The organism is Xanthomonas sp. CPBF 426 (assembly GCF_903989465.1).
GTDB classification, from domain to species: domain Bacteria; phylum Pseudomonadota; class Gammaproteobacteria; order Xanthomonadales; family Xanthomonadaceae; genus Xanthomonas; species Xanthomonas euroxanthea.
In genome coordinates this window covers 4,507,099-4,564,769 of record NZ_LR861805.1, presented here as the reverse complement: position 1 = coordinate 4,564,769, position 57,671 = coordinate 4,507,099, and the positions used below count along the sequence as shown (strand labels likewise).

Here is a 57,671-nt window from a genome sequence, read left to right as displayed (position 1 = left end):
TGCGCCGCCGACAGCGTGTCGCCGGCCCTGATCCGGCGCCTGCTCGACCTGCAGGTGCCGGCCGACAGCACCGATGCGCACGGCCGGCGCGCGGTGGATGTGGCCGCCGAAGCCGGGCGCTGGGCGATCGTGCAATTGCTCGACCCCGCCTATCCGTTGCCGGCGGCGGTCAGCGATGCGCACGGCGAGACCCCCGGCGTGGCGCTGCTGCCCGACCGCCCGCCCCTGGTGCTGTTGCGCGAAGGCCTGCAGTTCGGTCAACGCGACGGCCTGGTCGCGCTGGCCCGCCTGTGCGGCCCGGAAGAACTTGGCAGCCTGCTGCACGACGCGCATCTGGCCTTGAACGCCGATGCGGTGGACTGGCTGCTGCGCCATGGGGCCGATGCCGAAGTGCGCGATGCCTGCGGCGACGTGCCGATGTTTGCACTGCTCTCGCGGGGCGTGGAGGCGGTGCCGGCACTGCAGGCGCTGCTGCGCCATGGCGTCTCGCCCGCCGGTGCGGGCGGGCTGACACGGCTGCTCAGCGCCTGCGTGCAGCACGATGCGGCATCGCGCGGGCTGGAACAGTTCGCGCTGGAATTGCTCGAACGCGGCGCCGACCCGTTCGCCGCATCGGCGGCCGGCGATCCGCCGTTGTCGCTGGCGGTGCGGCTGGGCTGGCTGCGCCTGCAGCAGTGGTTGCTGGAACACGGCGTGGACCGCGAGGCGCGCGACAGCCACGGCATGACTGCGCTGCACCTGGCCACCGCGCTGGGCCGCGAGGCATCGCTGAAATTGCTGGTCAAGCAGGGCGCCTCGCCGGAAGCGCGCGCTGCCGACGGGCAGACCCCATTGGGCGTGGCGCTGTCGATCGGCCGCCGCGACCTGGCCGACTGGCTGGACTGGCGCATCTGGTCGCTGCCGCACCGCAGCCTGCGCGAGGCGGATGTACCGGCGGCCGCGATGGTCGGCGACACCGATGCGGTGCGTCGCCTGATCGATCTCGGCCTGCCGGTCGACGCCGTCGATGCGCAGGGCTGCACCGCGCTGCTGCGTGCCGCCGGTGGCGGCCATCTCGGCGTGGTGGCGCATCTGCTCGGTCGCGGCGCCGATCCGCAACGCGCAGCCAATAGCGGCGCCACGCCGTTGTCGGCGGCGGTGAGCATGCGCCAGACCGAGATCGTGGCCGCGTTGCTGCAGGCCGGCGCGCAGATCGAGCACCGCCTGCCCGGCGGCGTCACCGTGCTGATGCTGGCCTGCGCGCTTGGCCTGCCGGATATCGTGGCGCGCCTGCTCACCGCGGCGGCCGACGTGCACGCCAACGACGACCAGGGCCTGGCGCCGCTGCATTGCGCCGCGCTGTACGGCTTCACCGCGCGCGACAAGAGCCGCCTGCTGGCCCTGCTGGATACCTTGCTGCTGGCCGGCGCCGACCCGGAGTATCTGGCCGGTGGCCGGGTCAGCCCCCTGCTACTGTTGCTGGGCGCGCGCGCCGAACCCGGCACCGCCTGCGACGAGCAGGTGGTGCTGGCCGGCGTCGAACGCCTGCTCGATGAAGACGTCTCGCTGGACGTGGCCGATCAGCGCGGTTTCGGCCCGCTGCACCTGGCCGCACTGCACGGTTTGCCGCTGCTGGTGCAGCGCCTGCTGCGGGCCGGCGCCGATGCCGACCGCCGCGACGCGCTCAACCGCACCCCGCGCGAGATCGCGATCATGCGCGGCTTCATCGATGTGGCCGGCCAGTTCGAGCCCGCCTTGCCGGGTGTGTCCTCGATGGCGCGCTTCCTGCGCGAAGGCCGCTGAACCAGCGCGGCGGAGCACCGCTGCGGGTGCTGTTCGTGTGCAGCCGCAACCGGCTGCGCAGCCCCACCGCCGAGCGCGTGTTCGCCGACTGGCCGGGCGTGCAGACGCAATCGGCCGGGCTGGCCGCCGATGCGGACGTGCAGCTCACCCCGGAGCTGTTGCACGAGGCGCAGCTGGTGCTGGTGATGGAGCGTCGCCATCTGCAGCTGTTGCGCAAACGCTTTGCCGCGCATCTGCGCCATTGCCGGGTGGCCTGTCTGCAGATTCTCGACGACTACGCCTACATGGACCCGGCACTGATCCGTCGCCTGGAACACACGGTGCCACCATTGCTGCGTCTGCCGGCGTTCTCGTAACCTGATCCCGACACTGCGCGTGCAAGACTGGGCCTTCACTCGCACGAAGGAAGCGCCTCTACGATGAGCGTGCGTATCGAGGACCATGCCATGCTGGGTAATTGCCACAGCGCGGCCCTGGTCGACCACCGTGGCACCATCGACTGGCTGTGTCTGCCACGTTTCGATTCCGACGCGTTTTTCGCATCCTTGCTGGGCGATGAGCAGCACGGGCAATGGGCGTTGTCGCCGGCCGGCGACTTTCGCAGTGAACGTGCCTATGAAGACGACAGTCTGGTGTTGTGCACGCGCATGCACACCGACACCGGCACGGTGGAACTGGTCGACTTCATGGTCGCCAGCGAGGAAGGCGACGGCCACCAGCACCTGGTGCGGATCGTGCGTTGCGTGCAGGGCGAGGTGCCGATGCACATGCGCCTGACCTTCCGCTTCAACTACGGCCGCACTGTGCCCTGGGTGACGCGTATCGATGGTGGCATCCGCGCCATCGCCGGGCCCGACCAGCTCGCCCTGCGCTCGCCGCAGGCGCTGCATGGCGAGGACATGGGCACCGAAGCCGACTTCACGCTGCGCCAGGGCCAGAGCACCTGGTTCCTGCTCAGCCATGGCCTGTCGCATCAGCCCACGCCGACGGCGATCGATCCGGAACAGGCGCTGCAACGCACGGCCGCGTTCTGGCATGGCTGGGCACGTCGCTGCACCGATGTCGGCCCCTGGACCGAGCAGGTGCGTCGCTCGCTGGTGGTGTTGAAAGGACTCAGCTATCTGCCCACCGGCGGCATCGTCGCTGCGCCGACGGCCTCGTTGCCCGAGCATCTGGGCGGCACCCGCAACTGGGATTACCGCTACTGCTGGCTGCGCGATTCGGTGTTCACGCTGATCGCCTTGCTGCAGGCCGGGTATCGCGACGAAGCAGAGGCCTTCCGCGATTGGGTACAGCGTGCCATCGCCGGGTCGCCGGACCAGTTGCAGGCGCTCTACGGCATCGCCGGCGAGCGCCGGCTGCAGGAATGGGAAGCGCACTGGCTGCCCGGCCATGAAAACTCCAGCCCGGTGCGTATCGGTAACGGGGCGGTGGATCAGTTCCAGCTCGACGTCTACGGCGAGTTGATCGGCGCGTTCCACTACGCGCGCGAAAAGGGCGTGGCACCGCTGTCCGACGCCGATGGCTCGTCGGCATCCTTGCTGGAAAAAGTGCTGGAGACGCTGGAAACGCTGTGGCGGCTGCCCGACGAAGGCATCTGGGAGATCCGCGACGAGCGCCGTCATTTCGTGCATTCCAAGGTGATGGCCTGGCTGGCCTTCGATTGCGGCGCGCGCGATGGCATCACCAATGCCGATGCGGCCAAGCGCGCGCACTGGGGCCGTATCGCCGAGCAAATCCGCGCAGAAGTGCTGGAGAAGGGCGTGCACCCGGACGGGCATTTCGTGCAGAGCTATGGTTCCGACCGTCTGGACGCGTCGCTGTTGCTGATTCCGATCGTCGGGTTCCTGCCGGCCGAGGATCCGCGCATCGCCGCCACTGCCGATGCGATCGCACGCGACCTGACCATCGATGGATTGGTCGAACGCTATCGCGCCGACGACAGCGCCGACGGGCTGCCGGCCGGCGAGGGCACCTTTCTTGCCTGCAGCTTCTGGCTGGTGGAAAACTATGCGTTGCTCGGGCGCACAGAGCAGGCACGCATGCTGCTCGAACGTCTGCTCGGGCTGTGCAACGACGTGGGCCTGCTTGCCGAAGAGTACGACCCGCGCAGCAAACGCATGCTTGGCAACTTCCCGCAAGGGTATTCCCACGTGGCTCTGGTCAATGCGGCATTGCGCCTGCACGGACGCATGGGCGAAAAGGAAACACATCCATGAATGAACAAGCCACAACCCCGCCGTGCATCATCGTGGTGTTCGGTGCACGCGGTGACCTGACCAAGCGCCTGGTGATGCCGGCGCTGTACAACCTGCGGCGCTCCGGCGCGCTGGGCGAGCAGTTCGCCATCGTCGGCATGGATCATGGTGATATCAGCGAGCGCTCGTGGCGCACGATGATGGGCCAGTCGATGACCGAGCTGCTCAGCAGCCGCGATGCCGAATTCCAGACCGACGAGTTCGATACCGACACCTGGGAGTGGCTGCGCGAGCGCATGCATTATCTGCGCGGCGATTTCACCGACCTGGGCGCCTATCAAACCCTGGATGGCGCGCTGGAGAAACTGCACAAGCGCTATGGCACCCAGGGCAATGTGCTGTTTTACCTGGCCACCGCCGCGCGCTTCTTCGAGCCGGTACTGCTCAACCTGGGCGAAGCCGGGCTGGTCAGGCAACGCGAGGGCGAGGGCTGGCGTCGGGTGATCGTGGAAAAACCCTTCGGACACGATCTGCCCAGCGCCGTCGCGCTCAATGCCACCGTCGCCAAGGTGCTGCACGAGGATCAGGTGTTCCGCATCGACCACTTCCTCGGCAAGGAAACCGTGCAGAACATCCTGGCGTTCCGTTTCGCCAACGGCCTGTTCGAGCCGGTGTGGAACCGCGACCGCATCGATCATGTGCAGATCACCGCCGCCGAAACCATCGGGGTGGAGGGGCGCGGACGCTTCTACGATCCCACCGGCTGCCTGCGCGACATGGTGCCCAATCACCTGTTCCAGTTGCTGGCGATGATTGCGATGGAGCCGCCGGCCGCGTTCACCACCGAGGCGATGCATCGCCGCCGCGCCGAAGTGATCGAAGCAGTGCGCCCGATCAAGCCCGAAGACGTGGTGCGCGGCCAGTACGCCTCCGGCGCGGTCAACCGCAGCGCCGTGCCGGGGTATCGCGAAGAAGACACGGTGCCGGACGATTCGGAAACCGAAACCTATGTGGCGATGAAGCTGCAGGTCGACACCTGGCGCTGGGCCGGCGTGCCGTTCTACCTGCGCACCGGCAAGCGCCTGCGTGAGCGCACCACCGAGATCGCGATCCGCTTCAAGCCGGCGCCGTTGGCGCCGTTCCGCAGCACCGAAGTGGGCGGCTACGGCCCCGACTGGCTGGTGCTGCATATCCAGCCCGACGAAGGCATCTCGCTGCAGTTCGACGTCAAGCGCCCCGGCGCGCAGGTCAGCCTGGCACCGGTGCGCATGGACTTCCGCTATCGCGACTGGTTCCCCAAGGAATACACGGTGGGCTACGAGCGCCTGCTGCAGGACTGCATGAACGGCGAGGCCGGCCTGTTCCAGGACGCGGCCATGGTGGAAGGGGCCTGGCGCATCGTGCAGCCGATCCTGGATGCCTGGAAACAACCGCCCAGCGACTTCCCCAATTACGCCGCCGGCAGCGCCGGCCCCTCGGCCGCCGACGCCTTGCTGGCCATGAATGGTGGACACGCCTGGCGCGCGCTCACCCCGGGCCGCAAGCCACCGCCGCGCCGCGCACCGGACGCCCGTGGCAGCACCACCACGCCGGTCAAGAAAGCCACCGGGAAGACGGCCAAGAAGGCTGCCAAGGCACCGGCCAGGAAGATCACCAAGACGGCAGCCGAAAAGGTCACCAAGGCGCCAGCCAACCGCGCATCTGCGGCCGCAGCAAGATCATCGCAGGATGCGGCTACGTCGCCGGGCAACGCGGCAAAGAAAGCCGTGAGCAAACGCGCAACCGGCAAGGTCGCAAAGACCGCCGGCAAGACCGGGGCAGGCAAGCGCGCAGCGAAGAAGTCGACCAGCAAGACCGCGGCGCGCACGCCACGCCGCTGAGGGATGCGAGCGGCATACAGCCGCCGCAGCTCCACGTAGGAGCGTGCCCGCGCGCGACGGGCTTTATCGGTAACGCCCGGGTCGCGCGCGGGCACGCTCCTACGAACAGGGCAGCGATTGTGGGTGGTTGGTGCAGGTTCGCCATCCGCATCGGCTTAGGACTTGGACGCGATCGAATGCTCGCGTGCAGGTCGTCTTCAAGCATCGACTGCGCAGCTAACGCTGACGAAAGATGCACCACATCCGCGTAGGAGCGTGCCCGCGCGCGACGGGGTTTTGCCGATAACGCCTCTTCGCGCGCAGGCACGCTCCTACGAAGGGCTCAGCGATCGAGCGTGGTGGGCGTGGGCTCGCCGTCCACATCGGCCTTGACGTCGGCTTCGAACAGATGCATCAGGTCCGCGCGTGCATCGCGCGAGGTCTGGATCACCTTGGCTTCGTCGTCATAGACCAGGTGCTGGCGATGCAACAACTCTTCGTCGTGCTGGCGGAACCGTTTGACGTGCTCCTTGGCCACCGCCTCGCCCAGCCCGAGCGAGGTCAGCACGCGTTCGCTCAGTTCCAGGCTGGAGGCGAATACCTCGCGGAACGGTTCGGCGCCCAGGTCCATCAGCTTCCAGGCATGCTGGCGATTGCGTGCACGTGCCAGCACCGTGGCCTGCGGGTACAGGCGGCGGATCAGCCGCACCGCCTTGATGTTGGTTTCCGGGTCGTCCACCGCGATCACGAACACCTTGATGCGGTCGGCACCGGCGGCGCGCAGCAGTTCCGGGCGGGTGGGGTCGCCGTAGTACAACTGGCTGCCGAAGCGGCGCAAGTCCTCCACGGTGTCCGGATTGTGTTCCAGCGCCACGAACGGCACATGCCGCGCGGTGAGCAGGCGCGCCACGACCTGGCCGAAGCGGCCCATGCCGGCGACCAGGACCTTGGGCGTTTGCGCATCGATGGCGTCGAACGGGCGATCGGACGTGGGCGCGTGCAGCCGCAGCGGCCCGTTGAGGATGCGCTGCATGCCGAGCAGCAACAGCGGCGTCAACGCCATCGAGACACCGACAATGGCCACCAGCCGGTCGTGGTTGGCGCGCTCCAGCAAGCCGACGCGATCGGCCTCGTTGAACACCACAAAGGCGAATTCGCCGCCCAGCCACAACACGCTGCCCAGCATCAGGCTGCTGCGCAGCGGCAGTCTGGCCACGCTGCCGATCCCGACCAGCAGCGAGAACTTCACCACCAGCAGGATCGCCACGCCGCTGGCGATAAGCCACGGCTCGGCGACCACCCGGTTCAGGTCGATGCCCATGCCGACCGAGATGAAAAACAGTCCCAGCAGCAAACCTTCGAACGGCTCGATCTGCGATTCGAGCTCGTGGCGGAATTCCGAATCGGCCAGCAGCACGCCTGCCAGAAACGCGCCCAGGCTGGCGCTCAATCCGGCTTCCTGCATGATCCAGGCGGTGCCCAGCACCACCAGCAAGGCGCTGGCGGTGAACACTTCCGGCATGCGCGTGCGTGCCACCATGTTGAACAGATAGCGCAGCACGAAGCGCCCGCACAGGATCACCAGCGCCAGCGCCGCCACCGCCTTGGCCACGTCCTGCCATTCCAGGGTGGCGTTCTTGCTGCCGCCCAGCAGCGGAATCGCCGCCAGCAACGGAATGGCGATCAGGTCCTGGAACAGCAGGATGGCAAATGCCAGGCGCCCGTAGTCGCTATTGAGCGCCTTGCGTTCGGCCAGCAGCTGCAGCCCCACCGCGGTGGACGACAACGCCAGCGCCACGCCGACGATCAACGCGCTTTTCCAGCCCAGGTTGCCGAGCATCAGCAGGCCGCCCAGGATCAGCGTGGTCACCACCACCTGGGTGGCGCCGGCACCGAACACCGAATGCCGCATCACCTTCAAACGTGCCGGCGACAGTTCCAGGCCGATCACGAACAACAGCATCACCACGCCGATCTCGGCCGCGCCGCTGATGCGCTCGGCATCCTGCACCACGCCCACGCCGTCGGGGCCGAGCACCACACCGGCGACCAGGTAGGCCAGCACCGCGCCCAGGCCGAAGCGCTTGAACACCGGCACCGCCACGATGGCGGCCAGCATCAGCACCAGAGCCAGTTCCAGACCACCGCTATGCATGCGCACTCTCCGTTGAGAGGTGCATTATGCCGCCCGCGGCGGCCTGTCGGCCCGGATCAGCGTGTCCTGCCTGCAACACGGCAGGCGATCGCCGCCAGCGGGCGCCGGCATCGCCATCGAACGCCAGGGCAGCCTAGGGCGCGACGCCCGCGCCCTGTTCCGGCGGTGGCCCGATGGCTGCTCGCCACTGTGGATCTGCCGCAGGGCGTGCGTGCGGCGTCCGCTGCCCGGCGGCCCGATCGCGCCTTTCAAGCCATGCCGTGCACCGGCGGCTGGACGCGCGCTGAGCGCCGCCCACGCAGGGCATTGACCACGCCAGCCCAGGCGCGCAGACTGCGCCGCGCCGCCGCCCGGATCACCGGTCGGTACGCACTCTCGGAGCCCTCTCTCATGTCCAGCGACAGTCACCCTAGACCCGGGTCGATGACCCAGTTGGCGCGCGCCTGAGGCTTCAGGTTCGCCGGCTGTCATCGACGACGGTCGTCACCAGGCGAACCCCATGTACAACGAAACCCTGCGCCTTGCCCAAGGCGTCGATGCCTTGATCGCACCCATGGCCGACTTCAATACGGCCGATGCGGTGGAATACCTCAACACCCTCGACCGCGACGATGCCGCCCATGTGCTGGCCGCGCTGCCGCCGCCGCGTGCGGTGAAGGTGCTCGAACAACCCGAGCTGCACGACGCCAGCGCCCTGGTCGCGCAACTGCCGGCCGAGCAGGCCGCCTCCCTGCTCGGGCAGATGGCCGACGACCGCGCCACCGACATCTTCCATGGCCTGGATGCCGAGCAGCGCCAGGGGTTGCTGTGGCTGCTCAGTGCCGAGGCGCGGCTGTCGATCCAGGCCTTGATGCGCTACCCGCCCAATACCGCCGGCGCGCTGATGACCACCGAGTTCGTGGCGGTGCCGGCCGACTGGACCGTGGGCCGCACCCTGCAGCACATCCGCGAGGTGGAGCGCAGCCGCGAGACGGTCTATGCGATCTACCTGCTCGACCCGCACACCCGCGTGCTGACCCAGGTGGTCACCATGCGCCGGCTGATCACCGGCGCGCCGGATGCGCCGATCCTGGAGGTGGCACAGGTCAACCCGCCGGTCACGGTGGACCCGGCGCTGGACCAGGAAGAAGTCGCCCGGCTGATCCGCCGCCATGACCTGCTGGCGATCCCGGTGGTGGATGCGCACGGCCATGTGCTGGGCATCGTCACCGTGGACGATGTGCTGGACGCGCTGATCGCCGAATCCACCGAGGACGTGCACAAGTTCGGCGGCATGGAGGCGCTGGACAAGCCCTACATGCAGATCGGCTTCGGCCAGATGATCAAGAAGCGCGCCGGTTGGCTGAGCGTGCTGTTCCTGGGCGAAATGCTCACCGCCAGCGCGATGCAGCACTTCGAGGACGAGCTGTCCAAGGCGGTGGTGCTGACCCTGTTCATTCCGTTGATCATGAGCTCGGGCGGCAACTCCGGCTCGCAGGCCACCTCGCTGCTGATCCGCTCGCTGGCACTGCGCGAACTGCGCCTGGGCGACTGGTGGAAGGTGGCGCTGCGCGAACTGCCCACCGGGCTCACCCTGGGCGCCATCCTGGGCATCCTGGCGATCGTGCGCATCACCCTCTGGCAGACCGCCGGCCTGTACGACTACGGCCCGCACTGGCAGATGGTGGCGCTGACCATCGGTGCGGCGCTGATCGGTATCGTCACCTTCGGCTCGCTGTCCGGCTCGATGCTGCCGTTCGTGCTGCAACGGCTCGGCTTCGACCCGGCCAGCGCCTCGGCGCCGTTCGTGGCGACCCTGGTGGACGTCACCGGCCTGGTGATCTATTTCAGCATTGCCGCCGCGATCCTCAGCGGCACCTTGTTGTAGCGCGGCGGGCAGTGCGCGGGGCGCGCGAACAATTGCGCCCCGCCATGCTCCGGTCGAGAAGCCGCACGCAACGCGGCACCTCGCCCGGTCGTTGACGCTGCGTCTCGGCACTCGGCACTCCGCGGCCGGTGCCGGACCAGGCCGGACCGGTGGTCCAGCCTGCCTCGCTGCACGGCCCACCGTGCAGCGAGGCGCAGCGGCGATCGCGCCTCAGAAGGTCACATACAGCGTGGCGCGCAGGTTTCGGCCCGGTTCGCTGTAGCGGCCGATGCCGTCATCGGTGGCATAGCCGTACAGATAGAAATCGCCGCGGGTGACATTGCGGATGCGCGCCCACTGGTAGTAACGCTCGTCGAACAGGTTGTAGACGCCGAGATTGACGCGCACGTGCGCGTTGAAACGGTAGCTGCCGAACAGGTCGACCACGCTGTAGGCATCGCTGAGGAATGGCTCGGCCGCAGCGCCGAAGATGTCGTTCTCGACGTTGACGTCCTTGGCTTTCTTGGCCAGCGCATGGGTGATGTTGGCGGTGACACGCAGGCGCTCGTCCAGGCCCTGCCAGCTCAGGCCGAGCACGCCGCGATCCGGATTGATGCTGTCCAGCGGGCGGCCGTCTTCCAGCTCGCCCTGGTTGTGGGTCCATGCCGCGCGCAGCAGCCAGGCATCGCCGAGCCTGAACTGCGCATCCAGTTCCACGCCCTTGACCTGGACCTGGCCGACATTGCGCAGCGTGGTGTAGGCGTAGCCGTTGCGCGTGGTGCACACGCCGCGGGTACAGGTCTGGTAGAGCGTGCCGGCATCGGTGGTGACGGTCTCGCTCTGGATGAAGTCGTCGTAGCGGTCGCGGAACACCGACAGGCCCACGCGCGCCCAGTCGCTCTCCCAGCGCCAGCCCAGTTCCAGGTTGAGGCTGCGCTCGGCCTCCAGCGCGGGATTGGCGGCCACGGTGGGCACGTTGACGGTGGCGCCGGTGTCCACCCGGGTCAGCGCGGTGATGCTGGTCGGGGCATACATCTCGGCCGTGGTCGGGGCACGGAAGCCGCGCCCGGCCTGGAACCACAGCGTCTGCTGCGGGGTGAAGGCATAGCTGATGCCGGCCTGCCAGGTGGGCGAGGAGAACGTCACCTCGCGCACCGTGCCGGTGCTGTCGACGAAGGTGGGCGACAGCGTCGGCGCGTAGCGATAGTGGTCGTAGCGCGCACCCAGGGTCAGCTGCAGGCGGTCGTCGAGCAGGCCGATGCGATCGCGCAGGTACACGTTCCAGCTGTCGGCATCGGTCTTGGGCACCTGCGCCGGATCGATGGTGGCGGTGTCCAGCGTGCCGGCATTGTTCCAGCGGTAGTCGATCGCGCTGTAGTCGATGCTGCGGCGCTGCCAGGCCGCCCCGTACAGCAGCGCCTGCGACCAGCCGTTGCCATGCAGCTGCTTGTCGAAGTCGACCGCGATGCGGTCCAGGGTCTGCTCGGTGTCGCGATCTTCGGCCCGGCGGCACGGCAGCGCCACCGTGCAGCGCGTGGTGGCGGCGGTGGCCGGCGTGCTCGAGCTGCCGCTCTGGGTCAGGATGCGGGTGGTGCCACGGCTGTCGGTCTGCTGGCGGTCCAGCTGCGCCTGCAGGGTGTCGAACAGGGCGTTGTCGGCATTCCAGAGGTAGCGCAGGCCGTAGCGGTCACGGTCGTTGCTGTCGTCGCCAACGCGTTCGGCGTAGCTGGGCGCGCTGACGCGGCTGAGATTGTCGACCCGGTTCTGCGCGCGGTTGCGCTCGTACACCACGCCGAAGCGGTGCTGTGCGTTCGGCACCACGTCGAGTTTGGCCAGCACGTTGTCGCTTTCGTTGTCGATCGGGTCGGGCGTGCGCCGCGCGCTGCCGGTGTCGATCCCGGTGCTGGAATACCAGCCCTCGGACTCGTGGCCCTCGCGGCGGGTGTAGCTCAGCATCGATTCGACGATGCCGCTGCGGTTGGCGACGGTGAGGTTGCCCAGCCATTGGTCGTTGTGGCCGGTGTAGCCGGTCTTCAGGCCGACATGGCTGTCGTTGCCCTGGGCCTTGAGGTAGTCGTAGGGGTCCTTGGTGGTGAATACCACCGCACCACCGAGCGCGCCGCTGCCGGCACTGATGGAATCGGCGCCCTTGACGATGTCCACCCGCTTGAGCGAATCGACGTCCACGCCGCCGCGGCCGGCGCGGAAGAACTCGTAGTCGCGCGCGGTCTCCACGCCCTCGGCCATCGACAGGCCGTCGATGGTCATCGCCACCCGGTCGCCTTCCAGGCCGCGGATGTTGAAGCCGTTCTCGCCGAAGCGGCCCATGTCGGCGATGCTCACGCCGGGGATGTAGCGCACCAGGTCCTCCATGCTCTCGGCCTGTTCCTGCTGCAGTTGCGCGGTGTCGAGGGTGGTGACGTTCTGGTTGCCGGAGGCGCGCTTGTCGCGCGCGGCCTTCACTTCGACCGGGTCGAAGGTGGTGGCGTCGGCCGGTGCCTGTTCGGCATGCAGCGGGAAGGCCAGGCCGGTGGCGATCGCCAGGGCCAGCAGGGTCGGTGTCGAGGTCATCGTGGAGTCCACAGTCAGGAGGAGGAAGGAGCGCCGGACGGCGCGGACCTGGCTGCAAGCGGCAGAACACCGCAGTCGCGTAGCTGGGTGGGCCCGCCAGCGGCGGGCCAGGGGGCGCGGGCGCCAGGGCCCGCGCGGCAGGTCAGTCGGCCCGGGCCGGCGTGGTGGCCGGCGCGGTCGCAGGCGCCGGCGGCGGCAGCGCGGCATCGCTGGCATCGACCACGCCATCGTGGTTGCGGTCGACGCGGGCGAAGGTGCGGAGCCCCGACGCCTGATATTCGGCGAAGGTCATGCGCTGGTCCTTGTCGGTGTCGAGCACCTTGAAACGCACATGCACCTGGCGGTCGTCGGCCTGCTCGAGCGCGGTGAGGCGACGGTTGAGGCGGTCTTCGAACTCCACCCGGTACTCGTCCGGCGACAGCGCCGCGTTGCGGTCGCCGTCGGCGCTGGCGAACTGCGCCGCGCGCAGGTCGGCGTATTCCTTGCGGCCCACCTTGCCGTCGCCGTTCTCGTCGTACAGCGCCAGGAAGCCCTCGGCCGCCTGGCTATCGGGCATGCCGGGGCGGCCGCCGTCGCGATCGAAGGCCTGTGTCCTGTCGCCAGGGGGCGCCTTGCCCGCCGCCGTCAGCGCCGCCTGGCCGCGCGCCCAGTCCTGCGCACCGGCGGCGTCGAATTCGGCGCGCGACACCTGCCCGTCGCCATCGGCATCGAGTGCGGCAAAGCGCTGCCTGCCGTGCGCGGCCTGCGCGCTGCGTTCCTGCTCCAGCGCCTGCTGGCGACGCTGGCGGAATTCGGCCACGTATTCGTCCTCGTCGACGCTGCCGTCGTGGTTGCGGTCGGTGGCGTCGAAGCGGGCGCGGCGAAAGGCGGCGAAGTCGGCGGCGGTGATGCGGCCGTCGCGGTCGTCGTCATGCTGGGTGATGAAGGCCTGCACGTTGTTGCCGTGACCGCCGAGCAGCGGGCGCGGCCCGGACTGGGCGAGTGCGGTTGCGGGAAGCAGCAGCGCGCACAGGCACGCGCCGGCTAGGGAGCCAGTGTTCATGGATTGCCTCTTGAGGGGGGAAACGGTGGCGGGCCGTGGCGCTGGCTGGGCCTGCAGGCGTGTCGGTACGCCGGGCGGAGACACCGCGCCGGTGAAGTCGGGCCAGTGGGGCATGCAACCGCCGCAGCGGTTGCGCGGCGCTACGGCTCCAGCACCTGGAAGGTGAGCGTGGTGCTGTTGCTGTACTCGCGCACCGGGGCGTCGGCCGGGGCCGGGGTGCGGTGGCGGGACAGCGCCAGCCAGGTGCCGGCGCGGTCAAGCTTCATCGTGACGCGGCCGGCCGCGTCGGTGGTCAGGCTGACCAGCGTCGGGGTACGGTCGGAAGTCCAGACCGCTTCGCTGATGTCCACGGTCTGCCCGGGCAGCGGCACGCCGTCGTACTGCACCGTAAAGACGAAGCGCTCGCCGACATACAGGTCGTTGGGATGGGAGACCGGCACCAGTTCCAGGCCACGGTTGCGCGGCGCCAGCGCGGTGCGATCGGGCTTGCCGACGCTCAGATAGGTGTCGGCCAGGGTGCGCGACTGGAAGCTGGCGAGCAGCGTGGCGCCCTTGGGCATGGGCACGTTCGGGTCGCGCACGGTCTGCCGTTTGCCATCCAGCTCCCAGGTGCGGAATTGCGCGCCCACGCGCAGGCCGGTGCTGACCCGGTAGGTGCCGGGCTGCTTGCCCAGGGTGTGTTCGACCACGGTGCGGGTGTCGAGCGCCTGCACCCGGGCCGGCGCGACATCGCGGCCGTCGGGCCCGGTGATGCGGAAGTGGCTCTGGTCGAAGGCCGCCTCCGGGACGAAGAAGGTCTCGGCGAAGGCCGCGTCCAGGGTCACCGTCTGGCCCGGTTGGGGCGTGAAGGTGTTGGGTGCCAGGTAAGGGGTGTGCGCAGAGGCGGAGGCAGCGAGCAGCAGCGCCGACAAGGTCAGCAGTTTCATGGGGGGCCCTGTTCCGAGTGGGTCGCTGGCGGCAGGGCGCGGGGCGGCGCAGGAAGCTGGCTGACCACACGATATTAACGAAAATGCGAATCGTTCACAACAATAACAGGCGCTGCGTCGCGCTTCTCCAGCGCGGGATCGATGACGTGCGCTCGGGCCGACGTGTACCGTGTCCGCTTTCCCCGCCGTCTCTTCGCCATGAGTACCTACCACCTGCAGCAGGTCTTTCGTCCCACCACCGTGGCGGTGGTCGGCGGCAGCCCGCGCGATCGCTCGGCCGGGCGGGCGGTGGTGCGCAATCTGCGCGCGGCCGGGTTTCCCGGGCAGATCGGCTGGGTGAGCCCGCGCTATACCGAGATCGACGGCGTGCGCACGGTGGCGCGACTGACCGATCTGCCGTGGGTGCCGGACCTGGTGGTGATCACCGCGCCGGCGCGCATCGTGCCGCGCATCGTCTCCATCGCCGCGCGGCGCGGGGTGGCTGCGGCGATCATCCTCACCGCCGGGCTGGGCAGCGGCCCCGGCTCGCCGGCCGCGCGGATGGAAGCGGCCGCGCGCGCCAAGGGCATGCGCATCCTCGGCCCGCACTGCCTGGGCGTGATCGCCCCGCATGCGCGGCTCAATGCCAGCATCGCCGCGCATTGTCCGCAGGCCGGCGACCTGGCATTGATCTCCGAATCCAGCGCGATTGCCGCCGCGCTGGTGGAATGGGGCGTGGCGCGCTCGGTGGGGTTCTCGGCGGTGGTGTCGCTGGGCGACACGCTGGATGTGGATTTCGGCGACCTGCTCGACTACTTCGCCACCGACTACCGCACCCGCGCGATCCTGCTGTATGTCGAACGCATCGGCGATGCGCGCAAGTTCATGTCGGCCGCCCGCGCCGCCGCGCGCGCCAAGCCGGTGGTGGTGGTCAAGTCGGGGCGCCAGTTCCGCATCAATCCCAATGCCGATACGCATGCGCAGGCGCTGGCCGGCTCGGATGCGGTGTATGGCGCCGCATTCGCGCGTGCCGGCCTGTTGCGGGTGGGCGCGCTGGACGAATTGTTTGCCGCCGCCGAGACGCTGGGCCGGCTCGGCAGTTTTCCCGGCCGGCGGCTGGCCATCCTCAGCAATGGCGGCGGGGTGGGGCAGCTGGCGGTGGACCAGCTGGTGCTGCGCGGCGGCACCCTGGCCGAGCTGTCGGCCAAGACGCTGGAGCGGCTGGATCAGTCGTTGCCGCAAGGCTGGTCGCGCAGCAATCCGGTGGACATCATCGTCGATGCCGACGGGCCGCGGTATGCCGCGGCGATCGAAGCCTTGCTGGACGACCCGGAGAACGACGCGCTGCTGGTGGTCAACGTGCCGACCGCGTTCACCTCCTCGGCCGATGCGGCCAAGGCGCTGACCCGCGCGCTGGACCAACGCAACCGCTACCAGCGCGAAAAGCCGGTGTTCGCGGTATGGCTGGGCCAGGACGATGCGGCGATTGCCGCGCTCAACGCCGCGCGCGTGCCCACCTATGCGACCGAATCGGACGCGGTGCGCGGCTTCACCCACCTGGTGCGCTATCGCGAGGCGCAGGCGGCGTTGATGGAGACCCCGCCCAGCCTGCCGGAAGATTTCGTGGTGGATGCGGCCATCGCCCGCACCGTGGTCGACGACGCCCTGGCGGCCGGCCGGCGCTGGCTGGACCCGGTCGCCACCAACCGCCTGCTGGCCGCCTACGGCATCCCGATCGTGCCGCTGCAGGTGGCCGCCACCGCCAACGAGGCCGCCTTGCTGGCCGACCCGCTGTTGGCCGTCGGCCGCACGGTGACCTTGAAGGTGCTGTCCAGCGACATCGCGCACAAGTCCGATGTGGATGGCGTGCGCCTGAACCTGTCCAGCGTGGCGGCGGTGCGCGAGGCGGCGGCCGGCATCCTGGCGCGGGCGCGCGCTGCGCTGCCGGATGCGGTGATCGAGGGGGTGATCGTGCAGCCCACCGTGCTGCGGCCGAAGGCGCGTGAACTGATCGCCGGCATCGCCGACGACCCGGTGTTCGGCCCGGCCATCGTGTTCGGCCGTGGCGGCACCGCGGTGGAAGTGATCAACGACCGCGAGCTGGCGTTGCCGCCGCTGGACCTGCGCCTGGCCCACGAGCTGATCGGGCGCACGCGGGTCTCGCGCATCCTCAAGGCCTACCGCGACGTGCCGGCGGCCGACGAGCGCGCGGTGGCGCTGGTGCTGGTCAAGCTGGCGCAGCTGGCCGCCGACATCCCGGAAATCACCGAGCTGGACATCAACCCGTTGCTGGCCGACCGCGATGGCGTGATCGCGCTGGACGCGCGCGTGGCGGTGGCGCCGGCGCGCAAGCTGCACAAGGGGCGCGGCCATCCGCGCTTTGCGATCTTCCCGTATCCGAAGGAGTGGGAGCGCCAGATCGGGCTGGGCGATGGCACGCATGCGCTGGTGCGTCCGGTGCGCCCGGAGGACGACGCCTTGTTCCGCGCGTTCTTCGCGCGGGTCACCGACGAAGACCTGCGGCTGCGCTTCTTCCAGTCGGTCAAGCATTTCAGCCACGAATTCATCGCCCGGCTGACCCAGCTCGACTACGCGCGCTCGATTGCGCTGGTGGCCATCGACCCGAAGACCGGCGACATGCTCGGCGCGGTGCGGCTGCATGCCGACGCCGACTACGAGCGTGGCGAGTACGGCATCCTGATCCGCTCCGACCTCAAGGGCCATGGCATCGGCTGGCAGCTGATGCGCATCATGATCGAGTACGCGCGCTGGCTGGGCCTGAAGCAGATCGAAGGCCAGGTGCTGCGCGAGAACCGCACCATGCTGGCGATGTGCCAGAGCCTGGGCTTCGGGGTCCGCCCGGATCCGGACGATGCAACCCTGATGGCGGTGACACTCCCTATAATGGGCGAGCCACGCCCGGCCTGACCTTGGGTCACGCCGCGGTCCCCCCCCCTCACCGCATGCCGGATCTGCCGGGCCCCGCCCCGGCCCGTTGCTCCGGCTGTCGTCTTGGCCCGCCTGGGAGTGTCAATGTTTCGCGATTTCAGAATGTCGTTCTTGGTCACAGCGATCTGCCTGGGCCTGGCTGCCTGGTGGGGTCATACCTCCGCGATGGGCATTTGGCAGGCCCTGTGGCTATGCCTGGTGCTGAGCGTGCTGGAGGTGTCGTTGTCGTTCGACAACGCGGTGGTCAACGCCGGCGTGCTCAAGCACATGAACGCGTTCTGGCAGAAGCTGTTCCTCACCGTCGGCATCCTGATCGCGGTGTTCGGCATGCGCCTGGTGTTCCCGATCGTGATCGTGTCGGTGGCCACCGGCATGGGCCTGGTGCCGGTGATGCAGATGGCGCTGAAGGAGCCGGACCGCTACAGCCAGGTGCTGACCGACAACTACCCGTCCATCGCCGCCTTCGGCGGCATGTTCCTGCTGCTGGTGTTCCTGAACTTCCTGTTCGACCAGGAGCGCAAGCTGCACTGGCTCGGCCCGGTGGAGCGGCTGGTCGGCAAGCTGGGCAAGGCCGATGCGATGTCGGTGATCGTGGCAGTGTCGGTCTTGCTGGGCACCAAGCTGTTCCTGCCTGACGCCATCTTCCAGAGCGTGCTGTTCGCCGGCCTGGGCGGCATCCTGCTGTACCTGCTGGTCGGCAGCGTGGACGCGCTGTTCGAGGCCGAAGAGGGCGAGGACGGCATGGGCCCGGCCAAGCGCTCTGGCATTGCCGCCTTCCTGTACCTGGAAGTGCTGGACGCCTCGTTCTCGTTCGACGGGGTGATCGGCGCGTTCGCGATCACCCGCGATGTGGTCATCATCATGCTGGGCCTGGCGATCGGCGCGATGTTCGTGCGCTCGATGACGGTCTACCTGGTGCACAAGGGCACCCTGGACGAGTTCGTGTTCCTGGAGCACGGCGCCCATTACGCGATCGGCGTGCTGGCGATCATCATGCTGGTCGGCACCGTGTACCACGTACCGGAAGTGCTGACCGGCCTGATCGGCGTGGCCTTCATCGCCGCCTCGGTGTGGTCCTCGATCCGCTACCGCAAGCGCCACCATATCGGCCCGACCGAGATCTGATCCCGCGCATTGGCCGCGCTAAAGGCGTCAGGCGGTTCACTTGAGAGCGGCTCGCAAAGCGTCTTCGCGGTCATCGGGTGGACGCTGCTGACGGACGGGCGGGCGCCGTTAGGTCTGTGGCTTGGCTGCAAGGCCCTTGCCCGCCCACCATCGCAGGACACGCCGCAAGTACGTCCGTGTAGGCTCTGGCGCGGCATCCATGCCGCTCAAGGTCCCGCGACGGTGGGCGGGCAAGGACCAGTCGAGATGGTCGGTGTGCATGGTTTTCAATAAAGCAGCCGACCAATTGTCTGGTGCGGTGAGGGCGCCGCGCCCTCGACACTGCGAGTTTGCTGCAGGGCCCTTGCCCGCCCACCATCGCAGGACACGCCGCAAGTACGTCCATGTAGGCTCTGGCGCGGCATCCATGCCGCTCAAGGTCCCGCGACGGTGAGCGGGCAAGAGCCAGTCGAGACGGTCGGTGTGCATGGTTTTAATAAAGCAGCCGACCAACTGTCTGGTGCGGTGAGGGCACCGCGCCCTCGACGCTGCGAGTCCTTGCTGCAGGGCCCTCTACCGCAACGCCCAATAGAGAGAGCGGCAGCGCACACCTGGATTCGGCAGTGGCGAGTTTGCTTCCCCAGCTTGGGCGTGCCGGCGGAGCGGCCCGCCAGGCGTGCGGTGCCGCTTGAGGCGGTCACGGCCAACTGACCGGCTTCAGCATCGATGCGTGTCGCAGCCAACCCAACCGGACCCAACGGGTCGATGGAAATGCCGGTTTGGGCCTTGACTGCGCAGTCCAATTGGACGGGTTCCCAGCCTCTTGCCGACCGTTCGTCAGACAGTGCTTTGTGCTGTAAGGGTTTTCGGGAATTTCCTACATTTGGTGTTGACCCCTCCGGGTGACCCCACTATCTTGGGGGAGTCGGTGGTTGGTCGCCCCAAGGCGTCCGGACCAGTGAGAGCATGATTTGCAGCAGGTTGCCAATCAAACGCCTCTCCGCGGCGGCAGCGATGAACGATCACAGCCATCCGGGCCTCGCCTGGAGCAGGCGGCGTGGTCTCGTTGCGCCGCTGTTGTTTCGCCACCGACCACTGCGCGACAGCACACCGCGCGGTGGCGGCCGTGGAATCTCCGGTAAGGAGATGGCTGGTGAGGCGATGCCGCCGCGGACCCCGTGTCCTGCGTGCTGGTCGTTGCGCACCGCCATCGCTGTCCAGGGAGTCCGGAACCGGCCGCAACCCGTCCCCCAGCCGGGTTCGTGTGCCTACGCATGGAGGACGCATGACCACCAACGACACCCTTGCCGCGATCGCCGCCGGTACCGCAACACCCACCAGCGTTCCCGCCGGTGTCAGCGCGCCCGGTTGCGGCGCGCCGGAATTGACCGACCCGTCGGACATCGTGCCGCCTCCCCGCCAAGCCATTGCAATGCACGCACAGACCATCGAAGAACAAGCCGTCGCCACCTGGATCACCAAGGAAGCCGGCAACCGCCGGATCCCGTTCGAGCCGGAGCGCCTGGAGCGCGCCATCGACCAGATCCATGCCGAATTCCCGCAGCTGGACGTGTCCGACTACAAGCGCTCGGTGTTCGGCTTCGTCGATCGCAAGGACAGCGTCAACGCCGACGACCTGGTCGACCATCTGATCCGCGAGGCCGAGGCCCGCGTCGATCTGACCACCCCGGAGTGGGAGCACTTTGCCGCGCGTCTGTACCTGCGCCGCCTGTACAAGCGCGCCAGCCGCAACCGCTTCTACGACGCCAGCCAGAAGTACGGCTCGTTCGTCGGCCTGCAGGAGAGCCTGGCCGACCGCAATGTCTATTCCAACGACATCCTGCGCCGCTACTCCAAGGACGAACTGATCGAAGCCGGCAAGATGATCGAGCCCGAGCGCGACAAGCTGTTCGCCTACAACGGCCTGTACCTGCTGGCTACGCGCTACCTGGCCACCGACAATTCGCGCGGCGTGTTCGAGCTGCCGCAGGAGCGTTGGCTGACCATTGCGCTGTACCTGATGCAGGACGAGATCGGCAACGGCAAGGGCAGCCGCGAGCGCCGCATGCAGCTGGTGGGCGAGGCCTACTGGGCGCTGTCCAACCTGTACATGACCGTGGCCACCCCGACCCTGGCCAATGCCGGCAAGGTCGGCGGCCAGCTGTCGAGCTGCTTCATCGACACCGTCGACGACAGCCTGCAGGGCATCTACGACTCCAACACCGACGTGGCGCGCGTGTCCAAGCACGGCGGCGGCGTGGGCGCGTACCTGGGCTATGTGCGTTCGTCCGGTTCGGCGATCCGCGGCGTGTCCAATTCCTCCGGCGGCGTGGTGCCGTGGATCAAGCAGCTCAACAACACCGCCGTGTCGGTGGATCAGCTGGGCCAGCGCAAGGGCGCCATCGCGGTCTATCTGGACATCTTCCACCGCGACATCGAGGCGTTCCTGGATCTGCGCCTGAACAACGGCGACCAGCGCCTGCGCGCGCATGACGTGTTCACCTCGGTGTGCATCCCTGACCTGTTCATGGAAGCGGTCGAGCGTCGCGGCGACTGGTATCTGTTCGATCCGCACGAAGTGAAGCGGATCAAGGGCTGGTACCTGCAGGACTTCTACGACGAGAAGAAGGGCGACGCCAACAGCAGCTTCCGTCGCAAGTACGAGGAAGTGGTTGCCGACGAGCGCATCACCCGCAAGACGGTCAAGGCGATCGAGATCTTCAAGCGGATCATGGTCAGCCAGCTGGAAACCGGCAATCCGTTCATGTTCTACCGCGACGAAGTCAATCGCAAGAACCCGAACAAGCACGAGGGCATGGTCTATTCGTCCAACCTGTGCACCGAGATTCTGCAGAACATGAGCCCGACGCGGATGATGCAGGAGATCATCAGCGGCAATCAGATCGTCACCACCAAGAAGGCCGGTGACTTCGTCGTGTGCAACCTGTCCTCGATCAACCTGGGCCGCGCGATCACCGTGCAGGCAGACCAGGCCGACCTGCTGGGCGCCGACGTGCTGGAGCGGTTGATCCCGATCCAGGTGCGCATGCTCGACAACGTGATCGACCTGAATCAGCTGCCCGTGCCGCAGGCCACCATCACCAACCAGAAGTACCGCGCCATCGGCCTGGGCACCTTCGGCTGGCACCATCTGCTGGCGCAGAAGTCCATCCACTGGAATGCCAAGGAAGCCGAGGACTACAGCGACGAGCTGTACGAGCGCATCAACTACCTGACCGTCCAGGCGAGCATGGAGCTGGCCAAGGAAAAGGGCACCTACAGCGTGTTCCGCGGCAGCGACTGGCACACCGGCGAGTACTTCCGTGCGCGCGACTACAACAGCCCGCAGTGGCTGGAGCTGGCCGCGCAGGTGGCCGTCAATGGCGTGCGCAATGCCTGGATGCTGGCGGTTGCGCCGAACATGAGCACCGCGCAGATCGCCGGTTCCACCGCCTCGATCGACCCGATCTACAGCGCGTTCTACTACGAAGAAAAGAAGGACTTCCGCCGTCCGGTCGCCGCTCCGGGCCTGTCGCTGGAAACCTGGCCGTATTACGAAAAGGGTGCCTACAAGGTCGACCAGTTCGCCAGCGTGCGCCAGAACGCGCGTCGCCAGCGCCACGTCGACCAGTCGATCAGCTTCAACTTCTACGTGCCCAGCACCATCCGTGCCAGCACCTTGCTGGACCTGCACATGACCGCCTGGCGCGAAGGCTTGAAGACCACGTACTACGTGCGTTCCAACGATATCGATATCAGCGAGTGCGAATGGTGTTCGAGCTAAAGCGCATGCAGTAGCGAAGCGCATTCGCGCTTCGCTTCCACGGTTCGCGTTGCGAACCGTGGACCCTGCTTCACCAGCTCCCACACCCCGCGCCTTCGGCGCGCCCCCTCACGCAGGGGGCTTTCTTCCAGAATGATTGCTGCCGTCGTCCCCGCTGCACGCGCGCGCGACGCCTGAAACACGAGTAGAGACCCATGTCCGCAACACCGCTTGAGCGCATCAAGATCCTGGAGCCGCGTCACCCCAACCGCTCCACCGCCATCATCAATGGCGAAACCTCCGGCATCCTCAACTGGAACGACATCCCGTACCCGTCCTTCTATCGGGCCTACAAGGAGCTGTCGACCAACTTCTGGATCCCCGACGAGGTGGACATGAAGGGCGACGCGCGCCAGTACAACGAGCTGTCGGCGCGCGAGAAGAATGCCTACGACTCGATCATCGGCCTGCTGGCCACGCTGGATTCGCCGCAGACGCGCTTCATCTACAACGTCGCCGAATACATCACCGACCCGGCCGCGCATGCCAATGCCGCGATCATCGGCCAGCAGGAAGTGATCCATAACGAGAGCTATAGCTACGTGCTGGCCTCGATCACCGGCCTGGCCGACCAGAACCGCGTGTTCGAGATCGCGCGCACGCATCCGACCATCATCAAGCGCAATGCGCCGATCATGGGCGCCTACGAAGACTTCATGCGCGACAAGACGGCCGAAACGCTGATCCGCGCGCTGATCCAGTCCTCGATCCTGGAAGGCATCAACTTCTATTCCGGCTTTGCGTATTTCTACAATCTGGTCCGCCAGAACCGCATGACCGGTACCGGCAAGATCATCAGCTTCATCAACCGCGATGAGCTGGCCCATTCCAAGTTCATCAGCGAGCTGATTCGCGCCATCATCGGCGAGAACCAGGCGCTGCAGGGCGACCAGCTCACCGACTACGTGCACAAGGCCTTCGAGCACGCGATCGACCTGGAAACCCAGTGGACCGCCGAAGTGCTGGACGGCATCGACGGCATCGACGTGGACGAGATGATCCGCTACGTGAAGTACCGCGCCAACAAGATGGCCGGCATGCTCGGCATCGAGAAGCTGTACGAAGGCGCCAACGACAACGTGATGCCGTGGATCAAGGCCTACGCCGACAACTTCACCGAAACCAAGACCGACTTCTTCGAGATGCGCAATGCGTCGTACAAGAAGACCAATTCCGATAACGGCTTCGACGATCTGTGAGTAATCGGGAATAGGGAATCGGGAATGGCAAAAGCAGGCAATACCGCGCTCTTCCGATTCCCCATTCTCCATTCCCGAATCCCTGCCCCATGAACATCCTGCTCGCACTGGCCTCGTTGAGCGGCAATACGCGTGATGTCGCGCGCAGTGTCGCACTGCGCTGCGAAGCGGCCGGGCACACGGTGACCTGGCTGGAGACCGACGTGCAGCGGCTGGAGCAGGTGCCGCATGCGCCCGGGCAGTACGAGCTGTTTTTGCTCGGTAGCTGGACCGACAACGGTGGCCGCACGCCGGCAGAGATGAAACGTTTCATCGTCGAATTGGTCGAAACGCTGGGCAAGCCGCCGCGGGTGGCGGTGTTCGGCACCGGCGAAACGCAGTGGGGCGAGGACTATTTTTGCGGTGCAGTGCATCGCATCGCACAGTTCTTCGCCAGCCCGTTTCCGCGTTTGACCATCGAACAGATGCCCCACGGCGTGCGCGACGCGCAGGCCATCGCCGCCTGGACCGACGAGGTCCTGGCCCAATGCCAACACGATCCCCACGATGCACACCATTACCGTCACGTCGCCTGAGCACTACACTGCCACCCTGGCCGCGCATCCGCGCGCGTTGGTGGATTTCTACAAGGACAACTGCCCCGGCTGCCGCATGCTCGACATGTCGCTGGACAAGTTCGCCAACAGCGAGGCCGCCGAGGGCGTGGCCTTGTTGAAGGTCAAGCTGGAAGTGGTGGGCGAGGAGTTCTTCCGCGGCCTGGGCCTGCGCCAGACCCCGACCCTGGCGCTGTACCGCGATGGCAGCGAGGTGGCACGCCTGCCCGGCTTCCAGTCGCCGGCGCAGGTGGAAACCGCGGTCAAGACCAGCCTCTGAGCCACCGTGGCGGCGCAGGGGCCTGCGCGCCTACGGTTGCATGTTCCCCGCGGCTGCATGCCTCGAGAAGAGTGCTGCACGCCACCGTCTCGCCAGGCGATTGCGGACGCGAACGCGATGCCCTCGTAGGAGCGGCCCCGGCCGCGACCGCCGTCCCGATGGCCTCATCGTGCACGCGGCAGTACATGCGATAGTCACCCAGGATGCCGGCCGTTGGCGACGCTCCCGCAGCGGCAATGCGCAAGCGCCCGCGTCGGCACGCTGGATCGCCGTGGCGGCTGCGCTGCGTTCCGGCGTACGCCGCTGCGGCTGACCGCCTATCCTGTCTGTGTCAGGCTGCTGCAATCGCTTTGGCACGCAGCGCCTCTCCACTGGAACCCCTCATGTCAGACAGCTTGCAGACCCAGCCACCGATCGAAGCCCGCATGGCCGAGATCGTGTTCCCCAACCACACCAACCATATGGGCACGCTGTTCGGCGGGCAGGCGCTGGCGTGGATGGACAAGGCCGCATTCCTGGCCGCATCGCGCTATGCGCGGCGTGCGGTGGTGACCGCGCGCTCGGACCAGGTGGATTTCAAGCTGCCGATCCGCCAGGGCCAGATGGTGGAAACCATCGCGCGGGTGGTGTCGGTGGGGCGCAGTTCGATCAAGGTGGAAGTGGAACTGATCGCCGAGGACCTGCTCAGCGGCGTGCGCGAGCTGTGCACCCGCGGCCACTTCGTAATGATCGCGCTCGGCGACGACGGCAAGCCGACCTCGGTGCCGGCACTCCCGATGACGGACAAGGGCTGAGGCTGCAACCAGCGCTGTTCCCGCCGGCGCTGCAGCCTGCCAGGCGCCTGTCCTGCGCGCATGGCAGGGCGCACCGGGTGCACATGCGCTGACCGCAAGCTGCGGCTGCGTAACCGGGAGCCGCGTGCGCTTGCCTATTCCTCGACCTCGCGGTCTTCGCGCTTGGTTTCTGCCATCGCCTCGGGTTCCAGCTCTTCGGCGCTGCGATTGAGCTTGACGAACACGCCCCAGGCAATCAGCAGCAATGCCGCACACGAGCCAACCGCCGCGGCATATGGCAGCTTGGCCGGATCGGCGTGCATCAGCTCGAAGATCGACACCAGGGTTTCGATCGCCAGCGCGATCACGATCACCACGAAAAAGCGCGACAGATAGCGGCGCACGCGTGTCGGCCCGCTGACCTTGACGTCGCGCAGGATCTCTTCCTCGAAGATCGTCTGGCCCAGCTCCAGCGTCACCAATGCCACCGTGAGCAGACCGACGGCTTCCAGCACCACGTTGAAGCGGTCGCGCACCACCATGTCGCCGCCGGGGGTGAAGCCATGCCACAACTCCAGCCCGGCCATCGTCACCAGGCCCGCCGCGCACAGCACGAAGAACGCCAGGATCACGAAGTGACCGGCACGGAACAGATGGCTGAGCAGCTTCATGATGACGACGGCGAGGGAGGGATGCAGAGCATCGTGTGCGTGGCGTCGTGACGGCGCGAAGGCTGCGCCGACCCTGCGCCCCCTCATCCGGCGCTTTGCGCCACCTTCTCCCGCGGGCGGGAGAAGGATTTGCGGGGAGCAAACGGCGGGGTGGCGAGGAGGCTGCTGTGGCGGTGTGAAGCTGCACCGACCCGGCGCGCCCTCATCCGGCGCTTTGCGCCACCTTCTCCCGCAGGCGCGGGAAGGATCTGCGGGGAGCAAGCGGCGAGGTGGCGAGGAGGCCGCTGTGGCAGTGTGAAGCTGTATCGACAGGACGCGCCCTCATCCGGCGCTTTGCGCCACCTTCTCCCGCAGGCGGGAGAAGGGAAGGGATCTGCGGGAGTAAGCAGTGGGGGCGGGGAGGTTGCTGTGGTGGTGCGACGGTTGCGCCGAGTGGACGCGCCCTCATCCGGCGCTTTGCGCCACCTTTTCCCGCGGGCGGGAGAAGGATTTGCCGCGGTGTAGGGACGCAGGCCGCTCGTCCAGTCATGCAGCGGGGCTGCCACTGCCTTCTCCCGCTTGCGGGGGAAGGTGCCCGAAGGGCGGATGGGGGCGACGCGTACGCCCGCCCACCATGCCCATCAGCTATGCCGCAACACCTGATACGCCTGCAGATGCACGTTGGCGGCCATCAGCAGTGGTGCGTTGCGTCCGGTTTCGCGCACGCGCCTGAGCATGTCGCCGACGATCTGCGACGCTTCCACCTCCTGGCCGGCTTCCAGATCGCGCAGCATCGAGGCCTTCAGGGGCGAATCCACTTGCAACAAGGTCTGCAGCGCCTTGGCGCGCGCAGCTTCCGGGATCGGCTGGCCGGCCGCATCGGCGGCCCACAGGCATTCGTTGTACACGCCGTTGATCAACGCGCGGCCGTCGTCGGTGGCGACGATCGCCCCGACCGGTGCACGCATCAGGCAGGTGGCCGCCGCCAGCGCGGTGAGGAAGCTGTACTTGATCCACTGCTCCTGCGCGATCTGCGCGCTGGCCACATGATCGATGCCGGCCTGCGTGCAGGCTGCCGCAAGTGCCTGCACGCGCGTCGACTCCGCGCTGCCATCGCGCTCGCCGAAGGTCATCGCCGCCGGCTTGCCCAGGTGCAGGATCTCGCCCTGCGCGCCCTTGGTGGCGCTGATGAAGCACAGCCCGCCCAGCACGCGTGCCGCACCGAAACGCTCGTCCAGCGCGGCGTAATGGCGCAGGCCGTTGAGGATCGGCAGCACCGTGGTGTGCTCGCCCACCGCCGGCGCAATCGCCTCGATCGCGCTGTCCAGGTCGTAGGCCTTGCAGCTGAGGATCACCAGGTCGAACGGCCGCTGCGCCACCAGCGCCGGCAGATCCTGCGCGGTGACATGCGCCACCGGGAGCTCCGCATCGCCCAGCGGACTGCGAATGCGCAGGCCATCGGCCTGCAGCTGTGCCGCGCGCGCATCGCGCACCAAGAAGGTGACATCGACCCCGGCCTGCGCCAGACGCCCGCCGAAATAGCCACCGGTGCCGCCGGCGCCGAGGATCAAGATACGCATCGCCATCGTCATCAGCTCCGCAAACCCACGCCACGGCGCAGCAGCCACAGCGCCAGCGCGCTGAGGACCGCGACAAAGCCCAGCATCAGCGCGTAGGCGACCCAGATCGGCACGTCCGAGCTGCCGAGCAGGCCATAGCGGAACGCGTTGACCATGTAGAAGATCGGGTTGGCGTGGGTGGCCGCTTCGGCCCAGGGCGGCAGCAGCTTCACCGAATAGAATACGCCGCCCAGATAGGTCAGCGGGGTCAGGATGAAGGTCGGCACGATCGCCACGTCGTCAAACTTCTTGGCGTACACCGCATTGACGAAGCCGGCCAGCGAAAAGATGGTCGCGCCCAGCAACACGGTGGTCAGGGTCACCAGCGGATGCGGGATGCGCACCGGGGTGAAGAACATCGCGATGATCAGCACCAGCGCGCCGACCATCACCCCGCGCAGCACCGCGCCGGAGACATAACCCCACAGGATCACCCAGTTGGGCATCGGGCTGACCAGCAGCTCTTCCACATGCCGGCCGAACTTGGCGCCGAAGAAACTGGAGGAGATGTTGCCGTAGCTGTTCTGGATCACGCTCATCATCACCAGGCCCGGCACGATGAACTGCATGTACGTGTAGCCGCCCATGTCGCCCACGCGCGAGCCGATCAGCCCGCCGAAGATCAAGAAGTACAGCGTCATGGTGATGGCCGGCGGCACCAGGGTCTGGCCCCAGATGCGCAGGATGCGCTGCACTTCGCGGCGCACGATGGTGCCCAGCGCAATCCAGTTGCGGCGCGCGTTGGTGGGTTCGGTCACGGTGTGGATCTCGTTCATGGCTGGCCTCCGCTGCGCGGCTGCGCTGGCGGCGTGCCATGGGGCACGACAGGCGTGGATGCGGTGGCGGCGGCATCGGCCGGTGCCGGGGCGTCGCCGGTCAGGCGCACGAACAGCTCTTCCAGCCGATTGCTCTTGGTGCGCATCGAACGCACCCGGATGCCGGCGCTGCCGAGCGTGGCGAACACGCGGTTGAGATCCATCGCGCGCGGCATGTCCAGGTCCAGCGTGTGGCCGTCGATGGCGGTGAGCGTGGTGCCTTCGATCACCGGCAGTTCGGCTGGCAGGTCGCCGTCGATATCGAACAGGAAGCCCTCCACGTCGAGCTTGGCCAGCAGCTCGCGCATCGGGCCCTGGGTGACGATCTGGCCGTGGTTGATGATGGCCAGGTTGCGGCACAGGTGCTCGGCTTCTTCCAGGTAGTGCGTGGTCAGGATGATGGTGGTGCCGGCGGCGTTGATCTCCTTCAGCACGCGCCACATGTCGCGGCGGATCTCGATGTCCACGCCGGCGGTTGGCTCGTCCAGGATCAGCAGCCGCGGCTGGGTCATCATGGCGCGGGCGATCATCAGCCGGCGCTTCATGCCGCCGGACAGCGTGCGGCTCATCACCTGGGCCTTTTCCCACAGGTGCGAGCGGCGCAGCTCCGCTTCGGCCAGCGCGGCAGCCTGCTCGCGCGGCATGCCGTAGAAACCGGCGTAGTTGACCAGGATGTCGAAGGGCTTTTCGAACAGGTTGAAGTTGACCTCCTGCGGGACCAGGCCGATCAGGCGCATCGCATCGCTGCGCTGGCCGACCAGGTCGGTGCCGAACACTTCCACCTGGCCGGCGGACAGGTTCACCAGCGAGCTGATGATGCCGATCAGGGTGGATTTGCCGGCGCCGTTGGGGCCGAGCAGGGCGAAGAAGTCGCCTGGCGCCACGTCCAGCGACACGCCCTTGAGCGCCTGGGTGCCGTTGTCGTAGGTCTTGCGCAGATCGCACACACGCAGCGCGGGTGCGGTGATCGGAGATGGGGAATTCAAGATGTTCCTTCGCGTCAGCGTGACGGCGCAGCGAGTTACAGGCCGTTATTATAGAAGCCCGCGGGGGCAAGCCCCGATCACAGACTGTCCTAAATACGTTCGTGCCCGTTCAATTCCCCCTCAAGCTTGTCGACCGGCGCATGATCGCGCCCACCGTGGCCCACTGCCAGTTCCTGCGTGACGACGGGCAGCCGCTGGATTTCCAGCCCGGGCAGTTCATCCAGATCCATTTCACTGCCGCCGACGGCACGCCGACCAAGCGCAGCTATTCGCTGGCGACTATCCACGACCATGCGTTCGGACCGGGCGAGGCGGTGGATATCGCGGTGAGCTTCGTGCCCGGCGGCTCGGCCACCGCGCTGTTCGAAGGCCTGCAGATCGGCGACCGGTTGCAGGCCAGTGGTCCCTATGGACGTTTCTGCCTGCCGGCGGGCGACCACAACCGGCGCTATGTGCTGATCGCCACCGGCACCGGCGTCACCCCGTACCGCTCGATGCTGCCGCTGCTGGCCGAGGCGATCGCCACCCGCGGCGTGCAGGTGCTGCTGCTGCAGGGCGCGCGTACGCCGGCCGAGCTGCTGTACGGCGACGACTTCCGCGCGTTTGCCGATGCGCACCCGCAGTTCCGCTATATGCCGTGTTTTTCGCGCGAGCTGCCGGAACAGCCGCATGCCGATGTGCGGCACGGGTACGTGCAGCAGCAGCTGGCCGAATGCGCGCCCGATGCGCAGGGCGATATCGCCTACCTGTGCGGCAACCCGGACATGGTGGACAGCTGCATCGACGCCCTGAAGGCAGCCGGCCTGCCGAACGCGCAGATCCGCCGCGAGAAATACGTCAGCCCGGCACCGGCAAAGACCTGAGGCTTCCCGCGCGAGGCCGGCGCAGGCCCGGTTGCCCCGGCGATGGCAAGGCCCGCCCACAGCTGGCGCTGCCGGGCCGCTAGGCCGCCGCCAGCGCCGCCCGCGGGCGACGCAACTCGACGGTGATGTGCACCAGTTCTTCGTGGATCTGCAGGGCGGCGCGCACCAGGTCCGCATCGATGTCGGCCGCAGTGACCAGGCTGACCACGCAGGCATAACGATCGCTGCCCACACGCCAGACATGCAGGTCGCCGATGGCGATGGCATGCGGCAGCCCGGCGATGACCTGCTTCACTTCTGCCACCACCGGCGCATCCATCTCCGCATCCAGCAGCACCCGGCCGGTACTGCGCAGCAGGCCCCATGCCCACACGGTGACCAGCACCGCGCCGACGATGCCCATGATCGGATCCAGCCACCTCACGCCCCAGTACATGCCGGCGAGCAGCGCGACGATCGCCAGGACCGAGGTCGCGGCATCGGCCACCACGTGCAGATACGCGGCGCGCAGATTGAGATCGGCATGCCCATCGTGGTGATGACCATGACCATGACCATGACCATGACCGTCATGCGCGTGGTCGTGCCCGTGGTGGTGGCCATGCGCATGGCCATGCGAGTCGCGTAACCACCAGGCGCAGATCAGGTTGACCAGCAGGCCGATGACGGCGATGACGGTGGCTTCCTGGTACTGGATGGGCCTGGGCGAAAACAGCCGTTCCACCGACTGGAACGCCATCAGGCCGGCCACGCCCAGCAGCAGCATTGCGCTGGTGTAGCCGCCGAGCACTTCGACCTTCCAGGTGCCGAAGCTGAAGCGCAGGTCGCCTGCATTGCGCCGCGCGAAGCGGTAGGCGAACAGCGCCAGGCCCAGCGCCAGCGCGTGCGAGCTCATATGCCAGCCATCGGCGAGCAGGGCCATGGAGTTGAGCGTCCAGCCGCCGACGATCTCCGCCACCATCATCACCACGGTCAGGATGACCGCCTTGCGGGTGCTGCGCTCGGCCAGCGTGTTGGCGCTGGCGAAGGTGTGCGACTGCGCGCAGTGCGGCGCGGCATGCATGATCGACATCGGGAGGGGCCCTGGCTACGATACCCCCCTATGGTATCTCAGGTACCCCCAGGGGGTATATGGCAATGGCGCATCTGAATCAGGACAAATCCAAGCTGCTCGCCCGCGTGCGCAGGATCCGTGGACAAGTGGAGGGGCTGGAGAAGGCCCTGGCGCAGGACGTGGACTGCACGGCGTTATTGACGCAGGTGGCGGCGTTTCGTGGCGCTGCGCAGGGCTTGATGGTGGAGTTGCTCAGCGAGCACTTGAAGCATCACGTCGCCGCGCCCGACGCGCTGAGCGAGCGCGAGCTGGCGGTCGACGACATCGCCGCCATTCTCAGGACGTATCTGAAGTAGGCGCGGCCATCGGAAGAAGCAACGCGTTCGCCGCCAGGCGGATGCGGCCGGCGCCAGGACCCGGCATGTGCCATGCGCGCACTGCGGTTCCTGCGCGCCGTCCGCCCTCGCCCGCGTGCACGGGGGCAAGGGCTTGCCGTGCACTCAGCGCGCCGAAGGCTCCAATGTCATCAGCACCACGTCGTTGCTGCGCATCGGCACGCGGATCTCCACCACGCCGTCGGCACCGACACGTACGCGGCGGTCCTGTTCGGGCGTATCGCGCGTGGCCTGCTGCAGCTGCACCAGCTGCCGCGGTGCCAGGTCCTTGGGCATGCCCATGTCGATGTACAGCGACAGCGGGTCGTTGCGCCGGTAGCCGGTCTTGCGCACCTGCAGCCGGTAGTTGCCGGCGGGCACCTGCGCCAGCCGGAACACCAGCGCTGCGCTGTCGGTGCTGGGCACCTGTTTGGTATAGAACGGGGTATTGCTCACCGCCTGCACCGGCTGCTGCCAATCCCAGGCCACTGCCGCGATGCGCTGGCCATCCACCGCCGCAAACGCATGTGCATCGCCCAGCGGAATGTCGCGGCCCTTGAGCGCGTGCAGGTACTTGTAGGCGAACCAGGCCGGCTTGCGGATGCCCTCGCGATTCATCAACCCGAAGCCGCCGTGGAAGGGTGTGGGCGGCGGGCCGGGTTCTTCGAACAGATCGGTGTAGGTCCAGTAGCTCATGCCCTGCACCAGGCCTTGCACCTGCTTGAGCTTGGTCAGGATATAGGGCGCGCTGATGTAGCTGTCGTGGACGAAATCGCGCGGCGTGTAGCTGCTGCTCCACTCGGTGAAATACAGCGGCAGATCCGGAAATGGCGAGGCCTGGATCTGCGTGCGCACCCGGCGCACATCGCCGACGATGGCGTCCGGCGATGCCGACAGCTTGACGTCCTGCTTGCCGTCTTCATCGAGAAAGCCGCCGTCCACGCCATAGGTATGCGTGGTGACGAAGTCGATCGGCAGTTTGTTCTTGGCAACATAGGCCAGCAGTTCCGGCACCCAGTCCGCACCGGCGGTGGAGGGGCCGCCGACGCGCAGCTGCGGATCGATTGCCTTGATCGTGCGTGCGGTGTTCGCATACAGCTCGAAGTAGGCCTGTTGGTCGGCGTTTTCCCAGAAATCCTTGAGGTTGGGTTCGTTCCATACTTCGAAGTACCACTGGCGCACTTCCTCGGCGCCATAGCGCGCCCGGATGTGGCGCACGTATGCATCGATCAGCTGGGTCCACTTGGCCGGGTCCGGATGCGAGGTGTTGCCCTTCCAGTAGAACAGCGTCTGCTCGGAGGTCTTCATCGCGCCGGGCGTAAAGCCCAACTCGACGAACGGGCGGATGCGCTTGGCCAGCAGCGCGTCGTAGAGCTGATCCAGCTTGGTCCAGTCGTACACCAGTTTGCCGTCCACCTCCTTGACGGTGCCGAGCACGTCATGGAACACGTCGTGGAAGCGGATGTAGCGAAACCCCAGCTCCTGCACCGCGGGCACCAGCTGCGCCTGGCTGTCGCTGCGGATCAAGGTGCCGGGAAAGTCCGAGCCGATCGACAGATCGTAGAACCGGTCGACCGGCCCGCCGGCGCTGCCCAGATCCACCTGGATGGTGCGCGGCGCTGGCGCCTGCGCCATGGCAGAGGCCGCCATGCAGCCGCCCAGTGCAATTGCCAACAAGATCTTCAGACGCATTGGCGCTCCCGCCGAGGTTCGATCGGGGGAGCGTAACCCAGCTCGGGTCCTGCGCTGCATGCCGCAGCTGCTTGCGTCTGCTTCCCGCGATCGTCGCGCCGCAGCGGGGGAAAGGCGCACACGATCGACCATGTAAAGGGTGCTTGACAGCTGACCACGGCAGGCGCATCTTGCCTGTCAAGTTGACTTGACAGGCGAAGGGAATGCGTCAGCGTCATCGGCAACTGCAATGCAGACCGGCATGGTCGGCGCAGCCCTTGCTGCGCGGCGGAGTCGGAATCCGCAGCGCTGGCCTGCCACTGCCTGCATCGACACCTGCGCGGCACGGCGCATGACCGGCTGCAATCGCAACGCGCTGATGGCGCTCTGCCTGGGTGCGGGCCTGCTTGCCGTGGGGGTGCTCGGGCATTGGCGGCTGCTGCCGCTGAGCGCCTACCTTGCCGGGCTGTGCGTGGGCGGGGGCGTGTCGTGCCTGTTGCTGTCGCTGCTGCTCTGGCTGTCGCGTGGCAGCCTGCGCGACAGCACGCGGCCGGTCCTGGCGCGACGCTATCACCGCGAGTTCGGCGTGCCGATGGGGATGTATGTGGTGGTGATGCTGTTCTGGAACCAGGTGCTTGCCCGCGTGGATCCGGGCTGGGTGCGCGTGCTGATCGCCTTGTTGCCGGCGGTGCTGGTCGCCCTGGTGATCCGCGCGGTGGCGCGCTACGTGCGCGACTCGGATGAGATGCAGCGACGCATCGAGCTGGAGTCCATCGCCATTGCCGCCGGCCTGCTCAGCAGCGCGTACATGACCGGCGGCTTTCTGCAGGCCGCCAAGCTGATCGACATTCCCGCGACGGTGGCGATGTTGTGGGTGTTTCCGATGTTGTGCGCCATCTACGGCGTCACCAAAAGCATCAACGCACGACGGTTTCAATGAATAGTCGCGTGCGCGAACTGCGCGAGGCCAGTGGCTGGTCGCAAGGCGAGCTGGGTGAGCGGTTGGGCGTGTCGCGGCAGACCATCAATGCACTGGAGACCGGCAAGTACGATCCCAGCCTGCCATTGGCGTTTCGCATCGCGCGCTTGTTCGGGGAATCGATCGAGCACGTCTTTCTTTACGAAGACGGGCAGTAGTCGCGCCGGTCACACCCGACCGGCTGCGGTGTCAGGGGACAGGGATATCAGGAGAGATGGCGAACATGGTCAAGCAACCCACACTGGTGGCAGCGCTGCTGCTCGCGCTGCTGGCGAGCGGATGTCAGCGGGCGGACCAGCCGGCTGAAAACGCAGCTGGCGCGACCAAGGCTGTGCCGGCCGCGTCCGGCAGCGTGCGGCCGCGTGCTGCAACGGCGCAGACCGGCACCGCCGCCGGCAATCGCTACGGCGCATTGCACTTTGCACCGTGCACGCTGAGTTCCGGCAGCGCGGCCGGCAATATCGAAGCGCAGTGCGCCAGCCTGCGGGTGCCGGAAAACCCGGCCGCGCCGACAGGGCGCAGCATCGACCTGAAGATCGCCTGGCTGGAAAGCGATGCCGGTGCGGGCAGCACGCCGGACCCGGTGTTCTTCATCGCCGGTGGGCCGGGGCAATCGGCCACGCAGGTCGCCGCGATCGTGGACATGGGTCTGCACGAAGTCCGCAAGCAGCGCGACATCTTCCTGGTCGACCAGCGCGGGACCGGCGGCTCGCATCCGCTGGAGTGCCGCGATGCCGCCGGCAAGCCGCTCATGCTGGAAAACAGCAGTGCCGCCACCGCCGAGCAACTGACCGATTACGCGCGCCAGTGTGCACAGGGGCTGCGCAACGACGCCGATCCGCGCTATTTCACCACCAGCGAGGCCGTTGGCGATCTGGATGCGGTGCGCGCCGCACTGGGCGTGCAGACGCTCAACCTGATCGGCGGCTCCTACGGTACCCGAGTGGCACAGCACTATGCGGCGCGCTATCCGCAACACACACGCACCCTGGTGATCGATGGCGTTGCGCCAAACGATCTGGTGATCGGCGGCGAATTTGCGCGGACGTTCGAAGATGCGATCGCGTTGCAGGCCAGCCAATGTCGCAAGGAACCCGCCTGCGCCAAGCGCTTTCCGGTGGACACGCGCACGCAGCTGCGGCAGGTGGTGGAGCGCCTGCGGCAGGCGCCGGTTGCAGTGGATTACCGCGATCCGCGCACCGGTGAACTGCACCACGAGCAGGTGACGGCCGATACCGTGGTCGGCCTGGCATTCGGGTTTTCGTATGCGCCGGAAACCGCCTCGTTGCTGCCGCTGGTGCTGGACGAGGCGGCGGCGGGCCGTTACGCCTCGTTGATGGCGCTGGCGCAGATGAGCGCATCGGACATGTCCGACCAGATGAATCGCCCGATGCAGTGGTCGGTGCTGTGCAGCGAGGACGCCGGACGCTATACCCCGCCAGCCGCCAAGGACGGGACCTTGCTGGGGGCGGACGTGGCGCAGATGTTCTTCGCGCCCTGCACGGCCTGGCCGACCAAGCCGGCCCCGGCTGCCGATGCCGCGCCGTTCAAGTCCAACCTGCCGGTGTTGTTGCTGTCGGGCGAGCTGGATCCGGTGACGCCGCCGCGCTATGCCGAACGTGTACTGCAGGGCCTGCCCAATGGCCGCCACCTGGTGGCGCCGGGGCAGGGCCATGGCGTCTTTCGCCTCGGCTGCATGCCCAAGGTGCTGGGCCAGTTCCTGCAGACCGCCAATGCCAAGACACTGGATGCGCAGTGCGTGGCCAGCCTCAACAACGTGCCCGCGTTTACCTCGTTCAACGGATGGGAACCATGAGCCGTACCGACCACGCCACGGAGGCGCACGCATGATCGTCGTCGACAACCTGCACAAAGCGTTCAAGACCAAGACCGGGCCGGTGAAGGCGGTCGATGGGGTCAGTTTCAGTGCCGCCGATGGCCAGATCACCGGCCTGCTCGGCCCCAACGGTGCCGGCAAGACCACCACCTTGCGCATGCTCTACACGCTGATGTCGCCCGACCAGGGCAGCGTCAGCGTCGATGGCGTGGATGCCACCCGCGACCCGGTGACCGTGCGCCGCGCGCTGGGCGTGTTGCCGGATGCGCGCGGCGTCTACAAGCGGCTGACCGCGCGCGAGAACATCGCCTACTTCGGTGAGCTGCACGGGATGTCGCGCACGCGCATCGCCGAGCGCACGCGCCTGCTGTCGGCGGCGCTGGACATGGACGACATTCTCGATCGCCAGACCGAAGGGTTCAGCCAGGGCCAGCGCACCAAGACCGCGATTGCACGCGCGCTGGTGCACGACCCGCGCAACGTCATCCTCGACGAGCCCACCAACGGGCTGGACGTGATGACCACGCGCGCCATGCGCGGCTTTCTGCAGCAACTGCGGGCCGAAGGCCGCTGCGTGATCTTTTCCAGCCACATCATGCAGGAGGTGGCGGCGCTGTGCGACCGCATCGTCATCGTTGCCAAGGGCACGGTGGTGGCCTGCGGCGGCGCCGACGAACTGCGCGCCGCCACCGGGGAAGACAATCTGGAAGACGCCTTCGTCAAGGCGATCGGCTCGGACGAGGGACTGCACGCATGAGCACCACATCGTTGTTGTCCACGCTGTGGACGGTGCTGCGCAAGGAACTGCGCGACATCGGCCGCGATCGCCGCACGCTGGCACTGGCCTTGCTGCTGTCGCCATTGCTGTATCCGATCCTGATCCTGGGCATGGGCGCACTGAGCGAAAGCCGCGTGCGTACCCAGATCGACAAGCCGTTGGAAATTCCCATGCTCGGCCGCGAGAACGCGCCCAATCTGGTGCGGTTCCTGGCCGCGCAGGGGCTCAACGCGGTCGATGCGCCGGCTGATCTGACCGCCGCAATCCGCAACCAGGATGTGGATGTGGCATTGCGCATCAGCGCCAGCTACGCCGACGACTGGCGCGCCGGGCGCCCGGCCCTGGTGGAGGTCATCAAGGACAGCACGCGGCGCGAGGCCGACGTGCCGAGCCTGCGCCTGCAGGCCGCGCTCGGCAGCTATAGCCAGCAGGTCGGTGCACTGCGCCTGCTGGCGCGCGGCATCGATGCGCAGGTGGGCAGGCCGCTGGAAATCGCCGCGCAGGATCTGGCCACCGCCGAAGCCAAACGCGGGCAGATGATGGCGATGCTGCTGCCGGTGCTGCTGGTGATCACCTCGTTCCTGGGCGGCGCCTCGCTGATCCTGGATGCCACCGCCGGCGAGCGCGAACGCCAGTCGCTGGAACCCCTCCTGGCCACGCCGGCGCCGCGCAGCGCGATCGTCAGCGGCAAGATCGCCGCCGCCTGCGTGATCGGCATGCTGTCGTTGCTGCTGACCTTGCTGGCCTTCAAGGTGAGCGCGCAGCTGTCCACGTCGAACCTGGGCCGCCAGCTCAATGTCGGCGTCGTGCCGATGCTGCAGATGCTGTTCATCCTGGTGCCGATGCTGTTTATCGGCACCTCGCTGCTGACCTATCTGGCCGCCGCCGCCAAGAGCATGAAGGAAGCGCAGGCGCATATGACCTGGCTGTTGCTGCTGCCGATGCTGCCCGGCTATGCGCTGATGGCGTATCCGTTGAAGACGCAGTTGTGGCATTTCGCGGTGCCGTTCCTGGCGCAGAACCAGATGCTGCTCAAGGTGATCCGCCACGAGCAGATCGACGCCCAGACCTGGGCGGTGTACCTGCTGGCGGGCTTCGGCCTGGCCGCGCTGTTGTGGTACGCGGCAGTGCGGCGCTATCACCAGGAACGGCTGGCGATTTCCGGCTGATGCCCCTCTCCTGCCGGGAGAAGGGGGCGCACAGCGCCGGAGGACGGCGCAAATTGCCGGTACGAATGCGCGGTGACGCATGTCGATGTTGACGTTGATTGATTGAACGGTGTTGTTGTCTGCGCAGTGCGTGACGTCGACTCTGTCGCCGTACCTCACCCCAACCCCTCTCCCGAGGGGCGAGAGGCTAGCAGTTCCTTCTCCCCTCGGGGAGAAGGTGCCCGAAGGGCGGATGAGGGTACGGATCACCAGGAAACAAAACGCCCGCATCGCTGCGGGCTTTTTGTTTGGCGCCCGACATCCGCCGGGAGTGCAGTGCATTGATCATCGGCAGCCATGAGCCATGAGCCATGAGCCATGAGCCATGAGCCATGAGCCAACAATCAACCAATCAACCAATCAACCAATCAACCAATCAACGACCAAGCAATCAAGGAATCAACGACTAAGCAATCAACGGACTCACTCACTCAGCCGCATGCAGAACTACCTGATCGCCCAACGCCCCACTCAACCCCCCGGGTTGAACGACAGCGTGCGCCGCGTGGTCACCGGTGCAGCCACCGGTTCGAAACGCCAGCGCTTGACCGCATTGAGCGCTTCGCGGTCGAACACGCGCGGCGGGGTGGCGCGCAGCACGCGCGAGGCGGTGATCGAGCCGTCGGTGCCGACGGTGATCTCCACCAGCACTTCGCCGGAGGTGCCGGCGCGCAGCGCTTCGGGTGGGTAACGCGGTGCCGGGGTGCTGATCGGGCGCAGCGACTGCGCGGCCGGTGCAACTGCGGCAGTTGCCGGTGCCGGGCGCGGGGCCGCCGGGGTCGGCGCAGGCGCCGGAGTCTCGGCCTGACGGCGCGCGGCGGCCTGGCGTTCGGCCTCGGCGCTCTGCTGGCGGGCGGCTTCCTGTTGCGCGGCGATCTGCTGCGCGGCGGCCGCCTCGCGGGTTTGCTGTTCGGCCAGACGCTTCTGCTCGGCCGCCTGCTTGGCCTTGTCCTCGACCAGCTTCTTGGCCTGCTCGGCATCCTGCTCGGAGCGGCTGGCGGCGGTCTTCATGCCGGTGTCCAGGCCGCTTTTCAGGCGCGGCAGTGCCGGTGCCTTCGGGTCCACCTTTTCGATCAGCGCGATCAGGCGCTGCGCCTCGGGGAATTCTTCGCGGCTGATGCCCTGTTCGGCGGCGATCAGCGTGTACGGCAGCAGGTCGGTCAGCGCGCTGTTGACGGTGGCGTCCTGCGGCTGCTTCTCACGCAGGGCCAGGTAGTACTCCACCGCGTTGTCGCCGGCCGGGGCGTACATGCGGTTGTCCTGCAAGGCCTTGGTGGCCGAGGCGCGCAACTGGTCGGCAGCCATCGATTGCACCTGCGGCGACACCGCCGTGGCCGGCGTCGCCGCGGTGGCCGGTGCCGCAGGCGTGGCGCCGGTGGCAGGCGCGGTGGTGGCGGCCTTGTCGTCCTGCCTGGAGCAGGCGGCCAGGCCGACCAACAAAATGACCGGCGCGATCCGGCGTGCCATACGGCCCTGTGTCAGATCCAACATGCGTCCCCCTTACCCCGATTGCAAAAAGATGCTGCGGCGAGCGCCGGCCATTGTTCCCGCAATGGCTGGCAAAGCGGCAATCTAGCATTGCTGGGGCGGTCTAAGCCAAGGGGGGCGCCTGCCGGGCGCGAAATTCATCGCGTCCCGGTGACCAGCGCCGTGTCGGTCGGCAGCCGCGTTGCCGGCTCGGGCAGCGGTGCCGGGCAATAGCGCCGCAGGAAGTCCGCATGCGCCGGCAGCCGCAGCAAGGCAGCATCGACACGCGTGCGGATGGTCTCCAGAAAATGACGGAGCTCGGCATCGCCCATCAGGTCGGCCACCGGGTGATGCTGCTTCGGCGTGATGCCCTGGCCCAGCATCACCTGCACCCAGGAGTTCTCGGCAAACAGCTCGTTGGCCTGATGGAAGACCCGCCCGCTCTGGCGGAACAACTCCACCCGATGGCGCAGCGTGTCGGGGATGTCCATCGCCGCGCAATCGCGCCAGAACGGCGTGTCGCGGCGGTCGGTGGCGTGGTAATGCAGGATCACGAAATCGCGGATATGGGTGATTTCGGCGGCGGCCTGGCGGTTGTATTCGGCGATGTCGACATCGTTGATGACCTGCGGAAAGGTCTGCATCAACCGGATGATGCCGCGCTGGATCAGATGGATATTGGTCGATTCCAGCGGCTCCAGAAAGCCGCTGGCCAGCCCCAGCGCCACGCAGTTCTTTTCCCAGACCCGATGCCGCTGATTGGGCGTGAAGCGCAGTGCCCGCGGCTGGCTCAGTGCGCGGCCGCTGAGATTGTGCTGCAGCACCTGCGCGGCGCTGTCCTGGTCCATGTAGCGGCTGGAATACACGATGCCGTTGCCGACCCGGTGCTGCAGCGGAATGCGCCACATCCAGCCCGCCTGATCGGCGCGCGAGCGGGTGTACGCCACCGGCGCGCCGACCGATTCGGTCTGCACCGCCAGCGCGCTGTCGGCAAACAGCCACTGCGACCAGTCGTCCGTGCCCACGCCCAGCGTCTTGCCGATCAGCAGGCCGGCAAAGCCGGTGCAATCCAGGAACAGATCGCCTTCCACCCGCATGCCGTTGTCCAGCGTCAGCGCGGTGAGATAGCCGCTGTGCGCGTCGGTCTCCACGCTGCCGATGCGGCCTTCGATGCGCTGCACGCCGAAGCCTTCGCTGAAGCGGCGCAGGAAGCGCGCGTACAGGCCGGCATCCAGGTGATAGGCGTAATTCATGCCGCCGTTGGGCAGATGCGCAAAGCGGCCTTCCTGCGCGGCGCGCAGTTCCAGGCAGTAGTCGCCGAAGTCGCGCGCCACGCCACGCTGCCGGCCCTTCAACCAGAAATGCTGGAAGCCGGCACTCCAGTGATCGGTGCCGGTATGGCCGAAGGAATGGATGTAGTGCCGGTCGACATCGCGCCAGTGCTCGAAGCCGATGCCGAGCTTGATGGTGGCCTGGGTGGCGGCCATGAACGCGGCCTCGTCGATCTCCAGCAGGCGGTGGAAGGTGACCAGGCTGGGGATGGTGGCCTCGCCCACGCCCACCGTGCCGATCTCGTCCGACTCCACCAGAGTGATCTGCAGGTGCCGGCCCAGCACCTTGGATAACGCGGCGGCGGCCATCCAGCCGGCGGTGCCGCCACCGGCGATGACGACGCGGCGCACCGGGCGCTGTTGTGGATCCGCAGGCGTGGTGTCGGTCATGGCATCAGATCCTCAGCGATTCAGGCGTTGCAGCAAGCGCGCGCGCAGGCTGCGGGCACGGGCCTCGTCCATCGGCGCCAGCACGCCGCGCGCAGACTCCGGCACGTGTGCGGCGGTGTCCGCGTCGGCATCGAACACGTAATGGTCGAACACGTCCTGCCAGATGGCGCGTTGCTCCGCTGGCAGGTCGCGCATGGTGAGCAGCGCCAGCATCAGCGCATTCATCGGCGAATCCATGTAGGCCGGGCTCTGCCGCCACCAGAAATTCACCAGCACGTTGAACGGCGTCAGCGCCTGGACGTGATGCCACCACATGCTGGGAATGAACAATGCATCGCCCGCTTCCAGCTCGGCCACCAGCGCGTGTTCCAGCGCCTGCGCATAGCGTGGAAAGCGCTGCAGGTCCGGCGCGGCGATATCGACCAGGCTGACCGGCTGGCCGGCCGGGGTGAGATCGAGCGGGCCGATATACAGGTTGGCCAGTTGCTGCGGCGGAAACAGCGTGAAGCGGCGCCGCCCGGCGACCACGCAGGCCAGGTTGTCGGGCAGGTCCTGGTGGGCGGCGATGCGGGTGCGGTTGCCGATCCAGATGCTGGCCAGCGGCTGCGCCTGCGGCAGGGCGATCGGGTTGTGCGCGCGCAGGCCGGGCAGGTAGGTGTCCAGCGTGGTGGAGCCGACATAGATCGCCGGTGGCTGCGGGTTGTGCAGATCGCGCAGCAAGGTCTCCAGCACCACGTTCAATGGCACCCGTTCGGGGCGGAAATTGAAGCCACTCATGTCCGCGTTGTAGAAGAAGCGCCCATCGATCTCCGGCGGGCCGACCTGCGCCACCACCGCCTCGCCGCGATCGAAGCCGCGCAGGTAGGCGGCGGCCGCCTGCGCAGAGCTCGCGCCGGCCTGCGCCAGCGGCCAGTCGCGCACCAGCCCGCGCAAGACCAGCGGCGTGGTGGAGCGCAGCATGGCCGGATCCAGCTGCTGCGGGTCCAGCCCGTGTCGCTCTTCGATGGCGCGCGGCTCAACCAGCATGGCGGCGTTGCAGGCGGTCGAGCAGGTGGCGGAACTGCGCGATCGAGGCCACCGCCATGTACAGCGGTTCCAGATCGCCATGCCGGTGCAGATCGAGCAGTGCGGCATCGTCGAGCGCGCGCAGGCGTTCTTCGTGCACGGCGTAGAGCCCGGTCAGACGGCATTCCAGGCCGTTCTGCAGCGTGGCCTCGAACACGAACGGTTCGAGCAGGTCGTAGCCCAGCAAGCGTGCGACGAACGCCTCGCTCGCGGTCAGGCCATCGTGCAAGGTGCGCAATACCTGGCTGATGTGGTCGAGAAATTCGGTGGTACCGCCATGTTCGCGAAACAGCACCTCGCCTTCGCTGCGGCTGATGCGCGGGCTGTCCAGGTCCACGTGCACCATCGGTCCGTCCGCCTGCTCGCCGATCAGAAACGGTTGCCGCTGGATCGCCAGCGGCACGTACGGCGCATCCCAGCGCGTACCGTCCAGGAACAGGTTCTCGCCCAGGCGCAGGCCCAGCAACGCCAGCGGCTGAAAACTGCGCTCGCCGCTGCGATGGAACACGATCGGGTATTGCGCCTGGAGTTGGCGGAATTCCTGCGGAAAGGTCGCAGCCGACATCACGTCATCGCCGAAGGCGGCGCCGTGCGCGGTGATCACGCGCAGATCGCGGTGATCGAGGTTGTTCAACAACACGGCATTGGTCATGGGGGGCAGGCAGATCACGCGGGGCGCGTGGCCCATGCTTGGACAGTTCCCCTCCGCGTGGCAAGTGCCGGATGCAGCAACTGCGGCCAGCGCGCGGAAAGGCGGTGCGGGTGTCCCGGCAGGCGCGCTGCCGGGACGCTCGGTACCTCACTCAGATCACCAGAACTTGTAGCGCACGCCCAGCATGTAGCGCGGGCCGGTCTGGGTGGCGTAGATGATCTGGTTCGGGTGACGGCCGTGCTGGCGCTGCACCTCGTCGGTGAGGTTGATCGCCTCCAGGCTCAGCGACAGGTTCTCGGTCCACTGGTAGCCGATGCTCAGATCCAGCTGGCCATAGGCTTCGGTGTAGACCGGGTTGGGCTGGCCGCTGCCGTCGAAGCGTGCGGCCAGGAACTCGTCGCGCCAGTTGTAGGCCGCACGCACCTGCCACTTGTCCCTGTCGTAGAAGCCGACCACGTTGGCCGAATCGCTCAGCCCTTCCAGCGCGAACTGCTCGCCGATCACGTAGTTGTCGTAGGTCAGGCCGGAGTCGACCATGGTGTAGTTGGCCGACACGCCAAAGCCGCTGTCGCCGAACATGTGCTGCAGGTTGAATTCCCAGCCGTCCAGCGAGGCCGAGCGCTGGTTGGCCGGCGCAGTGATGGCGAAGTTGGCCACCGGGTCGCCCGGCTGCCCGCTGATCACACCGGTGGCATTGCCATTGGAATCGTCCGTCCCGCGCACCACACCCGGCGCACCGCCGCGGTTGCGGAAGATGTAGTTGCGGATGCAGGTCAGGTCCGCCGAGGCGCAGCCGTTGCCCAGCGCTTCGTTCCAGTACGCACCGCCCACCGGCGTGTTCAGGCCCAGCGAGGCATCGTTGCGCGTGGTCACGCCGATGTAGTTGTCGATGTTCTTGCGGAAGAAGCCCACCGAGGCGTAGCTGGCATCGCTGTAGTACCACTCCAGCGACAGGTCGATGTTGTGCGAGAGCAGCGGCTTGAGGCCGGGATTGCCTTCCTGGCCGGTGCCGCCTTCCAGGCGCGCGATCTGGTTGAGCGTCTGCCCGCCCTGGATATCGCCCCAGCCGGGCCGGCCGATGGTTTCGCCGTAGCTGCCGCGCAGCACCAGATCCTCGGTGAGCTTGAAGCTCAGGTCCAGGCTGGGCAGCCAGTACTCGTACTTGCCGCTGCCGCTGGCGAATGCCGAGTCGGCCAGGCGGATCGGCAACTCGTTGTTGGCGACCCAGTCGATGCCCACCGCCACCGGCACCAGCGCCTGTGCGTCCACCTTGGTTTCTTCGTAACGCACACCGGCGGCCAGGCTGATCGGCACGCGCAGATCGTCCCAGCTGTTGTTCCACTGCAAATAGGCATTCTTGGATTTTTCGGTCACGCGGCGGTCGGTGGTGAACACCGGCGAGGTGCGGTACAGCGCGTCGTCGCCGGCCACCTGCGCGGCGGCCTGGCGGGCGCGTTCGAAGTCGAACAGGAACAGTTGATCGAACTGCGCCGGGTTGCCGCTGCCATCGATCGCATCGAAATACTGCGCGAACGAGCTTGGAATCCACAGATCGTCCGGATAATCGGCCGCGGTGCCGGCACCGCCCCAGGTGTCGCGCTGCACGTTGGAAAATGCCGAGCGGTTCTTGACCTCGGTGCTGCCGATGCCGAACTTCAACTGCGAATAGTTTTCGAAGGTGAAGTCGCCGTTGACCTGCGCCTGGTCGATCTCCGACTTCATGTAGCTGTTGCGGAACGCCGAGCCGGTGACCAGCGTGCGCGACGGATCCAGCCCGGTCAGGCCGAAGCCCAACTGCTGCTGCAACACCGGGAAATCCTTGCTGAAATCCACCACCGAGGTGCCGCGGTAAAAGCCGGACACGCCCAGCGAATTGCTGGAACCGAACGGGCTGTCCGCACCGGCTTCGGCGGTGGAGCGGTGGATGTCGAAGTTGAGCTTGAACTGATCATTGACCGCCCAATCCACGTTGAAGCCCAGCGACTTGTTCTCGTTGCGCGTGGCCGCATTGGAGCCGGCGGTGGCCAGATCGCTGGTGGCCGGATTGACGATTTCCGAGTAGCTCACCGGTCCTGCCACCGGGCCGTTGGTCCAGGCGCTGGCCGACGGCCCGTAGTTGAACCACACCGACATCTCGTTGCGCTGCTGCTGGATCTTGTTTTCCGAATAGGTGTAATCCAGCGTGGTGGTGATGTTGTCCAGCGGCTTGTACTGCAGTACCAGCTGGCCGTTGGTGCGCTGGCGCTCCACGCCGACCACGCGGTAGTTGAGGTTCTGCGGCACCGAATAGATATCGTTGGGGCCGGGGCGGTTGACGATGTTCTCCGAGCCGGGCGCGCCCGGCTGCGGGATGGTGCCGTAGGCGGTGGCATCGCCGCGGAACGAACGCCAGCCGTTGGGCACGCCGACCTGGCTATAGCCGAAGTCGCGCTCCTGATAGCTGCCGCTCAGCGACACGCCGAAGCGTCCATCGGCCGAGGTATTGCTGAAGATGCCGGAGATTTCCGGGGTCAGCGAATCGCCCTGCAGGCGTCCGGGCAGGTTCTCGTTGGAGCTGTCGTGCACGCCCTTGAGGCCGACGTTGGCATGCAGGCCCGGGTTGTCCAGCGGCCGGCTGGTCTTGATGTTGATGGTCGCACCGATGCCGCCGGTGGGCGTGCTGGCGCGGCTGGTCTTGAACACCTCGATACCGGAGATCGACTCCGACGCCAGGTTGGCGAAGTCGAACGCACGCGAGTTGGAGGCGTTGGACTCCTCGATGCTGGCGCCCGGCATCTGCCGGCCGTTCAGCAGCACCAGGTTGAAGTCCGGGCCGACGCCGCGCACGGTGACGCGCGAGCCTTCGCCCAGCGAGCGGTCGATCGACACGCCGCTGATGCGTTGCAGCGACTCGGCCAGATTGGTATCGGGGAACTTGCCGATGTCCTCGGCCACGATGCCGTCGACGATGCCCTGCGCATCGCGCTTGACGTTCATCGACGAGGTGAGGCTGCCGCGGATACCGGTGACCTGCACCGCATCGAGCGTGGCCGGATCGGCCTGGCTTGCGCCCGGAACGGTGGACGCGGACTGCGGCGGCGGTGCGGTCTGCGCGGCCAGCGGCGTCGACAAGGCAAACAGCAGGGCAGACGTCAGACGCCGCGTGCGCGGCAGGGTGCGTGGCTCTCTCACAATGATTCTTCCCCAAGTGAAGATAAGCCGGCCCCAGGCGGGACAGGCGAAGGTCGATGAAACAGTCGTGCATTTGTGAGCGCCGCCTTAACCAAGTCAACTTGCACTGCAGCATCGGCCGCGAGCAATCGCGTCACACATCGTTCCAGTCAGCACCACGGCGAGCGCACGCGCAGGTCGCGGGCTTGGTCGTACCATCGGTCGTCGAGGCGCGCGGCTGCGTGCCACCCCCTGCCGAACTGGAGCGCACGATGATCGACCTGTACTACTGGCCCACCCCCAATGGCCACAAGGTCACCTTGTTCCTGGAAGAAGCCGGGCTGGACTACACGCTCAAGCCGGTCAACATCGGCAAGGGCGAGCAGTTCGAGCCGGCCTTCCTGCAGATTTCGCCCAACAACAAGATGCCGGCGATCGTCGACCACGCACCGGCCGACGGCGGTCCCGCACAGAGCGTGTTCGAATCCGGCGCCATCCTGCTGTACCTGGCCGAGAAGACCAGCCGCTTCCTGCCGCGCGATGCGCGTGGCCGCATCGCCGCGCTGGAATGGTTGTTCTGGCAGATGGGCGGGCTGGGGCCGATGAGCGGCCAGATGGGCCACTTCAACGTCTATGCGCCGGAAAGGATTCCCTACGCGATCGAGCGCTACAACACCGAAGTACGCCGCCTGCATGGCGTGCTCGACAAGCGCCTGGCCGCCTCCGCGTTCCTGGCCGGCCCCGAGTACGGCATCGCCGACATGGCCAGCTATCCGTGGATCGAGGTCTACGCCGACATCCGCCCCGATTACGCCGACTTCCCGCATCTCAAGCGCTGGCACGACGCCATCTCCGCGCGTCCGGCCACCCAGCGCGCCTACGCGCTCAAGGAACAGGTCAACCCCGACGCCGGCAAGCCACTGGGCGAGGAAGAACGCAGGCACCTGTTCGGCAAGCGCTGAAGCAAAGCGGCAGGCGCGGCTGCGTAGAAGCCCATGCGGCGATAGCGGCGACTGGTGCAACTGCACAGCAGCGACAGCAGCAACAGCAGCAGGCAGCAACAGTAAGCCGGCATCAGGACCCAGCAGCGGCATGCGCGTGCATCAATCGTGCGCGACACGCACCCGGCGCAGCGAGCCCCTCTCCCCCGGGGAGGAGTCGGTGCAAGGGCACGCAAGTGGAGCCAGACCCACCGCCCCCCGGAACCTGCGCAGCGCGCCAACTGCGACCATCGGGCCATCGCACCTGTGCCGCGCAAGGCAGGGCGAGGACGACTCCAGAACCACGCTGCCGCACATGCGCGCAACCACGCACAACCCGTCATCGCGCACACGCGCCATCGCCGCGCTTCTCAAACACCTCACGCGCCCGCATCCTGTGTGCTATCTCAAGACAGGATCTTCGATGCGCGCCCTGTTCGCCGCACTTGCCCTCATGCTCAGCACGCTCCCCACCGCCCACGCCGAAAAGCTCACCCTCGATGCCATCACCGGCCCGTTGCCGTTGTCCGGCCCGACGCTGATGAAACCCAAGGTCGCTCCCGACGGCTCGCGCGTGAGCTTCCTGCGCGGCAAGGACAGCGACCGCAATCAACTGGATCTGTGGGAGTACGACATCGCCAGCGGCCAGACCCGCCTGCTGGTTGATTCCAAGCTCGTGTTGCCTGGCACCGAGACGCTCAGCGATGTGGAAAAGGCCCGCCGTGAGCGCCAACGCATCGCCGCCTTCGCCGGCATCGTCGATTACCAATGGGCGCCGGACGCGCACGCGTTGCTGTTTCCGCTCGGCGGCGAGCTGTATCTGTACGACCTGCGCAAGACCGGCAACGCCGCGGTGCGCCAGCTCACCCATGGCGAAGGCTTCGCCACCGATGCCAAGCTCTCGCCCAAGGGTGGCTTCGTCAGTTTCGTGCGCGCGCGCAACCTGTGGGTGATCGACCTGGCCAGCGGCAAACAGCTGCAACTGACCCGCGACGGCAGCGAGACCATCGGCAATGGCGTGGCCGAGTTCGTCGCCGACGAGGAAATGGATCGCCACACCGGCTACTGGTGGGCGCCGGACGATTCGGCGATCGCCTTCGCGCGCATCGACGAATCGGCTGTGCCGATCCAGAAGCGCCCGGAGGTCTACGCCGACCACACCGAGGTGATCGACCAGCGCTATCCGCAGGCAGGCCAGCCCAATGTGGCCGTGCAGCTCGGCGTGATCGCCCCGCGTGCTACAGCCAAGCCACAGTGGGTCGACCTGGGCAAGAACCCGGACATCTACCTGGCGCGGGTGGACTGGCGCGATGCGCAGCGGCTGACCTTCCAGCGCCAGTCGCGCGACCAGAAAACCCTTGCGTTGATCGAAACCACGCTGGCCAGCGGCAGGCAGCGCGTGCTGGTCACCGAGACCTCGCCGACCTGGGTGCCGCTCCACAACGATCTGCGCTTTCTCAAGGACGGCCGCTTTGTCTGGAACTCCGAGCGCAGCGGCTACGCGCATCTGTATGTGGCATCGGAAGACGGGCGCACGTTCACCCCGCTGACCTCCGGCGACTGGGTGGTCGATGCGTTGCTCGCCGTCGACGAGCACGCCGGCACGGTGTATTTCTCCGCCAGCAAGGAATCGCCGACCCAGACCCACATCTATGCGGTGCCGCTGGCCGGCGGTGCGATCGAAAAACGTTCGATGCCCCGCGGCACGCACGCGGCCAGTTTCGCCGGCAATGCCAGCGTGTATGTCGATAGCTGGTCCAACACCACCACGCCGCCGCAGATCGAGCTGTTCTGCGCCAACGGCGAAAAAATCGCCACGCTGCTGAAGAACGACCTGGCCGATCCGCAGCACCCTTACGCCAGATACCGCGACGCGCAGCGCCCGGTGGAATTCGGCACGCTCACCGCTGCCGACGGCACCACGCCGCTGCAGTACCGCCTGATCAAGCCGGACAACTTCGACCCGGCCAGGCGCTATCCGGTGATGGTGTACGTATATGGCGGCCCTGCCGCGCAGACCGTGCTCGATGCCTGGCCGAGCCGTGGCGATGCGCTGTTCGACCAGTACCTCGCCCAGCGCGGCTATGTGGTGTTCTCGCTGGACAACCACGGCACGCCGCGGCGTGGCCGCGCCTTCGGTGGTGCGCTGTACGGCAGGCAGGGCACAGTCGAAGTGGACGATCAACTGCAGGGTGTGGCCTGGCTCAAGGCGCAGCGCTGGGTCGATCCGGCCCGCATCGGCGTGCAGGGTTGGTCCAACGGCGGCTACATGACGCTGATGCTGCTGGCCAGGCACAGTGAGGCCTACGCCTGTGGCGTGGCCGGCGCGCCGGTCACCGATTGGGGGCTGTACGACACCCACTACACCGAGCGTTACATGGACCTGCCGGCCAGCAACGCCGACGGTTACCGCGACGCGCGCATCGCCACCCATCTGGACGGCCTGCGCGCCAGGCTGCTGCTGATCCACGGCATGGCCGACGACAACGTGCTGTTCACCAACTCCACCGCGCTGATGAGCGCGTTGCAGGCGCGCGGCACCGCCTTCGAATTGATGACCTATCCCGGTGCCAAGCATGGGTTGTCCGGCAGCACCGCCTTGCATCGCTACAAGACCGCGGAGGCCTTCATCCAGCGCTGCCTGATGCCCTGAGCGGCCGGCGGCCGGCTGCAGGGGACGCGGCGGCCACTGCAGTGGTACAGCGGCCGCCGCCGCGGCCCCGCGGCGATGTTGGCCGCGCCGTGGTGTTGCTCACCGCCGAGGTCATCTGCAGTCGTGCCCCAACACCTGGCCTGCAAGGACGTTGTCATGTCATCGCTCCCACCGGTTCCGGCTGCAGCGCCTGGCAAGCTGCAATCGCCAACGTCTGCAGTCTGGTAACGGGTCCGCAAGCGCCGCCGCACTCCTGCGACCATGACCTAAGGCGCATTGCCGCAGCCGCTGCGGATGGGTAGGGTCGCGCTACTCAACTTGCGGATCCACCCCATGAAACCACTTGTTCTCGCCGTTGCGCTGGCGCTCGGTGCTTCGCTGCCATTGCAGGCACAGACCGCTCAGCCCGGGCAGGCCCAGCCTGCCACGCCGGCCTGGGTGCAGACCAGCAACGGCGACGCGCAGATCCTGCTGAACGCGCAGGCGCCGTTCCAGCCCGAATACGCCAGCTTCTTCGGCGTGCCCGGCTACGACGACCAGGTCATCGACCTGGGGCCGAACAACGCCGCGCGCTACCGCGATGCGATGAGCAAGGCGCGCACCGCGTTGCAGGCCAAGCTGGCGACCGAGCGCGACGTCAACGTGCGCCAGGACCTGCAGATCATGATCGCGGCGGCCGAACAGAACATCGAAGGCAGCCAGCTCAACGAGCGCTACCTGCTGCCGTGGAGCGACGCGCCGCAGCTGGTCTTCAGCGGCCTCAATGGATTGCTGTCCGACCAGACCGTGCCCGAGCGCCGCGCCAAGGCGCTGGATCGCCTCAAGCGTTACGTGGGCCTGGTGCCGGGCACGACGCCGACCACCACGCTGGCCCGCCAGCGCTACGAGGAACAGCTTGGCAACAAGGCCCTGCTGCAGCCGACCGAGCGCGAAGTGGAACAGGCGCTGGCCAACGTGGACACCTACGTCGCCGGCATCGGCGAGTTGTTCGCCAAGTACAAGATCGCCGGCGCCGACGAATCGCTCAAGGCGATGTCCACCCAGTTGAAGGAGTACGCCAACTGGACCCGCACCACGGTATTGCCGAAGGCACGCAAGGACACCCGCCTGCCCGAACCGCTGTATGCCTTCCAGCTCAAGCAGGTCGGCATCGACATCGCTCCGCAGCAGCTGATCCAGCGCGCGCAGCTGGAATTCATGGAAACCCGCTCGGCGATGCGTCAGCTCGCGCCGCTGGTGGCCAAGGCCAAGGGCGTGCAGGGCAGCGATTACGTGCAGGTGATCCGTGCGCTCAAGGGCAACAAGATTGCCGACGACCAGCTGGAAACCCACTACCGCGGCGTGATCGACCAGATCGACCCGATCATCCGCCAGCAGCGCATCGTCGATGTGCCCAACCGCCCGATGCAGATGCGCCTGGGCAGCGCGGCCGAAAGCGCCGCGCAACCGGCACCGCACTTCCTGCCGGCCCCGCTGATCGGCAATACCGGCCAGCAGGGCCAGTTCGTGCTGCCGCTCGGCAACCCGACCGCCGACGGCGCCAAGAAGGAGCAGTACGACGACTTCAACTTCGGCTCGGCCGCCTGGACGCTCAGCGCACACGAAGGCCGCCCCGGCCATGAGCTGCAGTTCACCGCCATGGTCGAACGCGGCGTGTCGCTGGCGCGCAGCCTGTTCGCGTTCAACTCGGTCAACGTCGAAGGCTGGGCGCTGTATGCCGAAGCCGAAATGGTCCCGTACGAGCCACTCGACGGTCAGCTGATCGCCCTGCAGTTCCGCCTGCTGCGCGCCGCCCGCGCCATGCTCGACCCGATGCTCAACCTCGGCCTGATCGACCGCGAACGCGCACGCCAGGTGCTCGAAGACGATGTCGGCCTCTCGCCGGCCATGACCCGCCAGGAACTGGACCGCTACACCGTCCGCGCCCCCGGCCAGGCCGGCAGCTATTTCTACGGCTACACCCGCATCCTGGAACTGCGCATGCGCACCGAACTGGTCCTGGGCAAGAAGTTCGACCGCCTGGCCTTCAACAACTTCCTGCTCGACCAGGGCCTGCTGCCGCCGGACCAGCTGGCCAAGGCGGTGGAGACGCAGTTCATCCCTGCGCAGCAGGGCAAGCGCTAAGCAATTCGAGACGGCGTAACGCAGCAGGGCACGATGGAGCTTGAATCGGCCAACTATCGCGCCCTGTTGCAGCACTGCCTTCGCAAATGCTTTCGAATTGTTGAGGCTCGCCTCAGCGCATTGGAGGCGACACCTCTGGCGCCGCGCGCTGCTGCGCCCCGGCCGGCACCCAGATCGCCATGCCGGCCGCGCGCTTCTGGGTGGTCGGGATGCCGATGCCCAGGCCGCCGCCGACGCGGCCGCCGTAGCTGCCGCCGCCCACCGACAGGCCGCCGCCGGAGCGTTCCGAGCCCACGCCGACGATGACCACGCCATTGGCGCCGAGCTTGGCCGCCTCACGCTTGAGGCGCTGCACGGCCGCATCGGTCTGGCCCTGGGTGCCGAAGCCGGCGGCGCTGGTGGATTCGAGCTGGGCGATCTCCACCGAGCCGACCGGTGCATTGGAGTACACCTGCACCTGCGCCGGGTCGATCGGTGCGCGCGCCTGGCCCAGCATCACCTTGGAACTGCTGGCGCAACCGGCCAGGAGCATGGCGAGCGCAGCGGCGATGACGACATGCTTGTTCATGATGCGGCCCCTGTTGACGACAGTGATGACGATGATCCGGCGCCCGGACTGAATCGCGCCGGACTTCGCCGCACCCTAGCCGTGCCCACGTGAGGCTACCGCCAAGCCGCCATTGGTCAGGGTGACCACCTGCCCACGGCGTCTTGGCGGCCACAGGGCTAAGCTCAGGCCATTCTTCTAAGACGTCGAGGTGATACGTGGGATTGATCAGCCTGCTGTGGGGCATCGTGGCGCTGCTGTGGATGGTGCTGGCCTTCATCCCGTTGCTGGGCTGGGGCAACTGGTTCCTGATCCCGTTTGCGGCGGTGGGCGCGCTGATTGCGGCGATCGCGCTGCTGTTCACCTCGGCCGGCAATCGCGGGCGTGCCAAGACCGGTCTGCTGCTCAACGGCCTGGTGATCGTGGTCGGGGTGATCCGCCTGAGCCTGGGCGGCGGCGTGATCTAGCGCGCGGCGGCGTCCAAGCAGGGGTCGCGCGAGCCGGAAGCGCCTTGCACCGGCTGGCGATGAAGAAGGTCGCCGCGTGACACCGCCGCCATCCGGACGCGGTCCCTAAGGGGCGAGCCGACCGTGTGCCCCGGCGAATCACGCTGGCATGAATCGCGGCGCGCTCCTGTCCGTTGCAGCGCTGCGACACTGCGTCGCAGCGCGTCCGACAGCGGATGGCGGGCGTAAACTTGCCGGCTGCCGACAGGAGCCCACGATGGCCCATCCCCACTACCGTCCCCGCCGCATGCGCCACGATGCGTTTTCGCGGCGCCTGATGCGCGAAAACACGCTGACCACCGACGACCTGATCTGGCCGGTGTTCGTGCATGAATTGTCCGGCCGCGCGCCGATCGCCTCGATGCCGGGCGTGGAGCGTCTGTCGCTGGACGACTTGCTGCGCGAAGCCGAAGCGGCCCTGGAACTGGGCATTCCGGTGATCGACCTGTTCCCGGTGATCGACCCGGCCGGCAAGAGCCTGGACGCGGCCGAGGCCTGGAATCCGGACGGCCTGGCGCAGCGTGCGGTACGTGCGCTCAAGGCGCGCTTTCCCGAGCTCGGCATCATGACCGACGTGGCGCTGGACCCGTACACCACGCACGGCCAGGACGGCCTCATCGACGCCAAGGGCTATGTGCTCAACGAGATCACCGTCGAGGCGCTGGTCAGACAATCGCTGTCGCACGCCGAAGCCGGTGTGGACATCATCTCGCCCTCTGACATGATGGATGGCCGCATCGGTGCGATCCGCCGCGCGCTGGATGCGCAGGACCATCTCAACGTGCGCATCATGGCCTACTCGGCCAAGTACGCCTCGGCGTTCTACGGCCCGTTCCGCGATGCGGTCGGCAGCGCCGGCAATCTCGGCAAGGCCGACAAGACCACCTATCAGATGGATCCGGCCAACAGCGACGAGGCGATGCGCGAGATCGCGCTGGACCTGGAAGAGGGCGCCGACATGGTGATGGTCAAGCCGGGCATGCCGTATCTGGATGTGGTGCGGCGGGTGAAGCAGGAATTCCGCGTGCCCACCTTCGCCTATCAGGTCAGCGGCGAGTACGCGATGCTCAAGGCGGCGGCCGCCAATGGCTGGCTGGACGAACGTCGTTGCGTGCTGGAAGCGCTGATGGCATTCAAGCGCGCCGGCGCCGATGGCGTGCTGACCTACTTCGCCCCCCAGGTGGCACGTTGGTTGCGGGAAGGCTGAGTGCGGTGATGCGGTGGCGTGCAGGCAAGGAATCGCTGCTTGCAGGTCTGGCTTGATGCGATGAAGACGCACTGACTCCGCAGACCGCGGTCTTCCGCGGCCTGGGCTTCGTGCAGAGCGCAGCAGGCGCCTGGATGAGCGAGGATCGTGCAGCGCAGGCAGCCTTGGCCAGGCAGACTGCAGAGGACCGGCAGATACCGGCAATGCGGCAATGTCGGGTGATCCCCATCGCCGCATCGCGTTGCGTCAATGGTGTGAATCCCGAAAATCCGCAGCCGAACTGCGATAACGATTCTCATCTACAATAGCGGACCCCACTGTTTCAGGCTGTTCGCGCGTGCTCAAGACCGTCCTGTTCCAACTGCACTGGCTGCTCGGCATCACGGCCGGGCTGGTGCTGTCGGTAATGGGGCTGACCGGCGCGTTGATGTCCTTCGAGAACGAGATTGTGCGGTTGGTCAACCCGGCGATCGCACAGCTGGCGCAGCGGCATGCGGCAGGCGAGCGGCCATTGCCGGTGGATGTGCTGCTGCGTCGGCTCGACCTGGATCAACAGCAGGCAGTCACGCGCATGCTGATCGATCCGACCGGCAAACGTCCGTCCACCGCACGCCTGGCCGGCAAGGGGGGCGGCCGGGTGTATTTCGACCCATATACCGGCGACAAGGTCGCCGCTCCGCGGTTGAGCGGCGCGTTTGCCTTCATCGAGGATCTGCATCGCCACCTGGCCGCCGGCAAGCGCGGCCAGGCAGTGACCGGTGCAAGTACCCTGATCCTGTTGTTCTTCTGCGCTTCCGGCCTGTATCTGCGTTGGCCGCGACGCTGGTGGAGCCTGCGTACCTGGTGGGCGGTGGAATGGCGACGGCAGGGGCGCAGTTTCCTGTGGAGCCTGCACGCGGTGTTCGGCACCTGGTGCCTGCTGGTGTATCTGCTGGTGGCGCTGACCGGGCTGACCTGGTCCTACCCGTGGTACCGCGACGGCATGGTGGCCTTGCTCGGCACCGAGCCGGCGATACGCGGCGACGGGCGCGATCATCGCCCGGCCACGGTGAATTTCGCGGCCGTGCAGCGCACCCTGGATGCCATCCCGGCCACGCACAGCACGGCATTGGATCTGCGCATCCCGCCGCGTGCGGGTCAACCGCTGAGCGTGCGCTTCCTGCCCGACCATCCCGACCACGACCGCGCCTACGACAATCTGGAAATCGAGCCGGGCAGCGGTGCGTTGCTGCGTCGCCAGGACTATGCGCTGCTGCCGCGTGGCCAGCAGCTGCTGGTCAGCATGTTCCCGCTGCATTCGGGCAGTTTCTTCGGGCTGCCGGGGCGCATCGTGGTGATGCTGGCCAGTGTCGGCATGTCGGTGTTTTTCGTGACCGGCTGGATGCTGTATCTGGATCGCCGCCGCAAGAAGCGCGCGCTGCGTGCCGCCCGCGAAGTCCTGCACGGTGCGCCGGCGGCGTCGCAAGCCGAGCCCTGGTTGATCGGGTTCGCCAGCCAGAGCGGGTTTGCCGAACGGCTGGCCTGGCAGGCGGCCGGGCATCTGCAGGCCGCCGGTCTGCCGGTGCAGGTGCGCTCGCTGGCACAGCTCGGCGCGCAGCATCTGCAGGGCACCCGGCATGCCTTGTTCGTGGTCAGCACCTTTGGCGATGGCGAGCCGCCCGATACCGCGCGCAGCTTCGAGCGCGAGCTGTTGCGCCAGCGCATGACGCTGTCGCAGCTGACCTATGCCGTGCTGGCCCTGGGCGACCGCCAGTACGCGCAGTTCTGCGGGTTTTCGCGGCGCATCGAGCAGTGGCTGCAGGCGCAGGGCGCGCAGCCGCTGTTTCCGGCGGTGGAGATGGACAACACCGATCCGCAGGCCCTGGCGCAATGGCATGCGCAATTGGCGCAGATTGCCGGCGCGCCGGTGGCGGCCGTGCCGCTGGCGCGCCCGACCCTGCTGCACTGGACGTTGTCGACGCGCACGCATCTGAACCCGGGCAGCGAGGGCGCCCCGATCTGGCAGATCGATCTGCTGCCACCATCCGGCACGCAGTGGCAGGCCGGCGACATTCTCGAAGTGCAGCCGGCGCATGCCTACACCCACGTCCGCGCGTGCCTGGCCGCCTGGGGGCTGCCGCCCGACGCGCTGGTGCATGTGGATGCGCAGCTGCTGCCGCTGCAGCAGGCCGTCGCCGAGCGCGTGCTGCCGGAGCCGCCCACGCGCCCGCCAACGCCGCATCCGGATCCACAGACCTGGCTGGATGCCTGCGCCTGGCTGCCGACCCGCGACTACTCGCTGGCCAGCGTGCCGGCCGACGGCGTGGCGAGCGCGGTGGTGCGCCTGACCACAGCCGCCGACGGCAGCCCCGGCCTGGGCTCGGGCTGGCTGATCTGCCACGCACCAATCGGGATGCAGATACGCGCGCGGCTGCGCACCAATCCCGGTTTCCATCGCGTCGAACAGGCGCCGATGGTGTTGATCGGCAACGGCACCGGTATCGCCGGCTTGCGCGCCCTGCTGCGCGAGGCCGAGCTGGCCGGCGTGCACGGGCACTGGCTGCTGTTCGGCGAACGGCAGGCCGCGCACGATGCTCTGTTCGCCGACGAACTGCAGGCCTGGCAGGCGCGTGGTCACCTGCAGCAGCTCGATCAGGTGTTCTCGCGCGACCAGGCGCACAAGCGCTACGTGCAGCATCACTTGCGCGAAGCCGGCGACACCTTGCGCCACTGGATCGATCGCGGTGCGGTGATCCATGTCTGCGGCAGCCTGGACAGCATGGCGCGTGAGGTCGATGCCGCGCTGCGCGAACTGCTGGGCGAGACGCGGCTGGAGTCGCTGACCGCGGCGGGGCGTTACCGGCGCGATGTCTATTGAGCGAGGTCATGACCGCTGCATTGCGGCGTTGGAGTGCCAACAAACCATAGCGAGCGCGCATCAATCAGGTGCGAACGGCGTATAGGAATCGCAGTGCATCCGGAGGGTTAATCGGCCGCTTTTGTTGGATGCGGTCAAAAGCCTGGCTAATCGAGTGCGCGGTGCCCTCACCACTTGCGGGACACGCCGTAAACCCGTCCCTCGGGGCTCGGTGGCGGCATCCACGCCGCCACACGGTCCCGGAACCCGCGAGGACACCGCACCAGCGAGTTGGTCGGCGCTCATCTCAAAGGTTGTCTGTCGTGCGGCGTGCATCAGACATGGAGCCGATGCTTCGATGATCGAACAAGGCGCATCCAGCACCGCTCTTACCATGCACACCGGCCATCTCGACTGGTCCTTGCCCGCCCGCCGTCGCGGGACCTTACGCGGCATGGATGCCGCGTAAGAGCCTCCATGGATGGATTCACGGCGTGTCCCGCGATGGTGGGCGGGCAAGGGCCCCTCGGCAAAGCCGCAGCTCAGCAGCCGAGCAGCTCAGCTGCCCTGCAGCCAGGTCTCAGATCAACAGCCGGGCAGTGAAAACGCACCGAGCGAGACGTTCTATCGCTGATCAGCCGCCCTGCACCAAGGGCCCGGATCAGCACTTCGCCATAGACCGACGCGACATAGTCTAGCTGGCCGCTCCTTGCCTGAATCTGCACATCCAGCCACCTCAACGGCAGCTCGTATCTCCCTCCGCCGCCGGTGCCTTCATCCGGTAGATGTCCAGCTGCCCCGCACGCGGTGCGCGCGCGCTGCCGGTCACCAGCAACTCGCCCGGCTTGGC

Annotated in this window: 42 protein-coding genes (2 of these 42 only partly in view); 25 read left to right on the top strand and 17 right to left on the bottom strand. The window is 67.2% G+C overall.

Going from position 1 to position 57,671, the window contains the following annotated elements:
* The 4 genes from H7A87_RS19370 to zwf all read left to right on the top strand — a co-directional run.
* On the top strand, positions 1 to 1,782 hold the 3' portion of the coding sequence (locus H7A87_RS19370; RefSeq protein WP_119129844.1) for an ankyrin repeat domain-containing protein. Its footprint begins 1,539 nt before the window's first position; only the last 1,782 of its 3,321 coding nucleotides appear in the window; the start codon falls outside the window, past its left edge; its stop codon occupies positions 1,780 to 1,782.
* Between the two features lie 26 nt (positions 1,783 to 1,808).
* Positions 1,809 to 2,138 carry a phosphotyrosine protein phosphatase gene (locus H7A87_RS19365; protein WP_119129843.1) on the top strand — a complete coding sequence of 110 codons (330 nt, stop codon included), beginning with the start codon at positions 1,809 to 1,811 and terminating at the stop codon, positions 2,136 to 2,138.
* 63 nt (positions 2,139 to 2,201) lie between these two features.
* The gene (locus tag H7A87_RS19360) at positions 2,202 to 4,001 is read left to right on the top strand and encodes a glycoside hydrolase family 15 protein (protein WP_119129842.1); all 1,800 of its coding nucleotides are present in this window, start codon (positions 2,202 to 2,204) and stop codon (positions 3,999 to 4,001) included.
* The gene (zwf, locus tag H7A87_RS19355) at positions 3,998 to 5,860 is read left to right on the top strand and encodes a glucose-6-phosphate dehydrogenase (protein ID WP_119129841.1); all 1,863 of its coding nucleotides are present in this window, start codon (positions 3,998 to 4,000) and stop codon (positions 5,858 to 5,860) included. Before H7A87_RS19360 ends, zwf begins: the two co-directional genes overlap by 4 nt.
* A gap of 322 nt (positions 5,861 to 6,182) precedes the next feature.
* Here the strand turns inward: zwf and H7A87_RS19350 are convergent, their stop codons facing one another.
* Positions 6,183 to 7,994, bottom strand: a complete 1,812-nt coding sequence (locus H7A87_RS19350; RefSeq protein ID WP_104584150.1) for a monovalent cation:proton antiporter-2 (CPA2) family protein — start codon at positions 7,992 to 7,994, stop codon at positions 6,183 to 6,185.
* Positions 7,995 to 8,493: 499 nt separating this feature from the next.
* Here H7A87_RS19350 and mgtE point away from each other — a divergent pair, with 499 nt between their 5' ends.
* Positions 8,494 to 9,861 carry a magnesium transporter gene (gene mgtE / locus H7A87_RS19345; RefSeq protein ID WP_119129840.1) on the top strand — a complete coding sequence of 456 codons (1,368 nt, stop codon included), beginning with the start codon at positions 8,494 to 8,496 and terminating at the stop codon, positions 9,859 to 9,861.
* A 210-nt stretch (positions 9,862 to 10,071) separates the two neighbouring features.
* Here the strand turns inward: mgtE and H7A87_RS19340 are convergent, their stop codons facing one another.
* From H7A87_RS19340 to H7A87_RS19330, 3 genes are all read right to left on the bottom strand, one after another.
* Positions 10,072 to 12,411: a TonB-dependent hemoglobin/transferrin/lactoferrin family receptor gene (locus H7A87_RS19340; RefSeq protein WP_119129839.1), complete on the bottom strand. Its 2,340-nt coding sequence runs from the start codon at positions 12,409 to 12,411 to the stop codon at positions 10,072 to 10,074.
* 142 nt (positions 12,412 to 12,553) lie between these two features.
* Positions 12,554 to 13,453: an EF-hand domain-containing protein gene (locus tag H7A87_RS19335; RefSeq protein WP_119129838.1), complete on the bottom strand. Its 900-nt coding sequence runs from the start codon at positions 13,451 to 13,453 to the stop codon at positions 12,554 to 12,556.
* 140 nt (positions 13,454 to 13,593) lie between these two features.
* Positions 13,594 to 14,379, bottom strand: coding sequence for a DUF4198 domain-containing protein (locus tag H7A87_RS19330; RefSeq protein ID WP_119129837.1), 786 nt, complete (start codon positions 14,377 to 14,379; stop codon positions 13,594 to 13,596).
* A 198-nt stretch (positions 14,380 to 14,577) separates the two neighbouring features.
* On the opposite strand from H7A87_RS19330, the gene H7A87_RS19325 reads away from it, so the two are divergent.
* The 7 genes from H7A87_RS19325 (at position 14,578) to H7A87_RS19295 (ending at position 25,100) form a co-directional block, all read left to right on the top strand.
* Positions 14,578 to 17,286 (top strand): bifunctional acetate--CoA ligase family protein/GNAT family N-acetyltransferase, encoded by a 2,709-nt coding sequence (locus H7A87_RS19325; protein ID WP_104584156.1) that lies wholly within the window; start codon positions 14,578 to 14,580, stop codon positions 17,284 to 17,286.
* Between the two features lie 105 nt (positions 17,287 to 17,391).
* The gene (locus tag H7A87_RS19320; protein ID WP_104534912.1) at positions 17,392 to 18,432 is read left to right on the top strand and encodes a DUF475 domain-containing protein; all 1,041 of its coding nucleotides are present in this window, start codon (positions 17,392 to 17,394) and stop codon (positions 18,430 to 18,432) included.
* 1,264 nt (positions 18,433 to 19,696) lie between these two features.
* Positions 19,697 to 22,195: a ribonucleoside-diphosphate reductase subunit alpha gene (locus H7A87_RS19315; RefSeq protein ID WP_119129836.1), complete on the top strand. Its 2,499-nt coding sequence runs from the start codon at positions 19,697 to 19,699 to the stop codon at positions 22,193 to 22,195.
* A 194-nt stretch (positions 22,196 to 22,389) separates the two neighbouring features.
* The gene (locus H7A87_RS19310; protein ID WP_024940691.1) at positions 22,390 to 23,433 is read left to right on the top strand and encodes a ribonucleotide-diphosphate reductase subunit beta; all 1,044 of its coding nucleotides are present in this window, start codon (positions 22,390 to 22,392) and stop codon (positions 23,431 to 23,433) included.
* Between the two features lie 89 nt (positions 23,434 to 23,522).
* The gene (locus H7A87_RS19305) at positions 23,523 to 24,008 is read left to right on the top strand and encodes a flavodoxin (protein WP_119129834.1); all 486 of its coding nucleotides are present in this window, start codon (positions 23,523 to 23,525) and stop codon (positions 24,006 to 24,008) included.
* The gene (locus tag H7A87_RS19300) at positions 23,980 to 24,306 is read left to right on the top strand and encodes a thioredoxin family protein (protein WP_119129833.1); all 327 of its coding nucleotides are present in this window, start codon (positions 23,980 to 23,982) and stop codon (positions 24,304 to 24,306) included. Before H7A87_RS19305 ends, H7A87_RS19300 begins: the two co-directional genes overlap by 29 nt.
* Before the next feature lie 383 nt (positions 24,307 to 24,689).
* Positions 24,690 to 25,100, top strand: coding sequence for an acyl-CoA thioesterase (locus tag H7A87_RS19295; protein WP_104584165.1), 411 nt, complete (start codon positions 24,690 to 24,692; stop codon positions 25,098 to 25,100).
* Positions 25,101 to 25,234: 134 nt separating this feature from the next.
* On the opposite strand, the gene H7A87_RS19290 is transcribed toward H7A87_RS19295, so the two are convergent.
* The 4 genes from H7A87_RS19290 to H7A87_RS19275 all read right to left on the bottom strand — a co-directional run bounded on the left by H7A87_RS19290 (position 25,235) and on the right by H7A87_RS19275 (position 29,149).
* The gene (locus H7A87_RS19290; protein WP_104584167.1) at positions 25,235 to 25,750 is read right to left on the bottom strand and encodes a hypothetical protein; all 516 of its coding nucleotides are present in this window, start codon (positions 25,748 to 25,750) and stop codon (positions 25,235 to 25,237) included.
* A gap of 620 nt (positions 25,751 to 26,370) precedes the next feature.
* Entirely contained in the window at positions 26,371 to 27,315 is a 945-nt protein-coding gene (gene panE / locus H7A87_RS19285) for a 2-dehydropantoate 2-reductase (protein ID WP_180496806.1), read from the bottom strand.
* Positions 27,316 to 27,320: 5 nt separating this feature from the next.
* Complete coding sequence (locus H7A87_RS19280) at positions 27,321 to 28,124, bottom strand: ABC transporter permease (protein ID WP_104584169.1); 804 nt, start codon at positions 28,122 to 28,124, stop codon at positions 27,321 to 27,323.
* Positions 28,121 to 29,149, bottom strand: coding sequence for an ABC transporter ATP-binding protein (locus H7A87_RS19275; RefSeq protein WP_208412254.1), 1,029 nt, complete (start codon positions 29,147 to 29,149; stop codon positions 28,121 to 28,123). The genes H7A87_RS19280 and H7A87_RS19275 overlap by 4 nt, the downstream gene beginning before the upstream one ends.
* A gap of 140 nt (positions 29,150 to 29,289) precedes the next feature.
* On the opposite strand from H7A87_RS19275, the gene H7A87_RS19270 reads away from it, so the two are divergent.
* Positions 29,290 to 30,012, top strand: a complete 723-nt coding sequence (locus H7A87_RS19270) for a ferredoxin--NADP reductase (RefSeq protein WP_208414103.1) — start codon at positions 29,290 to 29,292, stop codon at positions 30,010 to 30,012.
* Between the two features lie 79 nt (positions 30,013 to 30,091).
* Here the strand turns inward: H7A87_RS19270 and dmeF are convergent, their stop codons facing one another.
* Positions 30,092 to 31,084, bottom strand: coding sequence for a CDF family Co(II)/Ni(II) efflux transporter DmeF (gene dmeF / locus H7A87_RS19265; RefSeq protein WP_119129831.1), 993 nt, complete (start codon positions 31,082 to 31,084; stop codon positions 30,092 to 30,094).
* A gap of 65 nt (positions 31,085 to 31,149) precedes the next feature.
* Here dmeF and H7A87_RS19260 point away from each other — a divergent pair, with 65 nt between their 5' ends.
* Complete coding sequence (locus tag H7A87_RS19260) at positions 31,150 to 31,422, top strand: metal/formaldehyde-sensitive transcriptional repressor (RefSeq protein WP_104584178.1); 273 nt, start codon at positions 31,150 to 31,152, stop codon at positions 31,420 to 31,422.
* A 144-nt stretch (positions 31,423 to 31,566) separates the two neighbouring features.
* Here the strand turns inward: H7A87_RS19260 and H7A87_RS19255 are convergent, their stop codons facing one another.
* Positions 31,567 to 33,132 carry a beta-xylosidase gene (locus H7A87_RS19255; protein ID WP_119129830.1) on the bottom strand — a complete coding sequence of 522 codons (1,566 nt, stop codon included), beginning with the start codon at positions 33,130 to 33,132 and terminating at the stop codon, positions 31,567 to 31,569.
* Positions 33,133 to 33,463: 331 nt separating this feature from the next.
* Between H7A87_RS19255 and H7A87_RS19250 the strand changes: the two genes are divergently transcribed.
* Genes H7A87_RS19250 through H7A87_RS19230 form a run of 5 tightly spaced genes read left to right on the top strand, consistent with a single transcriptional unit; the run spans position 33,464 to position 37,874 of the window.
* The gene (locus H7A87_RS19250) at positions 33,464 to 34,051 is read left to right on the top strand and encodes a hypothetical protein (protein ID WP_119129993.1); all 588 of its coding nucleotides are present in this window, start codon (positions 33,464 to 33,466) and stop codon (positions 34,049 to 34,051) included.
* The gene (locus H7A87_RS19245; protein ID WP_016903655.1) at positions 34,048 to 34,248 is read left to right on the top strand and encodes a helix-turn-helix transcriptional regulator; all 201 of its coding nucleotides are present in this window, start codon (positions 34,048 to 34,050) and stop codon (positions 34,246 to 34,248) included. Before H7A87_RS19250 ends, H7A87_RS19245 begins: the two co-directional genes overlap by 4 nt.
* Before the next feature lie 56 nt (positions 34,249 to 34,304).
* Positions 34,305 to 35,906, top strand: coding sequence for an alpha/beta hydrolase (locus H7A87_RS19240; RefSeq protein WP_119129829.1), 1,602 nt, complete (start codon positions 34,305 to 34,307; stop codon positions 35,904 to 35,906).
* Between the two features lie 31 nt (positions 35,907 to 35,937).
* Positions 35,938 to 36,684, top strand: a complete 747-nt coding sequence (locus tag H7A87_RS19235) for an ATP-binding cassette domain-containing protein (RefSeq protein WP_119129828.1) — start codon at positions 35,938 to 35,940, stop codon at positions 36,682 to 36,684.
* Positions 36,681 to 37,874, top strand: a complete 1,194-nt coding sequence (locus H7A87_RS19230) for an ABC transporter permease (RefSeq protein ID WP_115678033.1) — start codon at positions 36,681 to 36,683, stop codon at positions 37,872 to 37,874. The genes H7A87_RS19235 and H7A87_RS19230 overlap by 4 nt, the downstream gene beginning before the upstream one ends.
* A 510-nt stretch (positions 37,875 to 38,384) precedes the next feature.
* Here the strand turns inward: H7A87_RS19230 and H7A87_RS19225 are convergent.
* From H7A87_RS19225 to H7A87_RS19205, 5 genes are all read right to left on the bottom strand, one after another.
* Positions 38,385 to 39,404 (bottom strand): energy transducer TonB, encoded by a 1,020-nt coding sequence (locus tag H7A87_RS19225; protein WP_119129827.1) that lies wholly within the window; start codon positions 39,402 to 39,404, stop codon positions 38,385 to 38,387.
* A gap of 134 nt (positions 39,405 to 39,538) precedes the next feature.
* Positions 39,539 to 41,101 (bottom strand): tryptophan halogenase family protein, encoded by a 1,563-nt coding sequence (locus H7A87_RS19220; protein WP_119129826.1) that lies wholly within the window; start codon positions 41,099 to 41,101, stop codon positions 39,539 to 39,541.
* 12 nt (positions 41,102 to 41,113) lie between these two features.
* Positions 41,114 to 42,127 carry a cupin-like domain-containing protein gene (locus H7A87_RS19215; RefSeq protein WP_119129825.1) on the bottom strand — a complete coding sequence of 338 codons (1,014 nt, stop codon included), beginning with the start codon at positions 42,125 to 42,127 and terminating at the stop codon, positions 41,114 to 41,116.
* On the bottom strand, positions 42,117 to 42,818 hold the full coding sequence (locus H7A87_RS19210) for a SapC family protein (protein WP_167766967.1): 702 nt from the start codon (positions 42,816 to 42,818) through the stop codon (positions 42,117 to 42,119). The genes H7A87_RS19215 and H7A87_RS19210 overlap by 11 nt, the downstream gene beginning before the upstream one ends.
* A 156-nt stretch (positions 42,819 to 42,974) precedes the next feature.
* Positions 42,975 to 45,989 (bottom strand): TonB-dependent receptor, encoded by a 3,015-nt coding sequence (locus H7A87_RS19205; RefSeq protein WP_119129824.1) that lies wholly within the window; start codon positions 45,987 to 45,989, stop codon positions 42,975 to 42,977.
* Between the two features lie 251 nt (positions 45,990 to 46,240).
* Between H7A87_RS19205 and H7A87_RS19200 the strand changes: the two genes are divergently transcribed.
* The 3 genes from H7A87_RS19200 (at position 46,241) to H7A87_RS19190 (ending at position 51,725) form a co-directional block, all read left to right on the top strand.
* The gene (locus H7A87_RS19200; RefSeq protein WP_119129823.1) at positions 46,241 to 46,930 is read left to right on the top strand and encodes a glutathione binding-like protein; all 690 of its coding nucleotides are present in this window, start codon (positions 46,241 to 46,243) and stop codon (positions 46,928 to 46,930) included.
* Positions 46,931 to 47,372: 442 nt separating this feature from the next.
* Complete coding sequence (locus H7A87_RS19195) at positions 47,373 to 49,601, top strand: S9 family peptidase (RefSeq protein ID WP_180496805.1); 2,229 nt, start codon at positions 47,373 to 47,375, stop codon at positions 49,599 to 49,601.
* Positions 49,602 to 49,934: 333 nt separating this feature from the next.
* On the top strand, positions 49,935 to 51,725 hold the full coding sequence (locus tag H7A87_RS19190) for a DUF885 domain-containing protein (RefSeq protein WP_180496804.1): 1,791 nt from the start codon (positions 49,935 to 49,937) through the stop codon (positions 51,723 to 51,725).
* 112 nt (positions 51,726 to 51,837) lie between these two features.
* Here H7A87_RS19190 and H7A87_RS19185 read toward each other — a convergent pair whose 3' ends face one another.
* The gene (locus H7A87_RS19185; protein WP_104584202.1) at positions 51,838 to 52,293 is read right to left on the bottom strand and encodes a hypothetical protein; all 456 of its coding nucleotides are present in this window, start codon (positions 52,291 to 52,293) and stop codon (positions 51,838 to 51,840) included.
* A gap of 203 nt (positions 52,294 to 52,496) precedes the next feature.
* Between H7A87_RS19185 and H7A87_RS19180 the strand changes: the two genes are divergently transcribed.
* From H7A87_RS19180 to H7A87_RS19170, 3 genes are all read left to right on the top strand, one after another.
* Positions 52,497 to 52,739, top strand: coding sequence for a hypothetical protein (locus tag H7A87_RS19180; RefSeq protein WP_005989387.1), 243 nt, complete (start codon positions 52,497 to 52,499; stop codon positions 52,737 to 52,739).
* 256 nt (positions 52,740 to 52,995) lie between these two features.
* Positions 52,996 to 53,985 carry a porphobilinogen synthase gene (gene hemB, locus H7A87_RS19175; protein WP_104584204.1) on the top strand — a complete coding sequence of 330 codons (990 nt, stop codon included), beginning with the start codon at positions 52,996 to 52,998 and terminating at the stop codon, positions 53,983 to 53,985.
* 337 nt (positions 53,986 to 54,322) lie between these two features.
* Positions 54,323 to 56,842, top strand: coding sequence for a sulfite reductase flavoprotein subunit alpha (locus H7A87_RS19170; RefSeq protein WP_119129821.1), 2,520 nt, complete (start codon positions 54,323 to 54,325; stop codon positions 56,840 to 56,842).
* 715 nt (positions 56,843 to 57,557) lie between these two features.
* On the opposite strand, the gene H7A87_RS19165 is transcribed toward H7A87_RS19170, so the two are convergent.
* Positions 57,558 to 57,671: the 3' portion of a PD40 domain-containing protein gene (locus H7A87_RS19165; protein WP_119129820.1), read on the bottom strand. It continues 768 nt past the right edge of the window; 114 of the gene's 882 nt are visible here — the last part of the coding sequence; its start codon lies beyond the right edge, outside the window; its stop codon occupies positions 57,558 to 57,560.

Coding starts and splice junctions, on each gene's coding strand:
- H7A87_RS19360 (WP_119129842.1), top strand. CDS start 2,202: ATGAGCGTGCGTATCGAGGACCATGCCATGCTGGGTAATTGCCACAGC.
- zwf (WP_119129841.1), top strand. CDS start 3,998: ATGAATGAACAAGCCACAACCCCGCCGTGCATCATCGTGGTGTTCGGT.
- H7A87_RS19350 (WP_104584150.1), bottom strand. CDS start 7,994: ATGCATAGCGGTGGTCTGGAACTGGCTCTGGTGCTGATGCTGGCCGCC.
- mgtE (WP_119129840.1), top strand. CDS start 8,494: ATGTACAACGAAACCCTGCGCCTTGCCCAAGGCGTCGATGCCTTGATC.
- H7A87_RS19340 (WP_119129839.1), bottom strand. CDS start 12,411: ATGACCTCGACACCGACCCTGCTGGCCCTGGCGATCGCCACCGGCCTG.
- H7A87_RS19335 (WP_119129838.1), bottom strand. CDS start 13,453: ATGAACACTGGCTCCCTAGCCGGCGCGTGCCTGTGCGCGCTGCTGCTT.
- H7A87_RS19330 (WP_119129837.1), bottom strand. CDS start 14,379: ATGAAACTGCTGACCTTGTCGGCGCTGCTGCTCGCTGCCTCCGCCTCT.
- H7A87_RS19325 (WP_104584156.1), top strand. CDS start 14,578: ATGAGTACCTACCACCTGCAGCAGGTCTTTCGTCCCACCACCGTGGCG.
- H7A87_RS19320 (WP_104534912.1), top strand. CDS start 17,392: ATGTTTCGCGATTTCAGAATGTCGTTCTTGGTCACAGCGATCTGCCTG.
- H7A87_RS19315 (WP_119129836.1), top strand. CDS start 19,697: ATGACCACCAACGACACCCTTGCCGCGATCGCCGCCGGTACCGCAACA.
- H7A87_RS19310 (WP_024940691.1), top strand. CDS start 22,390: ATGTCCGCAACACCGCTTGAGCGCATCAAGATCCTGGAGCCGCGTCAC.
- H7A87_RS19305 (WP_119129834.1), top strand. CDS start 23,523: ATGAACATCCTGCTCGCACTGGCCTCGTTGAGCGGCAATACGCGTGAT.
- H7A87_RS19300 (WP_119129833.1), top strand. CDS start 23,980: ATGCACACCATTACCGTCACGTCGCCTGAGCACTACACTGCCACCCTG.
- H7A87_RS19295 (WP_104584165.1), top strand. CDS start 24,690: ATGTCAGACAGCTTGCAGACCCAGCCACCGATCGAAGCCCGCATGGCC.
- H7A87_RS19290 (WP_104584167.1), bottom strand. CDS start 25,750: ATGAAGCTGCTCAGCCATCTGTTCCGTGCCGGTCACTTCGTGATCCTG.
- panE (WP_180496806.1), bottom strand. CDS start 27,315: ATGGCGATGCGTATCTTGATCCTCGGCGCCGGCGGCACCGGTGGCTAT.
- H7A87_RS19280 (WP_104584169.1), bottom strand. CDS start 28,124: ATGAACGAGATCCACACCGTGACCGAACCCACCAACGCGCGCCGCAAC.
- H7A87_RS19270 (WP_208414103.1), top strand. CDS start 29,290: ATGATCGCGCCCACCGTGGCCCACTGCCAGTTCCTGCGTGACGACGGG.
- dmeF (WP_119129831.1), bottom strand. CDS start 31,084: ATGTCGATCATGCATGCCGCGCCGCACTGCGCGCAGTCGCACACCTTC.
- H7A87_RS19260 (WP_104584178.1), top strand. CDS start 31,150: ATGGCGCATCTGAATCAGGACAAATCCAAGCTGCTCGCCCGCGTGCGC.
- H7A87_RS19255 (WP_119129830.1), bottom strand. CDS start 33,132: ATGCGTCTGAAGATCTTGTTGGCAATTGCACTGGGCGGCTGCATGGCG.
- H7A87_RS19250 (WP_119129993.1), top strand. CDS start 33,464: ATGACCGGCTGCAATCGCAACGCGCTGATGGCGCTCTGCCTGGGTGCG.
- H7A87_RS19245 (WP_016903655.1), top strand. CDS start 34,048: ATGAATAGTCGCGTGCGCGAACTGCGCGAGGCCAGTGGCTGGTCGCAA.
- H7A87_RS19240 (WP_119129829.1), top strand. CDS start 34,305: ATGGCGAACATGGTCAAGCAACCCACACTGGTGGCAGCGCTGCTGCTC.
- H7A87_RS19235 (WP_119129828.1), top strand. CDS start 35,938: ATGATCGTCGTCGACAACCTGCACAAAGCGTTCAAGACCAAGACCGGG.
- H7A87_RS19230 (WP_115678033.1), top strand. CDS start 36,681: ATGAGCACCACATCGTTGTTGTCCACGCTGTGGACGGTGCTGCGCAAG.
- H7A87_RS19225 (WP_119129827.1), bottom strand. CDS start 39,404: ATGTTGGATCTGACACAGGGCCGTATGGCACGCCGGATCGCGCCGGTC.
- H7A87_RS19220 (WP_119129826.1), bottom strand. CDS start 41,101: ATGACCGACACCACGCCTGCGGATCCACAACAGCGCCCGGTGCGCCGC.
- H7A87_RS19215 (WP_119129825.1), bottom strand. CDS start 42,127: ATGCTGGTTGAGCCGCGCGCCATCGAAGAGCGACACGGGCTGGACCCG.
- H7A87_RS19210 (WP_167766967.1), bottom strand. CDS start 42,818: ATGACCAATGCCGTGTTGTTGAACAACCTCGATCACCGCGATCTGCGC.
- H7A87_RS19200 (WP_119129823.1), top strand. CDS start 46,241: ATGATCGACCTGTACTACTGGCCCACCCCCAATGGCCACAAGGTCACC.
- H7A87_RS19195 (WP_180496805.1), top strand. CDS start 47,373: ATGCGCGCCCTGTTCGCCGCACTTGCCCTCATGCTCAGCACGCTCCCC.
- H7A87_RS19190 (WP_180496804.1), top strand. CDS start 49,935: ATGAAACCACTTGTTCTCGCCGTTGCGCTGGCGCTCGGTGCTTCGCTG.
- H7A87_RS19185 (WP_104584202.1), bottom strand. CDS start 52,293: ATGAACAAGCATGTCGTCATCGCCGCTGCGCTCGCCATGCTCCTGGCC.
- hemB (WP_104584204.1), top strand. CDS start 52,996: ATGGCCCATCCCCACTACCGTCCCCGCCGCATGCGCCACGATGCGTTT.